General features: G+C 71.9%; 46 protein-coding genes (2 of these 46 running past the window's edge). 18 read left to right on the top strand and 28 right to left on the bottom strand.

Annotation, left to right across the window (positions count from 1 at the left end; all coding sequences use genetic code 11):
* Positions 1-154: the final stretch of a TetR/AcrR family transcriptional regulator gene (locus M3147_RS12345; protein WP_251203771.1), read on the top strand. The gene continues 440 nt to the left of window position 1, outside the view; the window shows 154 of its 594 coding nt (coding positions 441-594); the start codon falls outside the window, past its left edge; its stop codon occupies positions 152-154.
* A gap of 6 nt (positions 155-160) precedes the next feature.
* On the opposite strand, the gene M3147_RS12340 is transcribed toward M3147_RS12345, so the two are convergent.
* From M3147_RS12340 to M3147_RS12330, 3 genes are all read right to left on the bottom strand, one after another.
* The gene (locus M3147_RS12340) at positions 161-1,978 is read right to left on the bottom strand and encodes an amidohydrolase (RefSeq protein ID WP_251203770.1); all 1,818 of its coding nucleotides are present in this window, start codon (positions 1,976-1,978) and stop codon (positions 161-163) included.
* A gap of 40 nt (positions 1,979-2,018) precedes the next feature.
* Positions 2,019-3,452, bottom strand: a complete 1,434-nt coding sequence (locus M3147_RS12335) for an APC family permease (protein ID WP_251203769.1) — start codon at positions 3,450-3,452, stop codon at positions 2,019-2,021.
* A gap of 215 nt (positions 3,453-3,667) precedes the next feature.
* The gene (locus M3147_RS12330; RefSeq protein ID WP_251203768.1) at positions 3,668-4,351 is read right to left on the bottom strand and encodes a DUF2510 domain-containing protein; all 684 of its coding nucleotides are present in this window, start codon (positions 4,349-4,351) and stop codon (positions 3,668-3,670) included.
* 135 nt (positions 4,352-4,486) lie between these two features.
* On the opposite strand from M3147_RS12330, the gene M3147_RS12325 reads away from it, so the two are divergent.
* Positions 4,487-5,926 (top strand): MFS transporter, encoded by a 1,440-nt coding sequence (locus M3147_RS12325; protein ID WP_251203767.1) that lies wholly within the window; start codon positions 4,487-4,489, stop codon positions 5,924-5,926.
* On the opposite strand, the gene M3147_RS12320 is transcribed toward M3147_RS12325, so the two are convergent.
* On the bottom strand, positions 5,910-8,366 hold the full coding sequence (locus M3147_RS12320; RefSeq protein ID WP_251203766.1) for an HAD-IC family P-type ATPase: 2,457 nt from the start codon (positions 8,364-8,366) through the stop codon (positions 5,910-5,912). The two genes, M3147_RS12325 and M3147_RS12320, sit on opposite strands and share 17 nt — an antisense overlap.
* A 138-nt stretch (positions 8,367-8,504) precedes the next feature.
* On the opposite strand from M3147_RS12320, the gene M3147_RS12315 reads away from it, so the two are divergent.
* Positions 8,505-8,747: a hypothetical protein gene (locus tag M3147_RS12315; RefSeq protein ID WP_251203765.1), complete on the top strand. Its 243-nt coding sequence runs from the start codon at positions 8,505-8,507 to the stop codon at positions 8,745-8,747.
* Between the two features lie 114 nt (positions 8,748-8,861).
* Here M3147_RS12315 and M3147_RS12310 read toward each other — a convergent pair whose 3' ends face one another.
* From M3147_RS12310 to pip, 3 genes are all read right to left on the bottom strand, one after another.
* Positions 8,862-9,065, bottom strand: a complete 204-nt coding sequence (locus M3147_RS12310) for a hypothetical protein (protein WP_251203764.1) — start codon at positions 9,063-9,065, stop codon at positions 8,862-8,864.
* 110 nt (positions 9,066-9,175) lie between these two features.
* Positions 9,176-10,066: a KPN_02809 family neutral zinc metallopeptidase gene (gene ypfJ, locus M3147_RS12305; RefSeq protein WP_251203763.1), complete on the bottom strand. Its 891-nt coding sequence runs from the start codon at positions 10,064-10,066 to the stop codon at positions 9,176-9,178.
* A 9-nt stretch (positions 10,067-10,075) separates the two neighbouring features.
* Positions 10,076-11,185 (bottom strand): prolyl aminopeptidase, encoded by a 1,110-nt coding sequence (gene pip, locus M3147_RS12300; RefSeq protein WP_251203762.1) that lies wholly within the window; start codon positions 11,183-11,185, stop codon positions 10,076-10,078.
* A 139-nt stretch (positions 11,186-11,324) separates the two neighbouring features.
* Between pip and M3147_RS12295 the strand changes: the two genes are divergently transcribed.
* Complete coding sequence (locus tag M3147_RS12295; protein WP_251203761.1) at positions 11,325-12,335, top strand: malate dehydrogenase; 1,011 nt, start codon at positions 11,325-11,327, stop codon at positions 12,333-12,335.
* A 26-nt stretch (positions 12,336-12,361) separates the two neighbouring features.
* Complete coding sequence (locus tag M3147_RS12290; protein WP_251203760.1) at positions 12,362-12,538, top strand: HPP family protein; 177 nt, start codon at positions 12,362-12,364, stop codon at positions 12,536-12,538.
* Positions 12,539-12,604: 66 nt separating this feature from the next.
* On the opposite strand, the gene M3147_RS12285 is transcribed toward M3147_RS12290, so the two are convergent.
* The 5 genes from M3147_RS12285 to M3147_RS12265 all read right to left on the bottom strand — a co-directional run bounded on the left by M3147_RS12285 (position 12,605) and on the right by M3147_RS12265 (position 20,134).
* Positions 12,605-14,671 carry an acyl-CoA dehydrogenase family protein gene (locus tag M3147_RS12285; protein ID WP_251203759.1) on the bottom strand — a complete coding sequence of 689 codons (2,067 nt, stop codon included), beginning with the start codon at positions 14,669-14,671 and terminating at the stop codon, positions 12,605-12,607.
* A 229-nt stretch (positions 14,672-14,900) separates the two neighbouring features.
* A complete protein-coding gene (locus tag M3147_RS12280; protein ID WP_251203758.1) occupies positions 14,901-15,299 on the bottom strand; it encodes a DUF7144 family membrane protein in 399 nt (132 codons plus the stop codon).
* A 64-nt stretch (positions 15,300-15,363) separates the two neighbouring features.
* On the bottom strand, positions 15,364-17,166 hold the full coding sequence (locus M3147_RS12275) for a glycoside hydrolase family 3 protein (protein WP_251203757.1): 1,803 nt from the start codon (positions 17,164-17,166) through the stop codon (positions 15,364-15,366).
* A gap of 76 nt (positions 17,167-17,242) precedes the next feature.
* Positions 17,243-19,222: a DNA helicase RecQ gene (recQ, locus tag M3147_RS12270; RefSeq protein ID WP_251203756.1), complete on the bottom strand. Its 1,980-nt coding sequence runs from the start codon at positions 19,220-19,222 to the stop codon at positions 17,243-17,245.
* 63 nt (positions 19,223-19,285) lie between these two features.
* Entirely contained in the window at positions 19,286-20,134 is an 849-nt protein-coding gene (locus tag M3147_RS12265; protein WP_251203755.1) for a MurR/RpiR family transcriptional regulator, read from the bottom strand.
* Between the two features lie 137 nt (positions 20,135-20,271).
* Between M3147_RS12265 and M3147_RS12260 the strand changes: the two genes are divergently transcribed.
* From M3147_RS12260 to M3147_RS12235, 6 genes are read left to right on the top strand one after another with little or no spacing between them, the layout of a single operon-like run.
* The gene (locus M3147_RS12260; protein WP_251203754.1) at positions 20,272-21,468 is read left to right on the top strand and encodes a C45 family autoproteolytic acyltransferase/hydolase; all 1,197 of its coding nucleotides are present in this window, start codon (positions 20,272-20,274) and stop codon (positions 21,466-21,468) included.
* Complete coding sequence (locus M3147_RS12255; protein ID WP_251203753.1) at positions 21,465-23,114, top strand: ABC transporter substrate-binding protein; 1,650 nt, start codon at positions 21,465-21,467, stop codon at positions 23,112-23,114. Before M3147_RS12260 ends, M3147_RS12255 begins: the two co-directional genes overlap by 4 nt.
* A gap of 1 nt (position 23,115) precedes the next feature.
* Entirely contained in the window at positions 23,116-24,066 is a 951-nt protein-coding gene (locus M3147_RS12250) for an ABC transporter permease (RefSeq protein WP_251203752.1), read from the top strand.
* On the top strand, positions 24,063-24,917 hold the full coding sequence (locus M3147_RS12245) for an ABC transporter permease (protein ID WP_251203751.1): 855 nt from the start codon (positions 24,063-24,065) through the stop codon (positions 24,915-24,917). Before M3147_RS12250 ends, M3147_RS12245 begins: the two co-directional genes overlap by 4 nt.
* Positions 24,914-25,702 carry an ABC transporter ATP-binding protein gene (locus tag M3147_RS12240; protein ID WP_251203750.1) on the top strand — a complete coding sequence of 263 codons (789 nt, stop codon included), beginning with the start codon at positions 24,914-24,916 and terminating at the stop codon, positions 25,700-25,702. The genes M3147_RS12245 and M3147_RS12240 overlap by 4 nt, the downstream gene beginning before the upstream one ends.
* Positions 25,699-26,553, top strand: a complete 855-nt coding sequence (locus M3147_RS12235; RefSeq protein WP_251203749.1) for an ABC transporter ATP-binding protein — start codon at positions 25,699-25,701, stop codon at positions 26,551-26,553. The genes M3147_RS12240 and M3147_RS12235 overlap by 4 nt, the downstream gene beginning before the upstream one ends.
* A gap of 50 nt (positions 26,554-26,603) precedes the next feature.
* Here the strand turns inward: M3147_RS12235 and M3147_RS12230 are convergent, their stop codons facing one another.
* The 3 genes from M3147_RS12230 to M3147_RS12220 form a co-directional block, all read right to left on the bottom strand.
* Positions 26,604-30,614, bottom strand: coding sequence for an ExeM/NucH family extracellular endonuclease (locus M3147_RS12230; protein WP_251203748.1), 4,011 nt, complete (start codon positions 30,612-30,614; stop codon positions 26,604-26,606).
* A gap of 221 nt (positions 30,615-30,835) precedes the next feature.
* Positions 30,836-32,359: a DUF222 domain-containing protein gene (locus tag M3147_RS12225; RefSeq protein WP_251203747.1), complete on the bottom strand. Its 1,524-nt coding sequence runs from the start codon at positions 32,357-32,359 to the stop codon at positions 30,836-30,838.
* Between the two features lie 184 nt (positions 32,360-32,543).
* The gene (locus M3147_RS12220) at positions 32,544-35,024 is read right to left on the bottom strand and encodes a DEAD/DEAH box helicase (protein WP_251203869.1); all 2,481 of its coding nucleotides are present in this window, start codon (positions 35,022-35,024) and stop codon (positions 32,544-32,546) included.
* Positions 35,025-35,491: 467 nt separating this feature from the next.
* Here M3147_RS12220 and M3147_RS12215 point away from each other — a divergent pair, with 467 nt between their 5' ends.
* Complete coding sequence (locus M3147_RS12215) at positions 35,492-37,516, top strand: hypothetical protein (RefSeq protein WP_251203746.1); 2,025 nt, start codon at positions 35,492-35,494, stop codon at positions 37,514-37,516.
* Positions 37,517-37,519: 3 nt separating this feature from the next.
* Here M3147_RS12215 and M3147_RS12210 read toward each other — a convergent pair whose 3' ends face one another.
* The 7 genes from M3147_RS12210 to M3147_RS12180 all read right to left on the bottom strand — a co-directional run bounded on the left by M3147_RS12210 (position 37,520) and on the right by M3147_RS12180 (position 42,136).
* Positions 37,520-38,443 (bottom strand): AEC family transporter, encoded by a 924-nt coding sequence (locus tag M3147_RS12210; protein WP_251203745.1) that lies wholly within the window; start codon positions 38,441-38,443, stop codon positions 37,520-37,522.
* Positions 38,444-38,478: 35 nt separating this feature from the next.
* Positions 38,479-39,000, bottom strand: a complete 522-nt coding sequence (locus tag M3147_RS12205) for a DUF6328 family protein (protein ID WP_251203744.1) — start codon at positions 38,998-39,000, stop codon at positions 38,479-38,481.
* On the bottom strand, positions 39,000-39,257 hold the full coding sequence (locus tag M3147_RS12200) for a hypothetical protein (RefSeq protein WP_251203743.1): 258 nt from the start codon (positions 39,255-39,257) through the stop codon (positions 39,000-39,002). The genes M3147_RS12205 and M3147_RS12200 overlap by 1 nt, the downstream gene beginning before the upstream one ends.
* A 69-nt stretch (positions 39,258-39,326) precedes the next feature.
* Positions 39,327-40,514: a carboxylate-amine ligase gene (locus tag M3147_RS12195; protein WP_251203742.1), complete on the bottom strand. Its 1,188-nt coding sequence runs from the start codon at positions 40,512-40,514 to the stop codon at positions 39,327-39,329.
* A 157-nt stretch (positions 40,515-40,671) separates the two neighbouring features.
* Positions 40,672-41,046 (bottom strand): hypothetical protein, encoded by a 375-nt coding sequence (locus M3147_RS12190; protein ID WP_251203741.1) that lies wholly within the window; start codon positions 41,044-41,046, stop codon positions 40,672-40,674.
* A 185-nt stretch (positions 41,047-41,231) separates the two neighbouring features.
* Positions 41,232-41,705: an SRPBCC family protein gene (locus M3147_RS12185; RefSeq protein ID WP_251203740.1), complete on the bottom strand. Its 474-nt coding sequence runs from the start codon at positions 41,703-41,705 to the stop codon at positions 41,232-41,234.
* On the bottom strand, positions 41,702-42,136 hold the full coding sequence (locus tag M3147_RS12180) for an ArsR/SmtB family transcription factor (protein ID WP_251203739.1): 435 nt from the start codon (positions 42,134-42,136) through the stop codon (positions 41,702-41,704). Before M3147_RS12180 ends, M3147_RS12185 begins: the two co-directional genes overlap by 4 nt.
* 214 nt (positions 42,137-42,350) lie before the next feature.
* On the opposite strand from M3147_RS12180, the gene M3147_RS12175 reads away from it, so the two are divergent.
* A complete protein-coding gene (locus M3147_RS12175; protein WP_251203738.1) occupies positions 42,351-42,767 on the top strand; it encodes a VOC family protein in 417 nt (138 codons plus the stop codon).
* Between the two features lie 157 nt (positions 42,768-42,924).
* On the opposite strand, the gene M3147_RS12170 is transcribed toward M3147_RS12175, so the two are convergent.
* The 4 genes from M3147_RS12170 to M3147_RS12155 form a co-directional block, all read right to left on the bottom strand.
* Positions 42,925-43,290, bottom strand: a complete 366-nt coding sequence (locus tag M3147_RS12170) for a zf-TFIIB domain-containing protein (protein ID WP_251203737.1) — start codon at positions 43,288-43,290, stop codon at positions 42,925-42,927.
* 183 nt (positions 43,291-43,473) lie between these two features.
* Positions 43,474-43,677 carry a transcription antiterminator/RNA stability regulator CspE gene (cspE, locus tag M3147_RS12165; RefSeq protein ID WP_189083548.1) on the bottom strand — a complete coding sequence of 68 codons (204 nt, stop codon included), beginning with the start codon at positions 43,675-43,677 and terminating at the stop codon, positions 43,474-43,476.
* Between the two features lie 302 nt (positions 43,678-43,979).
* Positions 43,980-44,414: a hypothetical protein gene (locus M3147_RS12160; RefSeq protein ID WP_251203736.1), complete on the bottom strand. Its 435-nt coding sequence runs from the start codon at positions 44,412-44,414 to the stop codon at positions 43,980-43,982.
* Positions 44,415-44,770: 356 nt separating this feature from the next.
* Positions 44,771-45,337: a hypothetical protein gene (locus M3147_RS12155; protein WP_251203735.1), complete on the bottom strand. Its 567-nt coding sequence runs from the start codon at positions 45,335-45,337 to the stop codon at positions 44,771-44,773.
* 192 nt (positions 45,338-45,529) lie between these two features.
* On the opposite strand from M3147_RS12155, the gene M3147_RS12150 reads away from it, so the two are divergent.
* From M3147_RS12150 to M3147_RS12140, 3 genes are read left to right on the top strand one after another with little or no spacing between them, the layout of a single operon-like run.
* Entirely contained in the window at positions 45,530-46,069 is a 540-nt protein-coding gene (locus M3147_RS12150; protein ID WP_251203734.1) for a hypothetical protein, read from the top strand.
* A 35-nt stretch (positions 46,070-46,104) separates the two neighbouring features.
* The gene (locus M3147_RS12145) at positions 46,105-48,129 is read left to right on the top strand and encodes an ATP-binding cassette domain-containing protein (RefSeq protein WP_251203733.1); all 2,025 of its coding nucleotides are present in this window, start codon (positions 46,105-46,107) and stop codon (positions 48,127-48,129) included.
* Positions 48,126-48,899 carry an ECF transporter S component gene (locus tag M3147_RS12140; RefSeq protein ID WP_251203732.1) on the top strand — a complete coding sequence of 258 codons (774 nt, stop codon included), beginning with the start codon at positions 48,126-48,128 and terminating at the stop codon, positions 48,897-48,899. The genes M3147_RS12145 and M3147_RS12140 overlap by 4 nt, the downstream gene beginning before the upstream one ends.
* Before the next feature lie 126 nt (positions 48,900-49,025).
* On the opposite strand, the gene metH is transcribed toward M3147_RS12140, so the two are convergent.
* Positions 49,026-52,733 carry a methionine synthase gene (metH, locus tag M3147_RS12135; RefSeq protein WP_439954199.1) on the bottom strand — a complete coding sequence of 1,236 codons (3,708 nt, stop codon included), beginning with the start codon at positions 52,731-52,733 and terminating at the stop codon, positions 49,026-49,028.
* A 281-nt stretch (positions 52,734-53,014) separates the two neighbouring features.
* Between metH and M3147_RS12130 the strand changes: the two genes are divergently transcribed.
* Complete coding sequence (locus M3147_RS12130) at positions 53,015-54,748, top strand: ABC transporter ATP-binding protein (RefSeq protein WP_251203731.1); 1,734 nt, start codon at positions 53,015-53,017, stop codon at positions 54,746-54,748.
* Positions 54,745-56,934: an ABC transporter ATP-binding protein gene (locus M3147_RS12125; protein ID WP_251203730.1), complete on the top strand. Its 2,190-nt coding sequence runs from the start codon at positions 54,745-54,747 to the stop codon at positions 56,932-56,934. The genes M3147_RS12130 and M3147_RS12125 overlap by 4 nt, the downstream gene beginning before the upstream one ends.
* Before the next feature lie 77 nt (positions 56,935-57,011).
* Here the strand turns inward: M3147_RS12125 and M3147_RS12120 are convergent, their stop codons facing one another.
* A protein-coding gene (locus M3147_RS12120; RefSeq protein ID WP_308201067.1) for a 3-hydroxyacyl-CoA dehydrogenase crosses the window boundary here: on the bottom strand, positions 57,012-57,416 show its 3' end. Its footprint extends 450 nt past the window's final position; 405 of the gene's 855 nt are visible here — the last part of the coding sequence; its start codon lies beyond the right edge, outside the window — the gene reads right to left on this strand; it ends in the stop codon at positions 57,012-57,014.

The following is a 57,416-nucleotide window of genomic DNA, read 5'->3' as shown; positions in this document are numbered from 1 at the left end:
CTCGGTCGAGACGGCCGCGGCGCCGCAGGCTGTGGCCGAACTCCTCACGGCCCTGGTCGAAGGGCTCAGCCAGCGCTGGCTCGCCGGGCTGATCACCCCGGACGACGCCCGCCGGACCCTCGACGTGGTGCTGTCGACGATCCGGCGGGCGTGATCGGGCTCAGAGCGTGCCGTAGACGGCCTTCCCGCCGAGCAGGGTGAGCTCGACCTTCGTGTCGACGATCTCGTCGGTCGGCACCTCGGTGATGTTGCGGTCGAGCACGATGAGGTCCGCGTACTTGCCGACCTCGATCGATCCGGTGGTGTCGTCGCCGTGCATGATGCGTGCCGGGTTGATCGTCATCGCGCGGATCGCCTCCTCGATCGTGAGCCCGCGGTCCTCGCCGAGCTTGCCGGTGAAGCGCTCGCCGCCGTCCGGGTTCTCGCGGGTCATCGAGATCTGCAGCGAGGCGAACGGGTTCAGCGGGTCGACCGGCCAGTCGCTGCCGTTCGCGACCTGCGCGCCCGCGTCGGCGAGACTGCCGATCGGCTCGGTGCGGGCGAACCGCTCAGGCCCGAGGGTGTCCTGGGCGGCGTCGATCGAGTCGAACGCGGGCTTCGCCCACTGCAGCCCCATGGCGGGCAGCACGTCGAGCTCCGCGAAGCGCGCCAGATCGTCGGGGTGCACCGACTCCGCGTGCGCGATGGCGAGCGGCGTGTCCGAGTCGGACTGGGCGCGGGCGATCTCGAAGGCGTCGAGGGCGGTGCGCACCGCGCGGTCGCCGATCGCGTGCGGCTCCGGGGTGATGTCCTCGTCGAGGAGCAGCGCGACGATCGCCCCCATCTGCTCGGCCGTGTACGCGGGCTCGGGCCCCGCGTCGGTGCCGGGCTGCCAGTCGGGCGCCTCCTCGGTGCCGACGTTCACGTAGTACGGCTCGAGGAAGGACGCCGTCAGCGCCGGCGCCTGCAACACGCCGTCGAGGCCGAACTCCGCGACGTTGTTCACCGCGATGCCCGGCTCCTGGGCCGAGGCATCCGTCCCCCACTGCTCGCGGTACGCGAGCACCTCGTCGACCGCGGCGCGCGGGTCGGCCTGGCCAAGCTCGGCGGAGATGTTCGGCGCGAGGAACACGCGCGTCGTCAGCTCGCCGCGCTCCCGCAGCTCGGTCATCGCCGAGGCGATGTCCTCGCCGGAGATCTGGTCCAGGTAGGCCGTGACGCCGACGGCGGACAGCGCCGACATCGCCGCCGACGCTGAGGTGACGCTCTCGTCGAGCGTGCGCGGCGGCACGATCTTGCCGCGCGCCATGAACGCGGCGCCCTCTTCGAGGATGCCGTTCGGCACGCCGTTCGCGTCGACCTCGATGTGCGGCGGGCCGGAGTGCTCCGAGGTGATGTTCGCAACCTCGAGCGCCTTCGAGTTCAACAGCACCGAGTGCCCGTCGGTCGTGTACACGAGCACCGCGCGCTCGGTGTCGAGCGCGTCGAGCACGGTCTTGTCGACGGTGACGCCCTGCGGCTGCATCGCCTGGCGGTACCAGGTCTCGACGATGAGGGGCTTGTCGGTGTCGCCCTCCTCGTCGAGGCATCCCTGGATCTTCTCCTGGAACTGGGGGATCGTCAGCGACTCGAAGTTCAGGTTGCAGGCCGTCAGCTTGTCGCCGCCGAGGAAGGTGTGCACGTGGGCGTCCTGCATGCCCGGCATCAGCATCTTGCCGTCGAGGTCGATCACCTCGGTGCGCTCGCCGATGAGCTGCTTCGCGCCGGCGTCGTCGCCGACGTACACGATCTCGCCGTCGGTGATGGCGACGGCCTGCTGCACGCTGTTCTCGGCGTCGACGGTCCAGACGAAGCCGTTCGTCAGCACCGTGTCGGCGGCGTCCGCGTCGGAGGCCGGGGTGGCGGGGGTGCACGCGGCGAGGAGGCCGGTGACGACGGCCGCGATGCCGATCGCCAGGAGGCGTGTTCGTCTCGGAGAGGGGTGGGTGGGGGTGCGCATGCGCGTTCCTTTCTGGGGTGGGATGGTCGTTCGGGGGTGGCTACCGGGTCGGCACGGTGGGCACCTCGTCGGGTTCGGATGCCTCGTCGGCATCCGGCCCGTCGGCAGCGTCGGCGGCGTCGGCGGCGTCGGCCTCATCGATGCCGAGTTCGGCGACGGGGCGGCGGAAGCCGCGGGTGACGGCGAAGAGCACGATGACGCCGACGACGGTCCAGACCGTGCCGAGGATCATCGCGTCGGCGCTCAGGTGCACCCAGAGGAGGCCCGTCCCTGCCGCGCCGAGGAGCGGCAGCACGATGAAGCGCACGATGTCGGCGGGTGTGCGCCGGCGGCCCTGGCGGATCGCGTAGTGGGCGATGACGGCGAGGTTCACGAAGGTGAAGGCGATGAGGGCGCCGAAGTTGATCACCGAGGAGATGAGGTCGAGCGTGGGCGTGATCGCGAGCAGCACGACGAGGCCCGCGAGCACGGTGGTGAACACCGGGGTGCGGAAGCGCGGACTCACCGCGCCGAACCAGCGCTTCGGGGCGAGCACGCCGTTCCGGCCCATCACGTACAGCAGCCGGGAGACGCTCGCGTGCGAGGACAGGCCCGAGGCCACGGCTGCGGCGAAGGCGACCGCGACGAACAGCAGCTGGAACGCCTGGCCGCCGACGAACAGCGCCAGCTCGGGCAGGGTGTCGTCGGTGTACTCGAAGCCGTCGAGCGTCGGGAAGGCGGACTGCGCGAACCACGCGCCCGCGAAGAAGATCGCGCCGCCGATGAGCACGGTGAGCATGACCGCCCGCGGCACCGCGTTCGGGTCCTTCGCCTCCTCGGCGTACATCGTGACGGCGTCGAAGCCGATGAAGGAGAAGGCCACGATCGTGGTGCCCGCGAGCACGGCCGACAGCTGCACGCCGTCGTGCCAGATGGGCTGCAACGAGAACAGCGTGCCGGTGCCCAGGCCCTTCGAGATCTGCAGCCCGGCGAGCACGAGGAACGCCGCGATGCCGGCGAGCGCGGCGATGAGCAGCACGCCGTTCACCCGGGATGTCGCCTTGACGCTCACGACGTTGAGCCCGATGAGGAGGGCTGCGACGCCGACCACCCAGACCCACCCCGGCACCTCGGGGAAGAACTGCTCCATGTAGAGGCGGATGATGACCGCGTTCACGACGGGCAGCAGCAGGTAGTCGAGCAGCGAGGCCCAGCCGACGAGGAAGCCGAGCCCCGGGTGGATCGCCTCGCGCGTGTAGGTGTACGCGGAGCCGGCGGCCGGGAACGCGCGCACCATGGCGCCGTAGCTGAGCGCGGTGAACAGCAGCACGACGAGCCCCACGAGGTACGCCGTCGGCACGACGCCGTCGGTCTCCTCGCTCACGATGCCGAAGGTGTCGAACACGGTCACCGGGGCCATGTAGCCGAGGCCGAGCCCGACGATGGCCCACATCCCGAGCGAGCGCTTGAGGGTCGGTGCTGTCACTGCGCACATCCTTGTGTCTCCGAGGCATCCGTCGCCCCGTCGCTGGCGCCGCGGCAGTGCCGTCGGCTTGAACGAGTGCGAGCCTAGAAGGAGTTATTGAAACTCACAACATGAATGACTAGTGATGTTTTCAAACCGTTACCGCGCAGTGCACGGCGCGAGCAGCGAACGCCCCCGCATCCGGAACGGATACGGGGGCGTTCGGCGTCGCGCGGCGGCGAGGCTCAGTAGCTCGTCATCGGCATTCCGCGGACCGCCTCGTAGACCTGCGCGAAGAACCAGATCATCCAGATGAGCGCGATGAGGAATGCGGCCACGTTCACCGCGATGACCGCCCAGAGCGGACCGGAGCCGCGATTGCCGCTCTGCCGGCGCACGAAGACGCTGCGACCGACGACGTAGACCGCCGACCACAGGAACGCCCACGCCCAGTGGAACCGACGCTGGAACCCGAGCCGACCGAGCGCCGCGTAGTCGAGGTAGGAGAACCAGACCAGGAGCCCGTAGCTCACCCAGCCGATGACCATCATCGAGAGGTACCAGGGGTCGAGCATCATCGACAGGCTCGAGCCGTAGGGGTTCGCCATCGACTCCCGGAGGTATCCCTGCACGTCCCAGAAGAAGAGACCGAAGATCCCGATGAGCGGGATGAACACGATGAGCCAGACCCACACGGTGTCCGACTTGGTGCCGACTGGCACCCGGGTCCACTGCGTCGCGTAGCCCCGGTACGGCGCGGGACCGGCAGCTGGTGGATCCGCGAGCGGGGCGGCCGGCGCGGGGGCCGCAGGCACGCCCGGCGCGACGTGCTCGGTCCAGCCGATCCCGTCCCACCAGCGCTGTCCGCCGCCACCGGCGGGGTCGGGGTACCACCCTGGGGTGATCTGCTGGCCGTTGGCGTCCGTCATCGAGGCTCCCGTCTCTCCTCCGCCATGCTAACGACGTCACGCGGCTTGACGCCGGCACGACGCTCCGCTATATCTATACCCCCTAGGGGTATTAACGCTCGGATCCCGAGCCCCCGTCCGAAACGGAGCAGAACCATGTCACCCAGCAGCAGATCCGGCGCCCGCCGCGGTCTCGGCCTCGCGCTCATCGCGGCCGCTCAATTCGTCGTCATCATGGACACCTCGATCATCGGGGTCGCCCTGCCCGATATGCAGGCGGCCCTCGGCTTCTCCCCCGAGTCGCTGTCGTGGGTGTTCAACGCCTACGTCGTCGCCTTCGGCGGGCTCCTCCTCCTCGGCGGCCGCCTCGCCGACGTGCTCGGCGCCCGCCGCGTCTTCATCGCCGGCTGGGTCATCCTCGCGCTCGGCTCGATCGTCGCCGGCGCCGCGCCCGACGCGGTCACCGAGATCGTCGGCCGCGCCGTGCAGGGCGGCGGGGCGGCACTCATCGCGCCCGCCGCGCTCTCGCTGCTCATGGCGCTCTTCGGCGGCACCGCCGAGCTCCCCCGCGCCTTCGCCGTGTACGGCGCTGCGGCGCCGATCGGCGGCACCGCGGGCGTGTTCCTCGGCGGCGTGCTCACCGAGTACGCGAGCTGGCCGTGGGTCTTCTACGTGACCGTGCCGATCGCGGTGCTCGTCATCGCGCTCACGCCGGCGGCCCTCCCCGCCGTTCCCGGAGGCCGCGGCTCGGTCGACCTCGGCGGCGCCGTCACGGCGACGCTCGGCCTCGCCGCCATCGTGTACGCGGTCGTCCGCGCGCCGGAGGCCGGCTGGGGCGGACCCGAGACGGTCATCGGCCTCGTCGTCGGCGTCGTGCTCCTCGCGCTCTTCTTCGTGATCCAGGCCCGTCGCCGCACCCCGCTCCTCAGGCTCGGCCTCTTCCGCGCCCCGCAGCTCGGCGGCGCGAACCTCGCCCAGCTCCTGCTCGGTGCCGCCTGGGTGCCGATGTGGTTCTTCCTGAACCTCTACCTGCAGCAGGTGCTCGGTGCCGGCGCCTTCGCCTCGGGCGCGGCACTCCTGCCGATGACGGCGCTCATCGTCGTCGTGATGGTGGCGCTCGCGCCCCGGCTGCAGGCCCGCTTCGGCGCGAAGGCGCTCATCGCCTGGGGCTTCGTGCTCCTCGCGGTCGGCCTCGGCTGGCTCGCCCTCGTGCGCCCGGACGGCGCGTACGCGCTCGACGTGCTGCCGGCCTCGCTCGTCGCCGCGTTCGGCATGGCGCTCGCCTTCGTGCCGTCCCTCGGCACCGCGATCAGCGCCGCACGACCGGAGGAGGCGGGGGTCGCCTCGGGACTCGTCAACACGAGCTACCAGATCGGCTCGGCGGTCGGCCTCGCCATCCTCACCGCGGTCGGCGCGGCCGCGACGAGCGGGACGGATGCCGCGGGCCTCACCTCCGGCTACGCGGCCGCGTTCCTCGGCGCGGCGATCGTCGCGGCGGTCGGCTTCCTCGCGGCGGTGCTGTTCCTGCGCGGCCGGGGCCGGGGCGCCTCGGACGCGGAGCAGCCGGAGGCGGCGGAGCTCAGCTCCGGCGCCTGACCCGCTTCACCTCGATCTCGGAGGCCGCGCCGAACCGGCGGCGGTGCCAGAAGCCGATCCCCTCGATCAGCACCCAGGCGACTGGCACCGCCCAGGCCATCGCGATGAGCGTCTCGCGCCCCGGCATGGCCAGCTCGAGGAACTGCTGCGCGATCGGCACGACGAGCACGAGCGCGAGGCCCACGACCATCGCGACCACCACGCCCGCCTTGATCCAGGTGAACGGGCGCGACAGGACGCCGAGGATCCACAGCCCGATGAGCGCGAGCGTCACCATCGACGCCGTGCGCACGGCGTCCTCGGCGTCCCCCGTCGCCCGCGCGATCCCGGACACGACCGTGATCGCCCCTGCGACGACGAGCCCGGCCGGGATGGCGAACGACAACGAGCGGCGGAGGAAGCCGGGCACGTAGCGCCTGGAGTTCGGCAGCAGTGCGAGGAGGAAGGCGGGGATGCCGATGGTGAGCCCGTCGGTGACGGAGAGCTGGCGGGGCAGCAGCGGGAACGCCCAGAGCAGGATGCCGAACAGCACCGACATCGTGATCGCGTACGCCGTCTTCGAGAGGAACAGCATCGACACCCGCTCGATGTTGGCGATCACCCGCCGCCCCTCCGCGACGACGCCCGGCAGGTGCGAGAAGCGGTTGTCGAGCAGCACGATGCGGGCCACCGCCTTCGTCGCGGCCGAGCCCGACTCCATCGCGATGCCCATGTCGGCGTCCTTGATCGCGAGCGCGTCGTTCACGCCGTCGCCGGTCATCGCGACGGTGTGCCCCCGCTCCTGCAGCGCGTGCACCATCGCCCGCTTCTGCACCGGGGTGACGCGCCCGAAGACGCGGTGCTCGTCGAGCACCCGCCCGAGCTCGGCCGGGTCGCTCGGCAGCTCGCGGGCGTCGAAGCCCGCTCCGGCGTCGAGGCCGACCTCACGGGCGACGGCGGCGACCGTCAGCGGGCTGTCGCCCGAGATCACCCGCACGGCGACGCCCTCCTTCGCGAAATAGCGGAGCGTGGATGCCGCGTCGTCGCGCACCACCTCGCGGAAGGTGAGCAGGGCGACCGGCACGAGCCCGCCGGGCAGCGCGGCGCGCTCGACGAGCTCGGCGTCGAGCACCTCGGGCGAGTGGGCGAGCAGCAGCGTGCGCCGGCCGCTCGCCGCGAGCTCGCGCCCCCGCTGCAGTGCCGCGGCGGCGCCGGCGCCGGCGCGCTCGGCGCCGCCCTCCGCGAGCACGAACTCCGGGGCGCCGAAGACCCAGGTCCCCCGGGCCCCGTCGGCGAAGGAGACCGCGCTCCACTTGCGTCCGGAGGAGAACTCGATCCGATCCGCTGGGGCGATGCCGCCGTCGTCGGGGAACCGCTCGGTGAGGCAGCGCGCCGTGGCGTTCGCCTCGGGCTCCGCCCCGTGCCAGGCGAGAACCCGCTCCCACTCGGCGGGCCGCTCGCCGCCGAGCTCGTGCACCCCGTCGAAGCGGATGTCGCCCGTCGTGATGGTGCCGGTCTTGTCGAGGCAGATGAGGTCGACGCGGGCGAGCCCCTCGACCGCCGGCAGCTCCTGCACGAGCACCTTGTGCGAGCCGAGCTTCACGGCGCCGACCGCGAACGCGATGCTCGTCATCAGCACGAGCCCGAGCGGGATCATGGCGATCACGGCCGCGACCGAGGCCGTCGCGGCATCCCGCCACGCGCCGCTCTCGATCGCGTGCTGCCAGCCGCCCGCGGCCTGCATGTTCGCGTTCACGACGACGATCATGATCGGGAAGATGGCCCAGGTGATCCACTTCAGGATGCGGTCGACCGAGCCGCGCAGTTCGGAGGCCACGAGCGAGAAGCGCTTCGCCTCCGCGGTCAGCGTGGCCGCGAACGCCTGGTCGCCGACGGCGGTCACGACGGCCCTCCCCTGACCAGCGACGACGATCGAGCCGGACAGCACCCGGTCGCCGGGCAGCTTGTCGACCGGGTCGGACTCGCCCGTGAGCAGGGACTCGTCGGCCTCGAGGCGGCGCCCGTCGAGCACGACGCCGTCGGCGGTGACCTGATCGCCGGCGCGGAGCACGAGGAGGTCGCCGAGCACGACCTCGCGCACGGCGAGCTCCTGCTCCTCGCCGTCGCGGACGACGCGCGCTCTCGGCGCGTGGAGGAGGGCGAGCCGGTCGAGCGCCCGCTTGGCGCGGTACTCCTGGGTGACGCCGATCGCGGCGTTCGCGATCGCGGCGAACCCGAACAGGGCGTCCTGCCAGCGGCCGAGGGCGAACAGCAGCGCGAAGCCGCCGACGACGATGCCGTTGAAGAGCGTGAAGACGTTCGCGCGGAGGATGCTCCACAGGCTCCGGCTCGAGGCATCCGACGCGATGTTCGCGAAGCCGGACGCCGCTCGCCGCTCGGCCTCGGCCCGGCTCAGGCCGCGGACCGGATCGGTGGCCTCGAGCTGCGTCGCGTCATCCACCGCTTCCCCCGATCCCCCGGCCGGCCGTCCCCCGGCCGACGGGGTCGAGTCTGGCACAGCGCCGAGGCGCGGCGCGAGCGTCCCCGCGTGCGTGTCAAGGCCCTGGGCGACAACGGGGTCCGGTGGGACGATCGGGCCATGGACGCAGGAGAAGAGACCCACGCGCAGCCCGAGCCCGTCGAGGACGGCCACGACGATGCCGATCGCGGACGGAAGCTCGAGGGCGTGATCGAACAGGTGCGCGGCGATGCGCTCCTCGGCAACGTCGACGACGTCCGGCGGATGGTGACCGAGCGGCTGACGCAGGCGGGGCTGCCCGCCTCGGAGCACGATGTCGACGCGGTGGTCACCGCCGTCGGGGATGCCCCGTCCGGCGGCTGAGCCCGGGGCTCGCCACCGACTCAGGATTGTGTAACAATATGCCCGGGCGACGGGACGGCGCGGCCGGGACACCGTCCCGTCCCGCCGCCCGATGGACCGGCCGAGCGCCGAGGGTCAGGAGCGCGCCGTGGCCTCGCCGACCGGTTCCGGATCGATCGCGCCGAGGAGCGCCTCGGCCGTGAGGGCGGGCGCGCCGATCGGCGCCCCGTACCAGTGGTCGGCCGCCCGTGTGCAGGTGCACAGGCAGGCGATGACCTCCTCGGAATTCATGGCCCGGAAGAACTCCCGGTGCGGCACCGGTGGCGTGCGTCGTCGCATGTCCCATCCCATCGCTCACGCTCGACGACCTGTCGGCCGTCATGGAAGAGACGCGTGCGGGGGCGGATCATGACGCCGGTCGCGCGAAATCGGCGATCACCCGGGCAGTGCTAGAGCGAGCCGCCCGCGACGTCGAAGGTGTTGCAGGTGCCGGCCCCGCCGTCGAAGCCGGTCTCGAACCAGCGGATGCGCTGCTCGCTCGTGCCGTGGGTGAACGTGTGCGGCATGACCTGACCCTGCATCGACTGCTGGATGCGGTCGTCGCCGACCGCGGCCGCCGCGTCGAGCGCGGAGCGGTACTCGGCCGGAGTGATCGGCTTCAGAAAGGCCACGCCGTCGCCGTCCCTGGTGCTGGATGCCGCCGCCGCCCAGGCTCCGGCGAAGCAGTCGGCCTGCAGCTCGACGCGCACCGCGTTCGAGCTCGGGCCTGTCTGCCCGTCACGGGTCGACTCGAGCACGCCGGCGAGGTTCTGCACGTGGTGCCCCCACTCGTGCGCGATGACGTACATCTCGGCGAGCGGTCCGCCCTGCGCCCCGAAGCGCGTGCGCAGCTCGTCGTAGAAGGTGACGTCGAGATAGATCGTCTCGTCGGGCGGGCAGTAGAACGGGCCGGTCGCCGAGGTGGCCTGCCCGCAGGCGGTCGAGACCGACTGGTCGAACATGACGAGGTCGTTCGGTGCGCGGTAGGCGACACCGATCTCCGGCGCCTCCGCCGCCCAGTAGCTCTCGAGCGAGGCCGAGGCGCCCTTCATCCGGCACTCCACGCGCTCGTTCGCGTCCTGCCCGGTGAGGCAGGTCTCGAGGCCCGGTTCCTCGACGACCTCCTGCTGCTGCTGCTGACCTGTACCGCCCGCGAGGCCGGTGAGGTCGACGCCGAGCAGCTGCGAGACCAGGAAGAGCACGATCAGCACGCCGCCGCCGCCCGCCACCGCGATCCCGGTGGTGCGACCGCGCTTGGAGGCCTTGCCGCCGCTGATGTCGGCGTTCGGATCGAAGGTCATGGTGCGACGCTACTCCGCCTCGGGGCGCCCCGTCTCGATGTCCGGGTCGTCGAGCTCGGTGCTGTCGTCCTCGTCCTCGTCGGGCTCGGCGTCCGGCTCGGGCTCGGGCTCGGGCTCGGGCTCGGGCTCGGCTTCCGGCTCGGGCTCGGCTTCCGGCTCGACGTCGATCGCGAAGCGGTCGGTCGCCTCGATGAGCGCGTCGAGGATGCCGGGCTCGTCGAACGCGTGCCCGGCGTCGTCGATGATCCGCAGCTCCGCCTCCGGCCAGGCGACGTGCAGGTCCCACGCGGTCATCATGGGGGTGCACAGGTCGTAGCGGCCCTGCACGATCACCGCGGGGATGTCGCGCAGGCGCTCCGCGTCCCGGATCAGCTGCCCCTCGTCCCACCAGCCGCCGTGGCGGAAGTAGTGGTTCTCGATGCGGGCGAAGGCGGTCGCGAACTCCGGCGAGCCGTACGCCTCGAGGTTCTCCGGCTGCGGGAGCAGCGTGATCGCGGCGGCCTCCCAGCGCGCCCACGCGATCGCGGCCGGCTGATGCACGGCGGGGTCGGGGTCGTTGAGCAGCCGGCCGTACGCCTCGATGAGGTGCGAGCGCTCGCCGTAGGGCACGGGTTCGACGAACTCGCGCCAACGGTCGGGCAGCAGGGCGGCCGCACCGCCCTCGTAGAACCAGTCGAGCTCCGCCCGGCGCAGCGTGAAGATCCCGCGCAGCACGAGCTCGGTCACCCGCTCGGGGTGCGTCTCCGCGTAAGCGAGGCCGAGGGCGCTCCCCCAGGACCCGCCGAACACCTGCCAGCGGTCGATGCCGAGGTGCGCACGGAGCCGCTCGATGTCGGCGATCAAATGCCACGTGGTGTTCGTCGCGAGGCTCGCGCCCGGCTCCGAGGCGTGCGGGATGGACAGGCCGCAGCCGCGCTGGTCGAACAGCACGATGCGGTACTTCTCGGGATCGAAGAGGCGCCGGTGCGCGGGCTTCGTCGCGCCGCCCGGGCCGCCGTGCAGGAACACCACGGGCTTGCCGGCCCGGTTGCCCGAGACCTCCCAGTAGATGTGCTGACCGTCGCCGACATCCAGCATGCCGGTCTCGAGCGGTTCGATCTCCGGGTACAACTCGCGCATGGGCCCACGGTATCCGCGCCGGGATGCCTCGGCCGCGCGCCGCGCCGATTGGTCTGACCGATCGAACGGGCCCGGCCGCGAGCGATGCTCAGGATGCCAGGCGTTCAGCGGTGCCGCGCGGCGGGCGTAGGCTCGGGGCATGGCAGCGAAGAAGCCGGTCACCGTCACCCTCACCGGGGCCGGCGGCCAGATCGGATACGCCCTCCTGTTCCGCATCGCGTCGGGAGCCCTGCTCGGGCCCGACACCCCCGTGCGCCTCCATCTGCTCGAGATCCCGCAGGGGCTCCGCGCGGCGGAGGGCGCTGCGCTCGAGCTGCAGGACTCGGCGTTCCCGCTGCTTGCGGGCGTCGAGGTCACCGACGACGCGCGCGCCGCGTTCTCCGGCGCGAACGTCGCCTTGCTCGTCGGCGCCAGGCCGCGAACGGCGGGCATGGAGCGCGCCGAGCTGCTGCAGGCGAACGGTGGCATCTTCGGGCCGCAGGGCGAGGCGATCAACGCCGCGGCCGCAGACGACATCCGCGTCGTCGTGGTCGGCAACCCCGCCAACACGAACGCGCTGATCGCCGCAGCGCACGCACCGGACGTGCCCGCCGACCGCTTCACCGCGCTCACCCGGCTCGATCACAATCGCGCGCGCGGGCAGCTCGCGGTCGCGACCGGCACCCCCGTCGCCGAGATCCGCGGCGTCACCATCTGGGGCAACCACTCGGCGTCGCAGTTCCCCGACCTCGCGCACGCGACCGCGGCGGGCGACGCCATCCCGGCCCTGCTCGCGGCCAAGCTCGGCCACGAGGGGTACCGGGAGTGGCTCGCCGGCGAGTTCATCCCGCGGGTCGCCAAGCGCGGCGCCGAGATCATCGAGGTGCGCGGTTCCTCCTCGGTCGCCTCGGCCGCGGCGGCCACCATCGACCATGTGCGGGACTGGGTGCAGGGCACGCCGGACGGCTGGACGAGCGCCGCGGTCGCCTCCGACGGCTCCTACGGCGTGCCGGAGGGGCTCGTCTCCTCGTTCCCGGTCGAGTCGGTCGACGGCGCGTGGCGCATCGTCCAGGGCCTCGCGATCGACGAGTTCGCCAGACACCGCATCGACGCCTCGGTCGCCGAGCTCGTCGACGAGCGCGAACAGGTGCGCTCGCTCGGGCTGATCTGACCCCGCACGCCGCCTAGGCTGGCAGCATGGCCGATCGCGAACCGCTCTCCCCCGCCCGTCGCAGGCAGCTCATCGTCGGGATCATCGTGGGCGCGCTCGTCGGCGTCGGCGTGAGCCTGTGGACCGGCTTCTGGCTCTGGCTGCCCGCCGGCCTCGTCGTCGGCCTCGCGGCCGGCGCGATCATGCGCCCGCCGAGCGAGTGAACGCGGCGACGGCCGCAGCGACCTCGCGCCGCACCTCCGCGTCGTCGCGCGCCTAGGTCGCGAGCGCTACTTCTTGGCGGACTTCTCGGGCACGGGCAGGGTGCCCGCCCGACGCTGCTCGTCGAACCAGGCGCGCGCCTCGTCCTGCCGCTCCTGCTCGATGCCCGTCGCGATCGTCGCGCGGAGGTGCTCGGGGCGGAAGCCGAAGGCGTCGACGAGGTCCTGCGCGTACGGGCGCAGGCGCTCGACGAGCCGGTCGATGTAGGCGCCGACGGCCTGCGCGCGCTGCGGCGAGAGCCGGCCGTTCATGAGGTACCAGGCGAGGTGCTTCTCGATCAGGCCGAGGCCGAACAGGTCGCGCACCCAGGTGAGCACCTGCTTCGTGCCCGCATCCTCGACGCGGGCGAGCGCCCGGGTGAACGCCTCCCACTGCAGCAGCTCGCCGTGCGCGCGGGCCGCCTCGATGAGCTCGTTCTGGTTGCGGTTGAACGCGGCGGCCGCGTCGGCCTTCGGCAGCTTGCGGGCGTCGCGGAGGCGGCCGGCGATCTCGGCGATCATCGTCTCGACGCGGTCGGTGAGCAGCTCGCGCTGGGATGCCTCGTCGCGGAGCCCGGTGACCGAGCGCGCCGTCGAGCCGAAGTCCGCGATGGTCTGGCCGAGGCGGCGCAGGCCGGTGCCGTGGTAGGCGCGCTCGGCGGTCTGCGACACGACGTAGCGGGCCATCGCGCCCGCGTCGGCGTTCTTGAACTGCTTCGAGAAGTCGGTGAGCAGACGCTTCGCGACGAGCTGGAGCAGCACGTTGTTGTCGCCCTCGAAGGTGACGTAGATGTCGAGGTCGTGGCGGAGCCCGGTGATGCGGTTCTCGGCGATGAAGCCGGCGCCGCCGCAGGCCTCGCGGGCCTCCTGCAGCGTGTCGAGGGCGTGCCACGTCGACAGCGGCTTCAGGGCGGCCGCGATGGTCTCGAGGTCTTGCCGGTCGTCGTCGCTGTCGGCCGCGCCGCTGAACACGGCGTCGAACTTCACGAGGAACTCGTCGTGCGCGAAGTACTGCGCGTACGTCGTCGCGAGCCGCGGCAGCAGCCGGCGCTGGTGGCGCTGGTAGTCGAGCAGCACCTCTTCCTCGGTGTCGCTCGAGGCGGTGAACTGGCGGCGCTGGTTGCCGTAGGTGACGGCGATGGTGAGCCCCATGGCGCTCGCGACGGTGGCGGCGCCGTCGAGCGAGACCCGGCCCTGCACGAGGGTGCCGAGCATGGTGAAGAAGCGGCGCCCGGGGCTCTGGATCGGCGAGGAGTAGGTGCCGTCGGCGGCCACGTCGCCGTAGCGGTTCAGCAGGTTCTCGCGGGGGATGCGCACGTTCGTGAAGTGCAGGCGGCCGTTGTCGATGCCGTTCAGGCCGCCCTTCAGCCCGTCGTCCTCACCGCCGACGCCCGGCAGGAAGCGGCCCTCGTCGTCGCGGATCGGCACGTAGAAGCAGTGCACGCCGTGGTTCACGCCGTTCGTGATGAGCTGAGCGAAGACGGTCGCGTGCTTGCCGTGCAGCCCGGCGTTGCCGAGGTACTCCTTCCACGCCGCGCGGAACGGGGTGTGGATGACGAACTCCTCGGTCTCCGGGTCGTACGTCGCGGTCGTGGCGATCGCGGCGACGTCGGAGCCGTGGCCGATCTCGGTCATGGCGAAGGCGCCGGGCACCTCGAGCGACATGATCGCCGGGAGGAACTTCTCGTGGTGCGGCTTCGTGCCGAGGTGCAGCACGGCGGCGCCGAACAGCCCCCACTGCACGCCCGACTTGATCTGCAGGCTCGGGTCGGCGATGACGAGTTCCTCGAACGCGGCGATGTTGCCGCCGTGGTCGTCCGCCCCGCCGAGCGCCTTCGGGAACGCCCGGTGCACGGCGCCCTGCTCGACGAGCAGCTTCAACTGCCCGAGCACGCGCTCACGGTGCTCGGCCATCGTCTGCCCCTCGATGCGCTGCAGCTCGGGCATCGCGGCGCGCTCGCGGGACGCCAGCCGGATGTCGGCCCAGGTGCCGAGCAGCTGACGGCCGAGGGCGGCGACGTCGACCTTCGGCCCCGCGGCGGAACGGGCGGCAGGGGTGGCGGTCTTCGCCTCGGTGCGCGCTGCAGTGTCAACCATCTTCGGTCTCGCCTCCGACTTCGCTGGGTGGGTGTCCCCTCACGCTACGACCGGCCCGGCGGCACCCGAAACGCTCGGTCGACGGGCGACAAGCCGGGCCGGGGACGGGTCCGCGCGGACTGTGCAGAGTCTACAAATGAGGCATCCTGCGCCCTTTGATGTTCGACAAGGACGCGGGTCGCGGCGCACTCAGCCGCACTCAGCCGTACTCAGCCGCACTCAGCCGTACTCAACCGCGGAAGAAGGCGTTCGCCCGACCGGTCCAGAGCAGGGCGATGACGATGACCGCGATGGCCGCCGAGAAGTACTCGCCGATGGCGCCCGCCGGATAGGCGATCGCGAAGAAGATCGAGGCGATGATCGAGAGCACCTCGATCACCGTGATCACCACGCGCGAGACGGGGCTGCCGCGGAGCAGGCCGTTCGCGACGACGATGACGATGGCGCCGATCAGGATCGACACGATCGCCGAGGTGATGAGGCCGCTCGCGCCGCCGAACGCCTCAGCGGTCGCCGCGACGCTGGTCTGGAAGAGCAGGAGCGTGCCGCCGATGATGTCGAGCAAGCCCGAGATCCACGTCAGCACCGCGACGAGCGTGACCCCACCGGGCCGTTTGACCTGTCCCATATCGATCCCCCCGGATCCCGCCGCCCGATGCGGCGCCTGGCCCCGATCGTAGCGACGAGACCGGTCAGTAGGCGAGACCGTGGCCGTGCCGGAACAGCGGGTCGGCGGTGTCGAAGGGCACGTCGGGCCGGTTCGCCTCGACCGCCGCCATGCTCGACGGCAGGTCGAAGGGCAGCTTGCCCTTGGGCTCGGCGGCCCCCGTCAGCACGTCGAGCACCGCCCGCGGGCTCGCGCCCCAGTTGCCGGTGAGCGCCGCGAGGCCGTCCACGATCGGGGTGAGGATGGCCGGGCGGTCGAGGAAGACGTCGACGACCGTCGGCACCGCCGCCGCGACCTCGCGCACGTGGGCCACGACCTCGTCCGCGAAGTCGAGCGAACCGGAGTGGAAGAAGTTCTCGAAGAACGTCGGCCGCTCCTCGAACGGCGCCTGCAGGCGGAGGATCGCGACGTCGGCCTCGGCCGGGCTCGCCACGACCGTGCCGTACTCGCCGGCGATCTCGGCGTCGATGCCCTCGACGTAGAGCTTCAGGCCTCGCGCGAGGGGCAGCACCGGTGCGGCCGGCGCCCCGGCGATGGCGCGCTCGCGGTTCACGAGCAGCGTGATCGCCGCACGCTGGGCCGCCTCGCCCGCCGCGACGAAGTCGGCGCGGCCGACGAGCTCGCGGGCGCGCTCGACGTCGACGAACGGCCGGTCGAACAGGCCGAGCACGAACTTCTCGCGCAGCAGGCGGCGGGCCGAGGCATCCAGCCGCTCCTCGCTGAGCTCGCCGTCGCGAACGAGCTCGATGAGGAGCTCCGGCACCGCCTCGCCGCCGAACTGGTCGCAGCCCGCGTCGATGACCTTCTTCATCCGCTCGCGCGGCGCGAGGTGCTCGACGCCCCAGGCGCGCGCCGGGAAGGGCGCGCCCATGATCTCGGAGTCGGTGATGAGGCCCCAGTCGGTGCAGACGATGCCGTCGAAGCCGTAGCGCTCGCGGAGCAGGCCCGTGATGACGGATCTGTTGAAGCCGAAGCCGACCTCCTCGTACTCGGTGCCGACGGGCATGCCGTAGTACGGCATGATCTGGCTCGTGCCCGCCTCGAACGCCGCCTCGAAGGGCTTCAGGTGCAGCTCGAACTGCCCGCCGGGGTAGACCTGCTCGCGGCCGTGCGCGAAGTGCGGGTCCTCGCCGTCCTGCTGCGGACCACCGCCGGGGAAGTGCTTCGTCATCGTGGCGACGGAGTCGGGGCCGAGCGTCTCGCCCTGGAAGCCGCGGATGTAGGCGGCGCCGAGGCGGCTCGCGAGCTCCACATCCTCGCCGAAGGTCTGCAGCGCGCGCGACCAGCGCGGCTCGGTCGCGAGGTCGATCTGCGGGTGCAGGGCGACGCGGATGCCGACCGCCGTGTACTCCTGGCGGGCGATGTCGCCGAAGCGCTCGACGAGCTCCTCGTCGCCGATCGCCGCGAGGCCCATCGTCTCGGGCCAGACCGAGAAGGCGCCCGCGAGGAGGCCGGCCAGCGGGTTGTCGGTGTACGAGTGGCGGGGGTCGGTCGAGATGGTGACCGGGATGCCGAGCCGCGTCGAGGCGGCGAGCTCCTGCAGGCGGTTGTGCCACTCGGCGATCTGACCGGCGTCGGCGGGCGCCTGGAGCACGTTGAAGTGCGTCAGGTGGCGGTCGAGCACGTAGTCGGTCGTGGCCGGCAGGCCGAAGGTCGCATCTCCCTCGGAGAGCGTGCCGCCCTCGCCGATGCCGATCATCGTCTGGAAGAAGAGGCCCGCCTTCTCCTCCAGGGTCATCTGCGCGAGGAGGATCTCGACGCGCTCGGCGACGGGGAGGCTCCCGTCGCGGTAGCGGAGGTCGAGGGTCGTCTGCTGCTGATCGGTCATGCCTGCACTCCTTCATGCTCGGGCTCGGTGGAGCCAGCATAAACCGAATGCCGCTAGGTTTTCGAGTGCCGGGTCGTCAGGCCGCCTGGACGACCTGGATGAGGCCCTCGCCGTAGGCCTCGCGCTTCTTGGCGCCGATGCCGGTGATGCCGTCGAGCTCGGCCAGGCTGCCCGGGCGCGCGACGGCGACCGCCCGGAGCGTGGCGTCGCCGAACACGATGTACGCGGGGACGCCCTGCTCGCGCGCCACCCCGGCGCGCCACGCGCGCAGCGCCTCGAACAGCTCGGCCTGCGCCGGCTCGAGGTCGGCGGCCGCCGGGGCCGCCCGGCGTTCGCCGCGACTGCGGCCCGGGCGCTCGGGCTCGGTGCGGAAATGCACCTGACGGGTGCCGGCGAGCACCTCGGCGGACGCCTCGCTCAAGCCGATCACGCCGTACTCGCCCACGGTCTGGGCGAGCCCCTGCGCGAGGAGCTGGCGCACCACGCCGCGCCACTGCTGCTCGCTGAGCTCCTGCCCGATGCCCCAGGTCGCGAGCGAGTCGTGGCCGTACTGCTCGACGCGCGGGGTGCGCTTGCCGCGCAGGATGTCGATGAGATGCCCGGCCCCGTAGCGCTGGCCGCGCTCGCGCTGCAGGCGCACCACGGTGGAGAGGAACTTCTGGGCGACGACGGTGCCGTCCCAGGAGGCGGGCGGCTCGAGGCAGGTGTCGCAGTTGCGGCACGGATCGCTCTGCTCGCCGAAGTAGGCGAGCAGGTTCTGCCGACGGCACTGCACCGTCTCGCAGAGGGCGAGCATGGCGTCGAGGTGCGAGGCGAGGCGGCGGCGGTGGGCGAGGTCGCCCGGGCTCTCGTCGATCATGCGGCGCTGCTGCACGACGTCTTGCAGGCCGTAGGCGAGCCAGGTGGTCGAGGGCAGCCCGTCGCGCCCCGCGCGCCCGGTCTCCTGGTAGTAGCCCTCGACGGACTTCGGCAGGTCGACGTGCGCGACGAAGCGCACGTCGGGCTTGTCGATGCCCATGCCGAAGGCGATCGTCGCGACGACGACCACGCCGTCCTCGCGGAGGAAGCGGTCTTGCGTGCGGCGGCGCAGCTCGGGGTCGAGGCCCGCGTGGTACGGCATGGCGTCGACGCCGTTCGCCGCGAGGAACGCGGCGATCTTCTCGGTGCTCGCCCGACTCAGCGCGTAGACGATGCCCGCGACCGGGCGGCCGTCGGCGTCGACGCCCTCGGTGCGGACGAAGTCGAGCAGCTGCTTGCGCAGCTCGAGCTTGGGGGCGATGCGGTACTGGATGTTCGGCCGGTCGAAGCTCGCGACGAAGTGCTTCGCCTCGCCGAGGGAGAGCCGTTCGGTGATCTCGCGGTGCGTCGCCTCGGTCGCCGTGGCCGTCAGCGCGATGCGCGGCACCTCGGGCCAGCGCTCGGCGAGCTCGGCGAGGGCGAGGTAGTCGGGACGGAAGTCGTGCCCCCACTGAGCGACGCAGTGCGCCTCGTCGATCGCGAAGAGCGAGATGGCGCCGCGGGCGAGGAAGCGCTTGGCGCCCTCGCTGTTCAGCCGCTCGGGCGCGATGTACAGCAGGTCGAGCTCGCCGGCGAGGTAGGCGCGCTCGACTTCGGCGCGCTCGGTCGGGGCCTGGCTCGAGTTGAGGTACGCCGCCCGGACGCCGTTGCGCAGGAGCGCGTCGACCTGGTCGTGCATGAGCGCGATGAGCGGCGAGATGACGATGCCCGTGCCCTCGCGGAGGAGCGCGGGGATCTGGTAGCAGAGGCTCTTGCCGCCGCCCGTGGGCATCAGCACGACGGCGTCGCCGCCGCCCGCGAGCTGCTCGATGATCGCCGCCTGGTCACCGCGGAAGTCGTCGTAGCCGAAGACGGTGCGGAGCGCCTCGAGCGCCGAGTCGAACTTGGCCGGCGCGGCACGGTGGGCCTGGGGCCGGCTGAGCCCCGGCGCGTCCGCGGGGGGCGGCGGGGGCGGCGCCCACTCGTCGTCGGGCGGCAGCAGCTCGTCGGGGTCCCAGGGGACCTCCTCGATCCCGTCGGGCGCGCCGTGCTGAGTCATCGCATGGAGTCTACCGGCGGCCGCCGACGCCGGCCCCGGGTCATCCACCGCCCGCCCGGGCGGTCAGTAGCCGAGGCGCGAGCGCAGCACCGTGAGCGCGTGGGAGGTCTCGACCGCCAGCTCCGGCGACATCGCCGACACCACCTGGACGAGCACGTCGCCCACGAGGATCGAGGTGAGCACCTCGGCGGTGAGCCCGGTGGGGGTGTGCGGCGCGTGGAGCGAGACGGCGACCTTCGGCGCGAGCCGTTCGCGCAGCTCGTCGGTGACGAGCACGCACTGGGCGCCGACCTCGCGGCACCGGCCGATGATCGTCTCGACCTCCGGGTTCACCCGCCCGGGGGCGAAGAGCACCGCGACGTCGCCGGACCGGAGCGGCAGCAGCCCGTCGGCGAGCCGGAACCCGTCGGCGTCGAGGTGCGTGGCGGCCCGACCGGACCGGCCGAGCCGGAGCACGAGGTGGGCGGCCGCGATCGACGACGCCCCCACGCCGTAGCAGTAGATGCGGCCCGCCCTGGCGAGGAGGGAGGCGGCGGCGGTGACCTCGTCGACCTCGAGCGCGTGCTTGGCGAGCTCGAGCTGGTCGCTCGCCTCGTTCCAGACGCTGCCGACGATGCGGCCGACATCCTCGCCCGCGCGGTCCAACCGCTGCCGGACGCGCTCCTCGGGCGCGACCTCCTCGGTGAACGGCGCGGCGACCTGGCGCTTCACCTCGGCGAGCCCCGCGTAGCCGAGCTTCTGCAGGGTGCGGATGACGGTGGCGTTGCTCGTGCCCGTCTCACTGCCGAGCTCGGCGGCGGTGGCGAACAGGATGCGCTCGGCGGTGCTCCCGGCCAGGAGGCCGCTCACCGCGCGCTCGGCCTTGGACAAGCCGTCCCACGCGTCGCGGACGCGTGATCGCAGCTCGATCACGCCGGGGTTCCGCGTATCACTTGTTACGAACTGCGGGTTGTGTGTATCGTTCATTCCGCGAGCATCCTAACTCGTAACACCCATTCCAAGACTGACGCCGGTGCCATGGTATCCGGCACGGGAGGACGACGCCGTCCATGACGAGCACCAGCATCCGCACCCTCGAGATCAGCGGCACCCCCGCGGAGCGGGGCCGCCAGTACGGCGAGGGCGCCGCAGATCTCATCGATGCGGCCGTCGCCTACTACGAGGAGGCGTTCGGGCAGCAGGCCGGGCTCGGCTGGGCCGAGGCGCGCCGACGGGCGGCCGCCTGGGTGCCGCGCTGCACCGAGGCCGCGCCCGAGCTCGTCGCCGAGCTCGAGGGCATCGCAGCCGGCGCCGACCGCGACCTCCTCGACCTCATGGTGCTGAACCTCCGCGGCGAGATCATCTACGACCAGGGCGGCGCACCCCGCGCCCGCGCCGAGGACCCCAGCGAGGAGCGCGACGCGAGCGACGGCTGCACGAGCTTCTCACTGACCGCGGGCGCCTCCGGCGACGGGCACCACTACGCCGGGCAGAACTGGGACTGGCGCACCGGCACCCGCGACACCGTGGTGATCGTGCGGGTCGTGCAGGACCCGCTGCCCACCCTCATCATGCAGCTCGAGGCCGGGCAGATCGGCCGGCACGGCGTGAACTCCGCCGGGCTCGCGCTCAACGCGAACGGCCTCGGCGGCCGGTTCGACGGCTCCGTCGGACTGCCGCAGACCTTCATCCGCCGGATGACGCTCAACCAGAGCGAACTGCCCGACGCGATCAACACGCTCGTGCGCACCCCGGCCCACATCGCCAGCAACGCCCTGCTCACGGATCGCTCGGGCTTCTCGATCGACCTCGAGATCACGCCGAGCGGCGTCGACTGGGTCTACCCGGTCGACGGGCTCCTCGTGCACGGCAACCACTACCAGGCGCAGGTGCCGCCGCAGCTCGCGGGGCGGTACCGCCCCGTCTCCGCGGACTCGCTGTTCCGCGTCCCGCAGGCCCGGGCCGGGCTCGAGCGGGTGCGGCACGCGGGCGACCGCGACGAGGCGCTCGCCGGCATCCACGCCGCCATGAGCGACCACCTCGGCTACCCCGAATCGGTGTGCACGCACCCCGACGAGCGGCGCCCCGCCGTCCGCCAGTGGTCGACGCTGCTGTCGAGCTGCGTGGACCTCACGACCGGCGACTACTTCGTCACCGCCGGCACGCCGTGCGACCACCCCTATGAGAAGCTCCCCTGGAACGCCTTCGACGGACCAGGGTCCCGCCACACCCCCGTTCACACCCCGCCAATGGAGGCACTCCGATGAACACCCCCATCCCCCGACGCCGGCTCGCCGGCACCGCCCTCGCCGCCGGCGCCGCCGCCGTGCTGCTGGCCGGCTGCGCCGCCGCCGGCCCCTCGAGCAGCGACGCCCCCGCGGTCGAGCTGCCGTTCGGCCCGAGCACCCCCGCCGCGGGCGGGCCGGTCGACTCGGTGACCTGGATGCTCCCGGCGGAGCCCGCGACCTTCGACTTCGACATCGACAGCGGCGCCTCCGAGAACACGGTCTTCGCGAACGTCTGCGAACGCCTGATGGCCGTGCAGCCCGACCTGACGACGGTGCCGCACCTCGCCGAGTCCGCCGAGTGGGTCGACGACACGCACGTCGTCTTCACCATCCGCGACGGCGTGAAGTTCCACGACGGCAGCCCGATGACCGCGGCCGACGTGCTGTGGAGCATGCAGCGGCACGCCGCCGAGGGCGCCGACGAGTCCGACGAGTACGCGAACGTCGTCTCGATGGAGCAGACCGGCGAGCGCGAGATCACCGTCACCATGGCGCAGCGCGACGCCATCTTCATCCAGGCGATGGCGGGCAACGGCGGAATGGTGCTGAACCCGCGGGTCGTCGAGGCCCAGGGTGACGCCTACGGCTCGCCCGGGACGCCGGATGCCTGCACCGGCCCGTACACGCTCGGCGAGTGGAAGCCCGGCTCGAGCCTGACCATCGAGCGCGCGGCCGACTACTGGGACGACTCGCGCGAGGTGCTCGCCGGTGAGGTCGTGTTCCGCTGGGCCGACCAGTCCGCCGTGGTGAACGCCCTGACCGCGGGCGAGGCCGACGGCTCGTACCTCGACTCGCCCGCCTCGGCGATCCCGCTGCAGCAGGTCGCCGACGTCTCGCTCGCGCAGGGCCCCTCCACGAACGCGTGGGTGCTGCTCGCCACCGAGCGCGGGCCGCTGGCCGACGAGCGCATCCGCCAGGCGCTCTCGCTCGCGATCGACCGCACCGGCATCACGACCGCCGCGTTCGGCGGGCTCGCGCAGCCGTGGAAGACCCCCATCGGACAGGGTGCCTGGGGCTACGAGACCGAGGCGTTCCAGACCGCGTACGACGAGCTCGAGGGTGCCCCGGCGAGCCCCAGCGCCGCCGATCTCGACCGCGCCAAGGCGCTCGTCGCCGAGGCCGGTGCGCCCGAGGAGCCGATCCTCGTCGCGAGCGACGGCGGCTCGGTGCGCAACGTCGTCTCGAACGCCCTCGTCGCCGCGGCGAAGCAGATCGGCCTCGACGCCGAGATCGTCACCGTGCCCTCCGCGCAGTACGGCGACTTCTACTCGGACGAGGCCGTGCGCGGCCAGGCCGACCTCTTCTCCGACGAGTACTACATCTCGAAGAACGACCCGGTCGGCTTCTACAAGAACGGCGCGTCGACCGCGACGGTGAACTTCGTCGGCTTCAGCGACCCCGACTACGACGCGCTCGTCAAGGACGCCTTCGCGGCCACCGACGACGCCGAGCGCGCCGAGCTCGCCATCGAGCTGCAGCGCCGCTGGGTCGAGGCCACGCCGTGGATCTCGATCGCGCAGAGCCCGTCGACCGTCGCGCTGCGCGCCGAGCTCAGCGGGGTGCCGGCGTCGGCCGCCTACCTCTACTACCCGTGGGCCGCGGACCTCGGAACGGCGCAGGGCTGACATGCTCGCAGCCCTCAGGCGGGTCGCGGGCATGGCCCTGACGTTGGTGGTGGCCTCGTTCATCATCTTCTCGGCCATGTACGCGGCCCCCGGGGACCCGGTGACCTTCCTCATCGGGAACCCCGAGAATCTGACGCCGGAGCGGATCGCCGCCGTCCGCGCCGAGTACCACCTCGACCAGCCGCTCTTCGTGCAGTACTGGCTGTGGCTGAGCGGCGTGTTCGGCGGCGACCTCGGCACCTCGTTCCAGTACCACCAGCCCGTCGCCGCGATCATGGCGAGCCGGCTGCCGGCGACGCTCGGGCTCGTGGCCTACGCCGCCGTGCTCTTCACCGTCGTCGGCATCGGGCTCGGCGTGTGGGCGGCGGTGCGCCGCGGCCGCGCGGCGGACTCCGCGATCGTCGGCGCCACCACGCTCGCCGCCTCGTTCCCCTCCTTCGTGATCGGCATCGTGCTCGTCTCGGTGTTCTCCGTGCAGCTGGGCTGGTTCCCGGTCGCCGGCGCGGGCGACGGATTCGTGGACGGCATCCGCCATCTCACGCTGCCGGCGATCGCGCTCTCGATCGGCTCCTTGGCCATCGTCAGCCGCGTGACGCGGCAGTCGATGGTGGAGCAGTTCGACTCGGAGCACGTCGAGGCCGCGCGCGCGACCGGCATGGCCGGCGGGATGGTCGTCGTGCGGCACGTGCTGCGCAACGCCTGGGGGCCGATCGTGACCATGGTCGCCCTCGTGATCGCGAGCATGCTCGCCGGCACCGTCGTGGTCGAGAGCGTCTTCGGCATCAGCGGCATCGGCTCGCTGCTCGTCGACGCGATCAACTCCCACGACTTCCCCGTCGTGCAGGCGGTGCTGCTCTACATGGTCGTCGCCTACATGGTCGTCACGACCATCGTCGACCTGCTGCTGCCGCTGCTCGACCCTCGCATCGGAACCCGGGTGAAGACCGCATGACCACCACCGCCACCGGCGCGCAGCTGCGCCGCGACGGCCTCGCCAGGCGCCGCGACCCGCTCTACGCGGGGTCGCTCGCCTTCCTCGGCCTCGTCGTGCTCGTCGCGGCCTTCGGTCCGCTCGTCGCGCCGTACCCGCCGGACGCTATCGACTTCACCGCCATCTGGGGCTCGCCGAGCCCGGCGCACCTGCTCGGCACCGACCAGCTGGGCCGCGACCTCTTCTCCAGACTGCTCCTCGGCACCCGGGAGAGCCTGATCGGACCGCTCGCGCTCCTCGCCGGGGCGACCGTCATCGGCGTCGCCATCGGCCTCGTCGCCGCCTGGAACGGGGGCTGGGTCGACGTGCTGCTGGCGCGGATCACGGACGTGATGTTCGCGTTCCCGGGCCTGCTGTTCGTCGTGCTCGTGATCGCCGTGTTCGGCAAGGGGCCGTGGACGGCCGTCGTCGCCCTCGCCCTCGCCTACGCGCCGGTGATCGCCAAGTTCACCCGGAGCATCGCGCTCTCCGAGCTCGCCCGCCCCTACGTCGACGCCTACCGGGTGCAGGGCGCGTCCGCCGCGCACATCGCGGTGCGGCGCGTGCTGCCGAACATGACCCCGGCGCTGCTCGGCTATCTCGTGGTGCTCTTCGGCGAGGGGCTGATGAGCCTCGCGACGCTCAGCTACCTCGGCTTCGGCGCGCAGCCGCCGAGCTCGGAGTGGGGCCTCATGGTGCAGGAAGGACAGGACGGCATCGTGCTCGGCCACTTCGCGCCGACGCTCGTGCCCGGTCTCGCCATCGCGGCGGTCGTCGTCGCGGTGAACATCGTGGGCGTGCGGCTGTCGGAGCGGCTGGGGGCGCGCGCATGACCGCGGAGCTGCTCACGATCGAGACGCTGAGCCTCGTCTACGGGGAGACGGCGATCCTGCACGGCGTCTCGCTCACCGTGTCGCCGGGCGAGACCGTCGGACTCGTCGGCGAGTCGGGTTCGGGCAAGTCGAGCACGGTGCGCGCCGCCCTGCGGCTGCTGCCGCCGACGGCCAGCGTGCACGGCCGCGTGCGGATCGCCGGCCGCGACGTGCTCGGCGCGAGCGACGCCGAGCTCCGACGCATCCGGGCCGAGGAGGTCGGCCTCATCCAGCAGGACCCCCGCGGCGCACTGAACCCCGTGCGTCGCATCGGCGACTCGCTCGCCGAACGCCTGGTGAAGGTGCACGGGATGCCTCGGGCCGAGGCCCGGCGCCTCGGCGTCGAGCTGCTCGGCGCGGTCGGCATCACCCGCCCGGAGCATCGGCTGCGGCAGTACCCGCACGAGCTCTCGGGCGGGATGCTGCAGCGCGTCGTCATCGCGGCGGCGCTCACGACCCGGCCGCGGCTGATCCTCGCCGACGAGGCGACGAGCGCCCTCGACGTGACCACGCAGGCCGAAGTGCTCGCGATCCTGCGTGATCAGCAGCGCGAACGGGAGCTCGGCATGCTCTTCATCACCCACGACCTGCACCTGGCCGCGGCGTTCTGCGATCGGGTGCTCGTGATGCTGCACGGCGAGGTCGTCGAGGAGTTGCCCGGCGCCGCCCTGTTCACCGGGGCGACGCACCCGTACACCCGATCGCTGCTGCAGGCGGCGCCCGAACTCGAGGAGCGCAGCCGATGACCGCGTCGACGCCCAGTCCCGCCGCTGCGCTGGTGGAGGCCGAGCATCTGCATCGGGCGTTCCGCATGCCGAAGGGGCAGGACCCGGTGGTCGCGGCGAACGACGTGTCGTTCCGGATCGCGGCGGGCGAGGTGCTCGGGCTCGTCGGCGAGTCCGGCTCGGGCAAGTCGACCATCGCGAGGATGCTGGTCGGCCTCGAACGGGCCGACGCGGGATCGCTGCGGATCGCGGGGGCCGACCGCTTCGCCCCGGCGCGCGGCCGGGCGGGCCGCCTGGCCCGGGCGCGCCAGGCGCAGATGGTGTTCCAGGACCCGTACGGCTCGCTCGACCGCCGGCTGAGCGTGCAGCAGGCGCTCGTCGCCGCGATGCGCTTGCACGGCATCGCCGACCGCGAGGGCGCGCGACGCCGGGCCGGGGAACTGCTCGACCGGGTCCGGCTCACCGAGCAGCAGGGCGCGTTGCGGCCGCATCAGCTGAGCGGCGGCCAACGGCAGCGGGTGGCCATCGCCCGCGCCCTCGCCGTGTCGCCGTCGTTGCTGGTGCTCGACGAGGCGGTGTCGGCGCTCGACGTCTCGGTTCAGGCGCAGATCCTCGAGCTCGTCGACGAGATCCGCCGGGAGGCGGGCATCGCGGTGCTGTTCGTGAGCCACGACCTCGCCGTCGTCGACGAGATCGCCGACCGCGTGCTCGTGCTGTATCGCGGTGACGTGGTGGAAGCGGGCGCCTCCGCCGAGGTGTTCCGCGCGCCGCAACACCCGTACACGCAGCTGCTCGTCTCCTCCGTGCCCGGACCGGGCTGGGATCCGCACGACGTCGTCGCGCGGCGCCGGGAGTTCGACGCGGCCCGCTGAGCGCGGCGAAGGGCGGGCGGATGAGTCATCCGCCCGCCCTTCGTGTCTCGCTAGTAGGCGAGCACCGGCACCTTGAACGAGCTCGAGCTGTCGTAGCCGTCGCCGGCGAACGAGGCCTGCAGCACGTGCAGCCCCCGGCCGAGCTTCGGCAGCTTCACGTCGACGCGGCCGCGGTCCTTCGCGGTCAGCTCGACCGTGGCGATGACCGTCTGGCCGTCGCTGATCGTCACCGTGCCCACCGGCCGGCTGCCGTCGCCGGTCACGACGAGGCCGACCCAACGGATCGTCGAGTTCGACTTGAACAGCAGCTTCGAAGGCAGCCCGACGATCGCCGTGTCGACGAGGTCGGGGGCGGCCTGCACCGTGATCGGCACCGTCACGCTCGTGCCGGTCGCGGCGACGGCGATCGTGAGCGACTGCGCCCCCTCGACCCCGTCGGGGATGACGATGTCGACCGTCGCACGACCGCCCTCGTCGGTGGTGGGAACGACCGTGCGGTCGACCGGAGCCGTGCCGAGCACCGTGTCGCCGAGCGCGACGGTGACCTCGCCGGCCGCGGGCTCGCTCGTCGAGAAGTCGAGCGAGCTGAGCTGCAGGCTGAGCGTCTCGCCCGGCGCGTACGCCTGACCGTCGGCGGGCGCCGGCAGCACGAGACCGACCGAGCGCTGCGCCGGATCGGGTGTCGCCGTGCCGTTCGCCGCGAACCAGTCGACCATCGACTGCAGGTCGACGCGGCCGGTGTCGGCCTTGTTCGTGCCCTTCCCGAGCGTGGCGAAGTTGTCGCCGCCCGCGGCGAGGAACGAGTTCGCGACCACCCGGTACGTCGCCGCCGGGTCGATCGCCGTCCCGTTCAGCGTGATCTGGGTGACCCGCGAACCGGCGGCGGCCGTCGGGTCGTAGACGACCTGGAGCTCCGTGTTCACCCCGAGCTTCAGGAACGGCCGCGACAAGCCGGCCGGCTGCCACTGCTCCTCGAGCACCTGCTTCACCTGTGCGCCCGTGAGGTCGAGCGTCACCAGCGTGTTGGCGAACGGCTGCACACCGGCCGCCTCCTTGTAGGTGAGGTTGCCGTCCGGGTCCTCGGCGCTCGTGCCCTTGTAGATGAGGTCGGTGCGCAGGCCGCCCGGGTTCATGAAGGCGATGTCGGCCTTCGCGTCCTGGTTCGCCGCCCACAGCTGGACGTCGGCCACGAAGTTGCCGAGCGTCGACTCGCCGCCGCGGTTCTCGACGAGCGTCGGGTTGCCCTGGGCGTCGGTGCCGGGCTGGCGGGCCCGGTTGAAGTCGCCCGTGATGTCGCCGACCTTCTGCTTGCCGAGCACGTCGGCGACGGCCTTGGCCTCGTCGACGATCGACTGCACGGCCGGCACCGCCGGATACAGCGGCGTCGTGCCGTTCATGAGGGGCTTCAGCTCGTTCGAGATCGAGAGCAGCTCCTTCGTGACCGGATCGACCTGCAGCTTCATCAGCCCGAAGCGCTCGCCGTACTGACCGGCCGAGACGACCGGGCGGCCGTCGACGACGTGGTTGTACGGCAGGTGGGTGTGCGCCGAGACGATGGCGGCGACCGAGGGGTCGACGCCCTGAACGATCTTCGCGAACGCCGAACCGTCGCTGAGGCTCGCGATGTCGGTCGTCGTCGCCCCCTCGTGGACGAGCAGCACCAGCACGTCGGCCTCGCCGTTGGCGGGGTCGCCGTCCTTCAGCTGCTCGGCCACCGCGTTCACGGAGTCGACGACGCCGCGGACCTCGAGGTCGGCGATGCCGGCCGGGCTCACGAGCGAGTCGAGCTCCTCGGTGACGGCGCCGATGAAGCCGACGGTCACGCCGTCGAGCGTCTCGGTGTAGTACGGCGCGAGGGCGGTGTCGTCGCTGCCCTTCAGGAAGACGTTCGAGGAGATGTACTCCCAGTCGGCCCGGGACTGCACCCGGTCGCGGAGGTCCTCCCAACCCTGGTCGAACTCGTGGTTGCCCGCGGCGCTCACGTCGAGCCCGGCCGCGTTCAACGCGTCGATCGTCGGGTTGTCGTCCTGGATGAACGAGGTGAACGTCGAGGCGCCGATGAGGTCACCCGCCGCCGCGAAGATCGTGTTCGGATTCTCCGCGCGCACCTGCTCGACGGCACCGGCGAGGACCGCGGCCCCCGCGGCCGGGGCCGACTGCTCGATGCGGCCGTGGAAGTCGTTGATCGTCACGATGTCGATGTTCACCGGGGCGACCTCGGCCGAGAGGCCGAGCACGATCGGGTCGTGGTCGCTCGAGCGGTACGGCGTGCCGGCCTCGGTCGCGCCGAAGGCGTAACCGCGGTCGCCCCACTCGGGCGAGTTGATGTTCCACACCCCGACGCCCGTCACGTCGGACGCGACCGAGGGGCTCGCCAGCACGTGGTCGAGCGAGCCGAGCTCGCCGTTGAACGAGTAGGTGAACTGATCGGTCTGCGCCGGCACGAGGTCGGTCCAGCCGGCGCCGGTGAAGACGTCGATCGGGTCCTCGTGGGCGTAGGAGTTGAAGTCGCCGATGAGGAACATCGCGTCGCTGCCGGATGCCTCGGCCACCGTGTCGGTGAAGGCGAGCAGCGACTCGGCCTGCTCGACGCGCTCCGCGTTGAAGAAGCCCTGGCCGTCGGCCGGCTCGGGCGGGTTGCCCGAGGGCGGGCTCTTCGACTTGAAGTGGTTCGCGACGACCGAGAACACCTTGCCGCTGTCGAGGCGGAACGCCTGGGCGATCGGCTCGCGCGCGAGGTCCCACACCGTCTCGTCGACGACCGTGAGGCTGTCGCCCACCGGAGTCACGAGGTCGTTGCGGTAGATGATGGCGCTCGTGATGAAGTCGGTGATCGCGGCGTCGTGCAGCGCGGCAGGCGTCGGCACGTACGACCAGACGTCGGCACCGGCGGCGGCGTTGAGGCCGGCGACGAGGTCGGCCAGCGCCTCGTCGGGCGCCTCGCCGAGCTTCACCGAGTTCTCGATCTCCTGCAGCGCGACGACATCGGCCCCGAGGCCCGAGATCGCCGCGACGATCTTCGACTTCTGGATCGCGAACTCCTCGGCGTCGGCCGCGCCGCGCGCCTGCGAATTCACCGAGGTGAAGGTCGTGAAGTAGTTGTAGACGTTGAACGCGCCGACCTGCACGTCGCCACCGACCTCGGGGGCCGTCTCGGGGCGCGGGTTCAGCGACTCGAAGGTGGGCTTGAGGGAGGCGTCGGTCGCCGAGTCGATCGGCGTCGTCGGCTGGAGGCGCCACTCGTTGAAGCCGTAGCCGAGCACGTAGCCGGTGTCGGGGAAGACGACCCGGTCTCCGTTGCGCACGACGGTGTCGGCGGTGAAGTACGGCTGGTCGTTCGGGTGCGCCGAGTTGTCGACCCGCGTGGACCAGCCGTCGTCGAGCAGGAGCCGCGAGTCGCGGTTGGCCTGGGCGATCGTGGCGTTGGCGGGGTCGGTGGCGTCGACCTGCTCGGTGCTCTTGACCGGCAGCTCGTCGCCGGCGTTCAGCCAGAGCTCGCCGAAGCTGTAGAGGGAGTGGCTCGACACGAGCCGGTACTCGCCGCTCGGCGCGACGTACATGCCCTCGTACGCCTCGCGGGCGGCGCCGCGGAGGTCGTCGGGCAGCGGGCTCGCCTCCGGCACGCCGACGCCGGCTTGCACGACCGTGACGGCGGCGGCGTTGGCGACCGAGATCTGCGTCTGGCCGCCGAACTCGTTCGGCTTGCCGGTGACCCGGACGAGGTCGCCGATCGCGCCGGGCGTCGTCGCCGCGGCGTTCGCGAGGTACACGAAGACGGCGTCCGAGGCGCCGGGGGTCGCGTCGTCGCTGCCGCCGGAGCCCTGCGTCTGGATGTAGATGCCGCGATAGCCGCCGGTGCGGTGATCGGCGGTGATCACGCCCTCCACGGTCACGTCGGCGGTCGAGGGCAGCGGGGTGGCGGCGCCGGTCCCCTGCACCTCGGCGATGGTGTGCGTGACGTCGGCCGCCTGGGCGGGCGTCGCGGCGAGCAGCCCGGCGGCGAGCGTGCCGGCGGCGACGACCGCGACGGCCGGCCACCTGCGGATGGTGCGGCGTTGCATGAGTTCTCCCTCCGAGTCGCCCCCGCTCGGGGGACGCGCTGGACCAGAGCTTAGGAGCGCCAGGCGACGCTGCCAAGGGGCGATCGGGGCTGCGCACCCCTGATTTCATACGGCGCTCCCAGTGATTTCACGCTTCGTTCACGCCCCGGCGCGCAAATGAGCGATGGCCCCCGGACGGGGTGCTCGGATGCGCACGTCCGCGAAGCGGCATCCTCGACCGCTCACGCCACCGCCCGCGCGGGCGCCCGGCGCTCGTGGAGCCGTCGGCGGAACTCCCGGTCGATCGACGTGTTGCCGGGGCGCGGCAGCTGTTCAGGATCGAGATACGCCGGCGGAACGAACCAGCTGCGCCCGTCGCGGATGCTCACGCGCCAGCCGTCGTCGTGCACTCGATGGTGATGGTGACTGCAGAGCAGCACGCCGTTGTCGAGGTCGGTCGACCCGTCGTCTCTGCCCCACCATGCGATGTGGTGGGCCTCGGTGTGCGAGGGGGGCCGCGAGCAGGCGGGCCACGCGCACCCGCCGTCGCGATCCGCCAGGGCGAGCTTCTGGGCCGGCGTGAACAGCCGCGCGGCGCGCCCCAGACGAAGCGGCTCTTCACCCGAACCGACGAGGAGCGGCGAGAGGCCCGCCGACGTGACGAGCTCGCGCACCGAGTCGAGGGAGATCGGCTGCTCGATGCCGTCGATGGTCGCCGACCCCCGGTCGGCGACGAGTGCTTCGAGGTCGACTCGTGCGACGACCGTGACCTGACGGAGCGCCGGCATCGCGCGGCAGCCGATGCCGTGGCGCGCGAGATCGACGAGCGCGTCGGCGTACAGCTGGGCGATGGTGCGCTGCTCGGCGAGTGCCGGATCGCCGTCGACCGCGAGCTCGGCCGCGCCGGCGCTCGTCGACTCGGCGTCGGTCGCGCCACGAGCCCGCGCCCCGAACGGCATCCGAGCGTCTCTCGCCCGGTGCAGCTCGGCTCCGACGAGCCCGTCGAGCGCGGAGCGCAGCGCTGCGCCGCCCACCGGATCGAGCGCGCCGCGCACGCGGACCATGCCGCTGCGGTCCTGCCAGACGGTGAGCCCGCGTCGGGCCCGGAGCTCGTCTTCGCGCGGCTTCACGCCGTCGGGATCGAGCTGCGCTTCGAGGCGCTTCACGAGCAACGCGAGCCCGTCGGCCCCGACCGCCGTGCACACGGCGACGCGTTGCCCGGTGCGGGCAGCGCGCTGCACGAGGAACTGCTCGGCGGCCGAGAGTTCGGCGGGGTCGGCCCGTAGTTCGACGCGCTCGAGGAAGCGGCGGATCGTCTCGGCGGCTTCGATGCCGAGCTCGCCACGCTCGACCGCCGCGGCGAGGGCCGGGCGTTTCGCCGGGAGCAGGCCTCCGGTGAACGAGGGACGAGTGGCCGTGGCCCGGCCGAGCCGCACGAGCGCCGCCGCCTCGGCCGTGCGCCCGCCCGTGGTGTGCGCGATGAGCCGCTCCGGGGTCGAGAACCCCATCGACTTGGCCACATCGTCACCGGTGATCCCGGTGCAGCGATCGTCGAGCTCGGCGGCGAGCCGCACCTGCAGCGCCTCGACCTGTCGAGCGAGCCCGGCGAGCGCCTCGACGACCCGGACGACGCCGTCGTCGCTCATCGCCCGGGCATCGGCCTCGACCGAGGCGGGCGAGGACTCCCGCAGCAGCGCACCGCCCCACGCCGCGGCGACGTCCGCGGTGCGCGACACGAGCGCACCGAGCGCACGGGGCCCAGGCACACCCGATCCAGGCACACCCGGCCCAGGCACACCCGATCCAGGCGCACGGGCCGCGGCATCAGGTGGGCTGATCTGCATGGTTCGATTCTCCCCGAGAAGCGCGCAGATTCGAAGAGGTGTTCGAGCAATAGCGCCACTTCCGTCGCAGTTGCGCGCGAGGACCCGATCACGCACGCCGCCCGCGCTACAGCCGCAGGAACGCCACCTCGCCCAGCACGGCGACGCCGGCCTCGGCGGACGCCTCGAGGTCGACCACCGCGCGGATCCGCCAGTCGTTGTGCCCGGCCGGGTCGTCCACCGTCTGCTCGACGCGCCAGATGCCGTTCGAGGCATCCGTCTCGTCGATCGTGACGAGGCGCGGCGAGCGGGCGGCCGGGCCGGTGCCGATCGCGTCGTGCTCGTCGTAGTAGCGGTCGAGCGCGTCGGGCCAGCCCGCGTCGGGGTCGAGCTCGACGAGCTCCTCCTCCCGGTCGAGGGCGGCGAGCTGCACGCGCCGGAACAGCTCGTTCCGCACCAGCACGGTGAACGCGCGCCGGTTCGTGACGACCGAGGGTGGCGCGGGCGGGACGACGGGCGCCTCGTCCTCCGGCAGGTGGGCGGCGGGGTCGATCAGCTCGGCCCACTCGTCCACGAGGCTCGAGTCCACCTGACGCACGAGCTCGCCGAGCCACTCGACGAGGTCGAGGAGCTCCTCGTTCTTCGCCTCCTCCGGCACGGTCTGCCGAATGGCGCGGAACGCGTCGGAGAGGTAGCGCAGCACGAGGCCCTCGCTCCGTGCGAGCTGGTACAGGGCAACGTATTCCCCGAACGACATGCTGCGCTCGAACATGTCGCGCACGACGGTCTTCGGCCGCAGCTCGAAGTCGCGCACCCACGGCTGGCTCGCGGCGAAGCGCTCGAACGCGTGCGAGAGCAGCTCCTCGAGCGGCTTCGGCCAGGTGACCTCCTCGAGCCGCGCCATCCGCTCCTCGTACTCGATGCCCTCCTGCTTCATCGCGGCGACCGCCTCGCCCCGGGCGCGGAACTCCTGCTGCGAGAGGATCGGCCGCGGGTCGTCGAGCGTCGACTCGATGATCGAGACCACGTCGAGCGCGTAGTGGCCGGTGCCCTGTTCGCTCGTCTCCGGGTCGAGCAGCTCGATCGCGGCGAGCGCGAACGGCGACAGCGGCTGGTTGAGCGCGAAGTTCGGCTGCAGCTCGACCTCGAGCCGGATCTCGACCCCGAGGGCCGTCCCCTCGGGGTCCGGCGAGAGCGTCACGACACCGGCGTCACGGAGGGTGCGCAGGATGCCGAGGGCGCGGCGCGCGAGCTCGAAACGCCGGGCCCGGGGCTGGTGGTTGTCGAACACGAGCGCGGCGACGTTCGCGGCGACGTCCCCGCCGCGGGCGATGACGTTGATCAGCATCGCGGCGGTGAGCTGCAACTGCGGCACGAGCGGCTCCGGCTGGGCGGCGACCAGGCGCTCGAACGCCCCCTCGCCCCAGCTGATCTGGCCGGCGGGCGGCTTCTTGCGCACGACCTTCTTCAGCTTCTTCGGGTCGTCGCCGGCCTTGCGCACGGCCTGCTCGTTCTCGATCTCGTGTTCGGGCGCGAGCACGACGACGGTGCCGGCGGTGTCGTACCCGGCCCGCCCCGCACGGCCGGAGATCTGGTGGAACTCGCGCGCGCTCAGGTGCCGCATCCGCTGACCGTCGTACTTGGCAAGCGCGGTGATGAGCACACTGCGGATGGGCACGTTGATGCCGACGCCCAGCGTGTCGGTGCCGCAGATGACGCGCAGCAGACCGCGCTGGGCGAGGGTCTCGACGAGGCGGCGGTAGCGCGGGAGCATCCCGGCGTGGTGCACGCCGATGCCCGAGCGGACGAGTCGGGAGAGCGTCTTGCCGAAGCTCGTCGTGAACCGGAAGCCGCCGATCGCCTCGGCGATCTCGTCGCGCTGCTCGCGCGTCACGACGCGGATCGAGGAGAGCGCCTGGGCCCGCTCCATCGCCTGCGCCTGGGAGAAGTGCACGATGTAGACGGGCGCCTGCCGGGTCTCGAGCAGCTCCTCGACGGTCTCCTGCACCGGGGTCTTCGCGTACGAGAAGCTGAGCGGGACCGGCCGTTCGACGCCGGTGACCTCGGCCGTCGGCCGCCCGGTGCGCGCCGACAGGTCTTCGGCGATCGCCGTCACGTCGCCGAGCGTCGCCGACATCAGCACGAACTGCGCCTTCGTGAGCAGCAGCAGCGGCACCTGCCAGGCCCAGCCGCGCTCGGGATCGCCGTAATAGTGGAACTCGTCCATCACGACCTGGTCGACCTCGGCGTCCGCGCCGCGGCGGAGCGCCAGGTTCGCGAGGATCTCCGCCGTGCAGCAGACGATCGGCGCATCCGCGTTCACCGAGCTGTCGCCCGTGACCATGCCGACGTTCGCCGCGCCGAACACCTCGACGAGCTGGAAGAACTTCTCCGACACGAGGGCCTTGATCGGCGCCGTGTAGTAGCTGCGCCCGCCCTTCGCGACCGCGGTCGCGTGCGCGGCCACCGCGACGAGCGACTTGCCGGTTCCGGTCGGCGTGGAGAGGATCACGTTCGCGCCGGAGACGATCTCGATGACCGCCTCGTCCTGCGCGGGGTAGAGGGAGAAGCCGCGGCCCTCGGCCCAGCCGACGAAGGCGTCGTACATCGCATCCGCGTCGTAGGGCCGCGGAACGAGGTCGAGGAGCGCGTCGGTCACCCGTCGAGTCTGTCAGACGCCGCCGTGCGGCCCGGCGGCGCCGGCTCGGGCGCGCTGCCCCGCCCCGACTCGCCCCACCGTGCCGGAACGGGGGGAGCCGGCCCATGACCGCGGTTCGGGTCGCGGTCGGGCCGGCTCTCAGCGGACGCGCCCACCGGAATCAGTTCCCCCTGCAGTCACGGCGGGCGGCGGTCCAGTGCTCACGTTAGAGCCGGCCGCGCCGGGACCGCCTCAGTGGTGACCCTGAAGTCGCAGGCGGGCCGGGGCCCCTCCCCCGGGCCGGCCCTGAGGGAGGGCCAGGGGGTCCGCCCTTGCCGGGTGCTCCGCCGCGCCAGTAGCGTTCGCTCAGCCGGATCACGCGCGCCGCCCGAGGCATCCGCCCGCGCCCCGACCCGGCCGTCCGAGAGGAGACCGTGATGCTCATCGCCGAGGACACCGGCCGCGAGTCGGCCAAGGCTCCCGAGCCGGGTGCGTTCGACAGCGCGCTCGTCGTCGTGCACGGCATGGGCAGTGCGTACACCAGCCAGATCCTGCTCGAGTGGGCCGAGCCACTGCTCGAACGGATGGACTGGATCGCCCGGGACCGCATCATCGGCGGCCGCGAGGAGCACGGCGTGACGATCGTCGACTCCGAGCTCACCGGCGACGTGCCGATCGTGACGGCGACGGTCGCCTTCCCGACGCGGGGCACCGGGCGCGTCGAGGACGGCGCGGTGGTGGATGCCGAGACGACCCGGCGTCGCATCGCGATCGTCGAGGCGCGCTGGTCGGAGTCGTTCGTGCCGATGTCTCGCGCGCAGGTGTTCCGCTGGGCGGTGCCGTTCATGTGGCGCGCGTTCACCCGCATGCTCGGCCTGTTCCGGCAGACCCTCGTGATGCTGCCCTGGCTGACGCTCGTGGAGCACCAGCGCCCGCCGCACGACCGGCTGCTGCTCGGTCGCACGCTCACCGCGGTCGTCGACCTCGTCCGGGTCGCGGTGCTCACCGTCGTGTTCGCCGCCGTCTGGCTGGGCGTGGTGCTCCTCGGCGTCGTGCTGACCCCGATCCTGCCGCTGCTCAGCCCGCTGCTCCTGATCCCCTGGTTCAAGGACCTCGCCCAGGGCGTGCTCGATGCGCTCGTGGGCTCGATCGGCGACGTCGCCGCGTGGAAGGAACGCCCGGTCCGGGCCTCCGCCATGCGCCTCGTCGTTCGCGACGCCCTCGCCCGTGCCCGGGAGCTCGTCGGAGACGACGGAGAGGTGCACCTCTTCGCGCACTCGCAGGGCGCGGCCGTGTCGACGTTCGCACTGTTCGAGGAGCTCGACCCCGCCGCATTCAACGTCCGCCGCCTCACCACCGTGGGCGCGGCGGTCGTGCTGCTCGGCCGCGAGAACTGGCGCGGCCGCAGCGACCGCTACTCGCCCGTCGCGAACTGGATCGCGGCGGCGCCCGAGCATCCGGTGGCCTGGGCGAACCACTGGGCGGTCTGGGACCCGTTCTCGGCCGGCCCGATCGGCGACTCCCGCCGGGCGGCGCGCGAACGCTGGCGCGCCGCGTACTTCCCGCGGACCGGCGACGCCGCGCTCGGGCCCGAGGAGCACGCCGTGCACAACACGAGCCAGCCGTTCCTCGACCACAGCGAGTACTACCGCAACGTCGTGCAGGTCGTCGATCCGACGGCCAGGCACCTGCTCGGCCCGGCACTCGCCACCCGGCCCGCCGAGGTCGAGTACCTCGAGAACCGGCTCGCCGTGATCGACAAGAAGTCGCTCGGCACGAACCTCCTCGCCGCGCTCGTGACGGCGGCGATCCTGCCGGGGCTGCCCGCGGCATCCGCCGCCTTCGCGTGGCTCGTCCGGACCGTCGCGCTCGCCGTCGGCACGGTCACCGGGCTCTTCACCGGCGCGCCCGCGAGCGACGCGCTCGCCTCGGTCGCCTGGCTCGTCGACGACGGCCGGCTGACGGACTGGGGATGGCTCATCGCCGCCGCCCTCGTCGCCGCGCTGCTGATCTGGCTGAACCAGCTGCTGAACGGCATCACGCAGCGCTCGCTCGTGTGGCAGCGCTGCCCCATGGAGGCGCGACGGTGGCTCGTGCTCACCGCGCTCCCCCGAGTCGGCTACGTCGTCGCCGCCGCCGTCACCGTGTGGTGCGCGATCGCCGCGTGGACGACGCCCCCGCCGCCCGCGCCGGCGCTCTGGGCCTGGGGCCTCGGCATCGGCCTCGTCGCCGTGTTCGTCATCGCCGAGCCGCGCTTCGCGCCCTCGCCGGTCGTCGTGCCCGCCCGCCGAGCCGCCGACGGTCCGAGCGCGAGCGCCGCGCCGGCACCGACCATGACGATCGGGCGGGCCCTCGCGAGCCCGGCGTACCAGGACGAGCTCGCCGCACGGCGCCGGCTGCTGGCTCCGGCGACCGGCTGGTCGCGGTTCTGGGCGCGGGTGCTGCACGGCTGGCGCGGGTGAGCCTCAGGTGCCGAGCAGCAGCGCGATGACGGTGAGCACGGGCACCGCGCCCACGGTCGTCAGGAAGATGGTGTCGCGCGCGAGCACCTCGGCGGTCTCGTAACGCTGGGCGTAGTTGAACACGTTCTGCGCCGTCGGCAACGCGGCGAGCACGGTGACCGCGTAGAGCGAGCCCTCGTCGAGCCCGAACACGAAACGGCCGACCGCCCAGGCGACGAGGGGCATCGCGACGAGCTTCAGCCCGGCGGCGATGAACACGTCGACGCGCGCCCCGCCCGGGGCGAGCAGGCGGCGCCCGTGCAGCGACATGCCGTAGGAGATCAGCATGAGCGGCACCGCCGCGTGGCCGATCAGCTCGATCGGGTCGAGGACGATCGCCGGCAGCTCGATCCCGGAGACGGCGACGAGGACGCCGGCGAGCGAGCCGACGATGATCGGGTTCGTGAGGGTCGAACGCACGATCGCGCGCACCGAGGTGCGGTGCTCGACCACTGCGCCGAGCACCGCGAGCGCGACGGGCGCGAAGAGGAGCAGCTGCAGCAGCACGATCGGGACCGAGAAGGCCGCGTCGCCCAGCATGTACACCGCGATCGGGATTCCGATGTTGTTGCCGTTCACGTACCCTGCGGCGAGCGACCCGATCACGGTGTCGGCCAGACGGCGGCGGAGCAGCAGCATCGCGACGACCCCGAACACGAGCATCACGGTCGCCGCGGCGATCGCCGAGACCGGCAGCAGCGTCGAGAACAGCTGCCGCACATCGGCGGTCGCGAGCACCGAGAACAGCAGGAACGGGGCGAGCACGTTGAAGGTGAGCCTCGCGAGCACCGGCCGCGCCTCGGGCCCGAACAGGCCCGAGCGCGCCGTGATCCAGCCGACGACCACGGCGAGCGCGATGACCACGAAGCCGGTGAACACGCCGATCATGCGGCCGGTCCGCTCGGGTCATCCACACGCCGAGCCTACGCGTCGAGCCGCGCCCGCCATCCCGTCCAGATCATGACCGCCCAGAAGGCGAGGCCGACGAACCCGGCGACGCACAGCGCGACCACCCCCATCTCCCGCCCGGCGGCGACGTCGAAGATGAGGCCGATCACCCCGATCGCGATGAACGAGACGACCGCGATCTGGATGATCAGCAGGCGGTTCGCCGTGCGGACCAGCCGGCGCTTCGCGTGCTGGCGGAACAGTGCGCGATGCAGCATCACCGGCGCGAGGCCGAGCACCGTCGCAAGCCCGGCCGCGACGACGAGGCAGAGGTAGAGCGTGTGGGCGTACGGGTCGAGCTCCTCGAAGCGCGGTTGGAACGCCACCGCCAACAGGAACCCGGAGAGGATCTGCGTGCCCGTCTGCACGGCCCGGAGCTCCTGGAGCAGTTCGTTCCAGTTGCGGTCGTACCGCTCGGTCTCGGTCTCTGAGCGACCGTCGGCGGGATCGGCGTCGGCGTCCGGCCCGGGCGCGGCGCTCGGCGGAAGCGCCGCCATCACTCCCAGGCCGCGGTGTGCGTCCAGCCCGCGAGGTAGGCGCGCTCGTTCTCGTTCAGGCGGACGTAGTCGCGCATCGGGAAGCGGTCGAGTTCGCAGAGTTCGTAGATGCGGCGCACCACGGCACGGCGCAACGGGGCGCTCGGATGCTCGAGGATCTCGCGCTGCAGGGTGGGTTCGAGCATCGGCCACCACAGGCCGATGGGCGGAAGCGCGGCGCGTCTCGCGCCGATGGGTTGCGGTGCCTCGATGGTCATAGCGGCTCCCTTGGTTCCCCGATGTGGTCTTCCCGATCCGAGCGCGACGCCGCCCTCGGCAGATCGACGCTACTCCACGGCGGCCTCGGCCGCACCGGGCTTGACCCCTTCGTCCGCCGGTGCTAGCCCGGATGCCCGGAGCGGTCCGTGATGGGCGGCGACGGCCGTGCCGAGGGCGGCGATCCCGCCGGACTCGTAGGCGTGGCGCTGCCGTTCGGCCCCCGAACCGCGGGCGAGGAGCGAGCGCACGTCGCGCGCCACGGATCCCGGCGAACCGCACCAGTCGAGCGCCCACTCGACGAGCGCCGCCACGGGGGCGACACCCTCGCCGAGCGGATGCGGCACGCGTGCGGCGTGCCCGTCGCGGGCGGCGGTCCAGACGGCCGTGTTCAGCACGTCGGAGTCGATCGCGGGCGGCGGGTGCGGCATCCGCATCAGTCGAGCCGCGACGAGCCGCACGAAGCCGCAGATCGCCACCGTGTCGCGCACCTCGAGCTGCGCATCGCCGAAGCGCAGCTCGATCGTCGGCAGGTGGTGCGAGAGGCGCACCGTCCAGGTGACGAGGGCGGCGTCGTCGTCGCCGACGGCGGCGAGCACCTGCGCACGTCGCCGCGTGTAGTCCTCGACCCCGGCGAACGGGGCGGGCACGCCGATCGCGATCCAGCGACGCAGGATGATGGTGCGCCAGCTCGCGAACCCGGTGTCGCGCCCGCGCCAGAACGGCGAGTTCGCGGCGAGCGCGGTGAACAGCGGCACCCAGCCGCGCAGGCGGTTCAGCGCCTCCACCCGCTGCTCGGCATCGTCGTAGCCGAGGTGGACGTGCATGCCGCAGACCTGATGGTCGTCGAGGAGGCCGCGGATGTCGGCCGCGATGCGGCGGTACCTGGCGCCTTCGGCCGGCTCCGGCGAGACCGCCTCGTGCAGCAGGGTGCCGCTGGCGGCGACGCCGAGACCCAGTCCCGCGGCGGCCGCCGAGAGCTCGCGCCGGGCACGGAGCAGCAACGGCGCCGCGGCGCGCGCGTCGTCGCAGACGGGCGTGGCGTACTCGAGCTGGTGCGCGAGGAACTCCCCCTCGATGTGCGGCGAACCCGGCAGGCTGATCTCCGCCAGCCGCTCGCGCACGGCCGCCGCGGCATCCGCCGGCTCGAGGGTGCGCGGCACGACGAGGGCGAACTCCTCCTCGATGCCGAGCCGGGGCGCCGGCGGCGCCGCCCACGCGGAACCGTCCATGGGCGCTCGGTCGGCGAACCCGGTCATCGGCGGCTCCGTTCGGTCACGGGAGTCGCGGCGATGGACCCCCACGGTACGGTCTACTCCGCCGCGACGCGCGCCGCACGGGCTTGACGAGGCGGCCGCCGCATGCGATCGCGCGCGGAGCCCGCGGAACGGCGCGGACCGCTTCGGCGGGGTGCGTTCAGGCCGGCATGGCGAAGCGCGTCGCGGACCAGGTGGCGGAGACGCGGCTCATGACGAGCGCGCCGTAACCCGCGTCGCGCATCACTCCGCGCACCGCGTCGGCACCGGGCGCCGGGCCCTGCGTGCCGCCGTGCACCACCCACACGGGCGCGACGACGCCGCACTCGCGAAGCCATCCGGCGAGGCCGTGCAGCGAGCGCTCGTCGTCGACCACGGCGACGACGACGTCGGCCTCCCACGGCACCACGCGCGGCGAATCCGCGAGGGCGTCGACCAGCGAATCCAGGGGCAGGCGGCCGAGGACGGACACCGAGGCCTCCGTCGCGACGTCGAACTCGCCGACGGGCGGAGGCGGCGCTCCGACGAGACGCATTGCCGATCGCTCCGCGTTCGAGTCCCACCCCATCGCAACCCTCCCCGGGACATGATGACCCCGGCAGGGGGCGGCGCGCAATGCCCTGAGCGAGGTTGGTCGCCGGGTGACGCGAACGGGGGTGGGTCGGCGCCGCTCGCGCTCGATCCCACCCCCGCTGAAGCGGAGAAACGTGCTCCGTCCGTTCAGGCGGCCACGAGGCCGTCGAGGCGGGCGTAGCCCTCGCTCAGGCCGCGCTCCATGCCGCTCGCGACCATGCCGTCGCGGGCCTCGACGCTCGGGTAGACCGAGTGGATGGCGAGCCGGGTACGGCCGCCGCCGAGGTCCTCGAACCGGATCGTCTCGACGGCGACGATGTCGGGGTAGCCCTCGAACTCGAACGTCTGCACGGCGATCTCGTTCTCGCGCACGGAGTGGAACGTGCCGTTGAACGCGTAGCGCTCGCCCTGCCCGTCGACGTGCACGTAGCGGTATCCGCCGTGGCTCACGAAGTCCCACTGGTCGATCTGCATCTCGTAGCCGTTCGGCCCGAGCCACTGCTTCACGAGTTCGGGCTCGCGGTGCGCGCGGAAGAGGCGCTCGACCGGGGCGTCGAACTCCCGGACGATCTCGATGAAGGGCAGTCCCTCCGGGGCGGTGATGGTGACGGGGTTGGTCATGATGTGCTCTCTTCTGGAGCGGGGCCGGCGGCGCCGGCGCCCGGGTGGGATGCCTCGGCCGAGGCATCCCGGTTCGATGGATGCGACCCGCCCGCTGGCGAGTCGGCGGCGAGCAGCGCGTCGAGCGAACGGAAACGCTGCTCGTGGATCAGCCGGTAGCGGTCGATCCACGCGGTGAGGGCTTCGAGGGCGGCGGGGTCGAGGTGCACGGGCCGGCGCTGAGCGTCGCGCGTACGCGTGACGAGGCCGGCGTGCTCGAGCACCTGGATGTGCTTCGACACCGCCTGCTTGCTGATGGTGAACGGCTCGGCGAGCTCGTTGACCGTGGCGGGCCCGCGGCTGAGGCGGGCGATGATGCGACGACGCACCGGGTCGGCGAGTGCGAGGAAGGCGCGGTCGAGCCGCTCGTCGGACGACGGGTTCAGGAGCATTCGCGCCTCCTCGCATTCGTGTGCCGCCGGTGTGCGGCCCAGGTGATCAATGAACTTCTTGATCAACCTGATAGTTGATTAAGATAGTCCCGACCGAGCCACCGGTCAAGGGCGATCCCAGAATCGTCGCCATGAATTCGTGCAGACCGCTCGCGCGCCGACCACGAGCGGAGCAGAATCGGCGCCAGAGACCAAACGATCGAAGGAGTCGCTGATGTCCGTCACGCTGAACCCGTACCTGAACTTCCGGGACGAAGCACGCCAGGCGCTCGAGTTCTACCACTCGGTGTTCGGCGGCACGCTCAACGTGTCGACCTTCGCCGACTTCGGCCAGGCCGACCCGGCCGATGCCGACAAGATCATGCACGGGCAGATCGACGGCGACCACGGCATCACCCTGATGGCCGCCGACACCCCCTCGCACCTCGAGTACCGGCCCGCCGCCGGCTTCTCGGTGTCCCTCTCCGGCGACGACGACGCCGTGCTGCGCGGCTACTACGACCGACTGGTCGACGGCGGCACGGTCGTCGAGCCGCTCGTCGTCGCGCCGTGGGGCGACGCCTTCGGCATGCTCGTCGACCGGTTCGGCGTCAGCTGGCTCGTGAACATCGCCGGCGGCGCGCAAGCGTAGCGCGGCGCGCGGGCGCGCGCGGGCGCGCGCGCGGGCCCGCGCGCCGCGCTGCGCGGGCCCACCCACGCGAAAGGGTCGCATTCCGGCATCCGGTGCCCATCGTGGGCATCTCGGTGTCGGAAAGCGACCCTCTCAGCGGAGTGGCTGGCCGGCCTGCTCAGTCGAAGAGCTCGGAAAGCCAGTTCTCCTTCTTCTTCTTCCGATAGTGACCCTGGTCGTACCCGCGCTGGTCGTAGCCGCGCTGGTCGTAGCCCTGGCCCTGACCCGTCATCTGACGCAGCAGGTCCATCGGGTTCTGGCCGCCCTGCTGCGCAGGCTGCTGATACTGCGGCTGCCCGGGCTGCTGCTGCGGCGCAGGCTGCTGCGGCGCAGGCTGCGCGCCGAGTTCGCGGCCGGCGCGCTCGAGGATCTTGTCGAGCTCGCCGCGGTCGAGCCAGACGCCGCGGCAGGTGGGGCAGTAGTCGATCTCGATTCCGCTGCGCTCGCTCATCACGAGCACGGCGCCGTCAACGGGGCACTGCATCAGACTGGTTCCTCCCAGGTGCGTGTCGCCGGACCGGGCGATCCGATTCCCGCGAGCGTATTGGGCGAAGCTGTGCTGAGCCTGGGGCGGGACCGCCTCGCGGCAGCGGTCGCCGCGCCGGGATAGAAACGACGAACGCCGCGGGGGGTTCGCCCCGCGGCGTTCGCTACGTTCGATGCCGAATCAGATCGCGCGGATCTTCTCCGCCTGCGGGCCCTTCTGGCCCTGCGCGACGTCGAACTCGACCTTCTGCCCCTCGTCGAGCGAGCGGTAGCCGTTGCCGTCGATCGCGCTGAAGTGCGCGAAGACGTCAGCGCTGCCGTCGTCCGGGGAGATGAAGCCGTAGCCCTTTTCGGCGTTGAACCACTTGACGGTTCCGGTTGCCATGCTGTGTTTCCTTCGTTCGTGCCAATGGGCGGCTCGTGCCCGCCCGACGCGACGACCGGACCGGTCGTCGCGCGCCGCGGACGCCCCGCGGGGGCCGAGGCGGAACGTTGCTGACGGGCCGCACTCGAATCGGGTCATGCCTCACGGAAGGATCCGCCTCCGGGCAATCAAATTGGAGGCACGGGCGGTCGCCCGCTGAGTTGGAGTACTGGCTAACATAGCTCACCTGTGTCTTCGATCGGAAGACTCTCCACATCACGAAATTGGCACATCGTCAGCAGTGTGTCGGCGTATGACGCAGATCAGCACCCCGGCCCGCTCGGGTTGGCTCGACAATCACCGTCGGTGAGCACGGTGTCGAAGCTGCCGACCAGGAACTGCTGCGATCCGGCTTCGATGGCCAGCGTGCCGGGGATGCCCCGCCACGCCGACCCGGCGAAGCGGTACTCGGCGGCATAGTGCACGGTCAACGTCACCGTGGAGCGCCCGGCCCGTTCGAAGCGGAGCGAGGTCTCGGTGCTGGAGAGCTCCGGCGAGCCGAGCTCGCGCCAGCTGCGGCCAGCAGAGTCGGCTACCAACCGTTCACCAGTCGAGGCCAGCCACTCGTAGCCGACCGGGGTGAAGGCCACCTCGACGGGGCGGCCGAGCAAGGAGCCGGTTCGCGACACCGGGCCCGCCTCCGCGATGAGGTTGACCGGGCGCCGCACGATCGCCCAGCCCGAGGGTTCGCTGGACATCCCGGACGGGCCCGGGGCGAACGAAGCGACATCGCTGAACGTCAGAGCCGGTTCGGGCTGCTCCGGATCCGTCGGCGGCACCGGCTCCTCCCGCTCCGGCGCGGCACAGATCGCGGGGTTCATCGGGCTGCAGTTGGCGGGAGGGGGTGGGGGTGGAGGGGTCGCCGTCTCCGTTGATGCGGAGTCAGCTGCACCATCGGACTGTTCGTCGGGTTCGACTGCTGCTCCCTCAGCGCGAACCTCGGCCGCGATATCAACTACCTCGCTACCGATCCAGCCTCCAAGATCGGTCCAGTCTCCCGCTGGTGCTCCAGGAGCGAGCAGGACAACTAGACCAACAATAGGACGGCCGAGCACTACTCGCACAGAGCCCGATCCTTCCAAGGCAAGATCTGGGAGATGACGAGCTGCTCACGATTTCCCTGAAGCGAAACTAGAAGCGATTGACGATCCTGCCGACCTGATGGCGTGACGTCATAGCCAGCCTGATCGAGAATCCGGACCGCCGAAACGTCGCGACAGAGGTAAACGCTGATGACCACTCCGTCGCCCTGCGTGTGATGGTCCGCGACCATAGCGTTGCTGACGACAGAAGCTCCCTCAGACCGGAGTCCCAACTCTTCAAACTGGCGAAACTCATTGACGGACTGTTCATAGAGGTCGGTGTCCACAAGGTCGCGAAGCCGCTCAACACCGGCTCCGCCGTCGGAACCGATGGCCGCTGATGCAGCCGCATACGCGGCATACGCCTCCTCGGCTGCGGCGAGCGCCTCTTCGTCGCTGGCGAAGATCGGGGATGGTGTCGCGGGCGGTGAGGCGGTGGGCGTCGCGGCCGTACCTCCGCCGCAACCGGCGAGACCAAGCGCGAGACCGGATGCGAGCAGCGCGGTCGTCGCGGCAACGCGTGGATGGGTTCGAGGCATCCCTGCACGTTAGGCGACTCACCGCGCCGGGGCGGCGGACTGTCCACAGGCGTCGCAGCGCGCCCTGCGGCAACCGGACCTGTCGCTCCGGCGCCCCGCGCGCACGTGCACGAGGAGGAGCCGTGACGGGGCGAAAGATCCAACCGCGTCGCAGCGCGACATCCGACCTCTGGCGCCCCTACGCTTGGGGGCGTGATTCCCCCCATCCGCGCCTCCCTGCTCGCGGCCGCCGCCCTGGCGGCCCTCGCGCTCGCCGGCTGCACCGGGCAGCCCGCCCCCGCTCCCGCCCCGACCGATGCGGCGGCCACCGCGCCCGCCGCGGGGACGTGCGCCGGCATCACCGTGATCGTCGACACCGGCGACCTCGAGCTGTCGGACGACATCTCGACCGAGCTCTGCGTGGTCACCGACGATCCGATGATCGCCGGCGACGCGCTCGCCCGCGCCGGGGTCGAGACCGAGGGCACCGCGCAGTACGGCGACCAGGTCGTCTGCCGGGTGAACGGCGTACCGCAGCAGGATCTCGCGATCCCCACCGCCGACGGCAGCGAGTACTTCGAGACGTGCGAGTCGATGCCCGCCGCATTCGCCTACTGGGCCCTCTGGCAGAAGCCCGCCGACGGCGAGTGGGGCTACGCGCAGGAGGGCCTCGGCACCCTCGAGCTGCAGCCGGGCGACGCCATCGAGCTCCTCTTCACCCTGAACGACGAACCGGCCGCGCCCGCGGAGTGATCCCGCCGGCGCCTTCGACCCCCACGAGCCACGCCGTGTTCCGATTCCGAGCCGCACCGCTGCGGCACGCTGCGATCCTCGCCGTCGGATTCATCGTCGTGCGCGTGCTCTACCGCGTCCTCTTCCACGGGGTCGACGGTAACGGGGTCGTACTGCTCGACCTGCCCGTCGTGCGCCTGCCCGCCCCGTTCGGGCACGTCACGATGCTCGGTCCGATCACGAGCGGCGGCCTCTGGACCTCGATCGAGAGCGCCCTCCCCATCGCCGCGGTCATCTTCGCGTTCGGCGCGATCAACGCGTGCGTCGACCTGTCGAAGCTGTTCGCGCGGGGCGCCCGCGGCGGCCCGCTGCGAGGCGCGGCGCGCACGCTCGTCATCGCGTGGGCGACGGTCCCCGCGCTCGGCGACGCGGTGCGGGAGGTCGCGTTGGCCCGGAAGCTCCGTGGTTCGCGGGGCGCCGCCGCGCTCCTGGTGCCGCTCCTCGAGCGCACCGTCGAGCGCGCGGTCGCGATCGCGGCGGCGATGGAGGTGCGGGGCTTCGGCGCGCAGCGCTCGGTGGATGCCGGGAGCGCGACTCCGATCGAGTTCCGCGAGGTGGTGCTCGCCTACGGCGCGTGCGCGGATGCCGCGGACGCCGGCCCCGACGCTCCGATCGGGGGCTGGACGCTCGCCGTCGACGAGTTCGTCGTGCCGGCCGGCAGCCTCGTCCTCGTGGGCGGCCCCACCGGCTCGGGCAAGTCCACCCTGCTGCACGCGCTCAGCGGCCTGCACACGCACTTCGACGACGGTGAACTGCACGGCTCCGCGCGTCTCGCCGGTGTCGACCGCCGCACGGTCCCGCCGCGGGAGACCGCCGGATTCGTCGGCGTCGTCCTGCAGAATCCGCGGCGCGGTTTCGCGAGCGAGACGGTCGCCGACGAGATCGGATTCGCCCCGAGCGCGCGCGGCGTCGTCGCCTCGATCGTCGCCGCCCGCGTCGCTGAAGCTGCGGCACGCGTCGGGGTGACGCCGCTGCTCGGCCGCGACATCCGCGCCCTGTCCGCCGGCGAGGCGACGCTCGTCGCGATCGCCGCCGCACTCGTCGAACGCCCCCGCATCCTCCTCGTCGACGAGCCGCTCGCCGACCTCGACGCCGAGGCACGACTCCGGATCCGCGCCCTGCTCGACTCCCTGGCGCACGAGCACGGCGTTTGCGTCGTCGTCGCCGAGCATCGGGTCGGCGAGCTCGCCGCCGTCGCCGACGCCCGCTTCGACATCCGGGACGGCCTGGTCGCCCGCATCGCGAGCGGCGAGGCGCTCGGGCCGGAAGACGAGGAGGATGCCTCGGCCGGGGACCGCGCCTCGGCCGGAGCCCGCGCGACGATCGCTTCGACGGGCGAACCGCGGCTCGAAGCCCGCGGCGTCCACGTCGTGCTCGGCGGCCGGGTCGCCGTCGACAACGCCTCCCTCGACCTGAACGCCGGCGAGATCGTCGCCCTCGCGGGGCCCAACGGCGCCGGCAAGTCGAGCCTGCTGCTCGCCCTCGCCCTGCCGAACGCGGCCGGCGCGGTGCGCGTCGGCGGCGTCGACGTCGCGCACCTTCGGCGGCGGACCAGGCGCGCGGCGATCGCCCTCGTGCCCGAGGCCTCCGACGATCTGCTCTGCGCGACGAGCGCCGAAGACGAGTGCCGCCGGGCCGACCGCGAGGCCGGCGCGGCGAGCGGCACGACCCGCGCCCGGTTCCTCGCCTTCCTCGGTGCGCGGGACGACGCGGCCGCATCGGCCCGCCTGCTCGCGAGCCATCCGCGGGACCTCTCGACCGGTGAGCGGCGCTGCCTCGCGATCGCGATCCAGCTGGCGGCGGATGCCTCGGTGCTGCTCATCGACGAACCGACCCGGGGGCTCGACGCGCGGGCCAGAGCCCTCGTCGCCGCGGCGCTCCGCGCCTCCGCGAGCGACGGACGCGCGGTCGCCATCGCCACGCACGACCACGCCTTCGCCGCCGAACTCGCCGAACGCACGATCGAGATGCGCGACGGCCGGCTCGGATCGGGCGCCCAACGAACGGCGGTGCCCTCATGAAGTGGAGCCGCCGGGTGCAGACCCCGCTCGTCTGGGGCGGGCACCTGCTCGCCGCCGCGGCGTTCGCCTGGCCGCTCTTCGCGCCGGCGCTGCCCACGGAGGCGCAGGGCGCGGTGCCGTTCGTCGCCCTCGCCCTCGCCCCGCTCGCGGCGGTCGCGCTCGTGTTCGTGCTCGACGGCAGCGTGCGATCGGCGAAGGTGCTCGCCCTGCTCGGCACCCTCACCGCCGTCGGCGCCGCGGTGCGGATCGTCGGCACCGGGGTCGGTGGCATCGAGGCGGTCTTCGTGCTGCTCATCCTCGCCGGGCGGGCGTACGGAGCGCGCTTCGGGTTCCTGCTCGGCGTGTTCGTCATCCTGCTCTCATCGACCCTGCAGGGCGGCTTCGGGCCGTGGACGCCGTTCCAGATGTTCGCGTGCGGCTGGGTCGGCGCGGGCGCCGGGCTCCTCCCCCGCCTCGGCGGCCGACGGGCGAAGCTCGCCGAGGTCGCGATGCTCGCGACCTACGGGGTGCTCGCGTCGTACGCCTTCGGGCTCATCATGAACTTCTGGTACTGGCCGTTCGCGGTCGGCACCGGCGCCGGCATCTCCTACGAACCGGGCGCGACGCTCGGCGAGAACCTCGGCAGCTTCCTGCTGTACTCGCTCGTCACCTCGACCGCGAGCTGGGACACGCTGCGCGCCATCACCACGGTGATCGGCCTCGCGGTGGCGGGCCCGGCGGTGCTGGCGGCGCTGCGGCGGGCGAAGCTGCCGCGCAACGCGCTGCGGTGAGCTGTGGTGCGCTGCGTGGTTCGCTGAGCCGGTCGAAGCGGTCGCGCCCCTTCGACAAGCTCAGGGGACCAGGGGTTCGCTGAGCCGGTCGAAGCGCCCTTCGACAAGCTCAGGGAACCACGCCGGTCAGACGGAGAAGTACTTCGCCTCGGGGTGGTGGAAGACGAATGCGTCCGTCGACTGCTCGGGGTGCAGCTGCAGCTCCTCGCTGAGCTCGACGCCCATGCGCTCGGGACGCAGCAGCTCGACGACCTTGCGGCGGTCCTCCATGTCGGGGCACGCGGGATACCCGAGCGAGAACCTCGCCCCCCGGTACTCGAGCTTGAAGAGGCCCGAGGCATCCGCCGGGTCCTCCGCGGCGAAGCCGAGCTCCGCCCGGATGCGCGCGTGCCAGAACTCGGCGAGCGCCTCCGTGAGCTGCATGACGAGTCCGTTGAGCTCGTAGTAGTCGCGGTAGCGGTTCTCGGCGAACAGCTTGGCGGTGACCGCGTCGATGCTCGCTCCCGCCGTGACGAGTTGCACGGGCAGGACGTCGACTTCACCGGCGTCCCGCGAGCGCACGAAGTCGGCGAGGCAGAGGTGCCGGTCGCGGCGCTGCCGCGGGAAGCGGAACCGTAGCCGATCCGCGCCGAGCGGGCCGCCGGAGCCGCCGTCGGGCGCCAGCAGCCCCGGTCGCCCGAGGGCGCCGGCCGGGTCGTCGCCGTGGTGCAGCACGACCACCTCGTCACCCTCCGAGACGACCGGGAAGAAGCCGTACGCGACCGAGGCGTCGAGCATGCCCTCGGCGAGGATGCGGTCGAGCCAGTACCGGAGCCTCGGCCGACCCTCGCGCTCGACGAGCTCCTCGTAGCTCGCGCCGTCCTCGCCGCGGCCGGGCTTCAAACCCCACTGCCCGAGGAACGTCGCCCGCTCGTCGAGGAACGCCGCGTAGTCGGCGAGCGCGACGCCGCGCACGATGCGGGTGCCCCAGAACGGCGGGGCCGGCACGGCGTTGTCGCGAGCGACGTCGGAGCGGCTCGGCATCGCGTCGGGCTCGGTGAGGGTCAGCCGCGACCCGGCGGAGTGGATGCGCTTCTTCAGCGCGGGCAGTCCGACCTCGGCGGGGTCGGCGCCGCGGGCGACGCGCACGAGCGGCTCCATCAGCGCGAGTCCTTCGAAGGCGTCGCGGGCGTAGCGGACTTCGCCGTCGAAGATGCCGGCGAGGTCGTCCTCGACGTAGGTGCGGGTGAGCGCCGCGCCGCCGAGGATGACGGGCCAACGCGTCGCGAGGCCGCGCGCGTTCAGCTCTTCGAGGTTCTCCTTCATCACGACCGTGGACTTCACGAGCAGCCCGGACATGCCGATGACGTCGGCGTCGTGCTGCTCGGCGGCGGCGATGATGTCGGCGATCGGCTGCTTGATGCCGAGATTGATCACCTCGTAGCCGTTGTTCGTCAGGATGATGTCGACGAGGTTCTTGCCGATGTCGTGCACGTCGCCGCGCACGGTGGCGAGCACGATGCGGCCCTTGCCCGCGGCATCCGCCTTCTCCATGTGCGGTTCGAGCAGGGCCACCGCGTTCTTCATCACCTCGGCGGACTGCAGCACGAACGGCAGCTGCATCTCGCCCGCGCCGAAGCGTTCGCCGACGACCTTCATGCCCTCGAGCAGGTGGTCGTTGATGATGCCGAGCGCGGTCATGCCGCCGTCGAGGGCGAGCTGGAGGTCGGCCTCGAGCCCCTTGCCCTCGCCGTCGATGATGCGCCGTTCGAGGCGTTCGCCGACGGGCAGCGCGGCGAGCTCGGCGGCGCGCTGGTCGCGGAGCGCGGCGGTGTCGACGCCGGCGAAGAGGTCGAGCATGACGGCGAGTGGGTCGTAAGTGACGCTGCCGTCGGCGTCGTACTCGCGGCGGTCCCAGACGAGGTCGAGGGCGACCTCGCGCTGCTCGGGCGAGAGCGAGGCGAGCGGCACGATCTTCGCGGCGTCGATGATGCCGGAGTCGAGGCCGGCTTCGACCGCCTCGTGCAGGAACACGGAGTTCAGCACGCTGCGCGCCGCCGGGTTCAGGCCGAAGGAGACGTTGGAGACGCCGAGGGTGAAGTGCAGGCCCGGGTACGTCTCGTGCAGGCGACGGATGGCCTCGATCGTCTCGATGGCGTCGCGCCGGGTCTCCTCCTGTCCGGTCGCGATCGGGAAGGTGAGCGCGTCGAGCACGATGTCGTGCTCGTGCAGCCCCCACTCCCCCGTGAGCTCATCGACGAGGCGGGTCGCGATGCGCACCTTGTCGTCGGCGGTGCGGGCCTGGCCCTGTTCGTCGATGGTGAGGGCGACGACGGCGGCGCCGTGCTCCTTCACGAGCGGCATGATGCGGCCGAAGCGTGAGGCGGGGCCGTCGCCGTCTTCATAGTTGACGGAGTTCACGACGGGCCGGCCGCCGATGAGCTCGAGGCCGGCGGCGATCACGGCGGGCTCGGTGGAGTCGACGACGAGCGGCAGGGTCGACGCGCTCGCGAGCCGGGAGACGATCTCGCGGATGTCGGCGACCCCGTCGCGGCCGACGTAGTCGACGCAGACGTCGAGCAGGTGCGCGCCGACGCGGGTCTGCTGCTTCGCGATCTCGACGCAGTCCTCGTACCGCCCCTCGAGCATGGCCTCCCGGAACGCTTTCGAGCCGTTCGCGTTGGTGCGCTCGCCGATGGCGAGGTACGCGGCGTCCTGGTCGAAGGGGACGTGCTGGTAGAGCGAGGCGACGCCCGGCTCGATCCGCGGGCGGCGGGATGCCTCGCCGACGATGCGCGCGGAGGCATCCACGCCGTTCGGCGCGGCCGAGCTGCTCGAGGCATCCACTCCGTCGGGGCGGAGCCGCGCGACGACCGCCGCGAGGTGCTCGGGTGTCGTGCCGCAGCACCCGCCGACGAGGGCGAGGCCGAACTCGCGCACGAACTGTTCATGGGCCGTCGCGAGCTCGGCGGGGGTGAGCGGGTAGTGCGCGCCGTCGGCGCCGAGCACGGGCAGGCCGGCGTTCGGCATGCAGGCGACCGGCACGGGCGAGTGCTTGGAGAGGTGGCGGAGGTGCTCGCTCATCTCAGCCGGCCCGGTGGCGCAGTTCAGGCCGATCGCGTCGACGCCGAGGGGCTCGAGCGCGGTGAGCGCCGCGCCGATCTCCGACCCCATGAGCATGGTGCCGGTGGTCTCGACCGTCACCTCGACGAGGATCGGCAGGCGGATGCCGCGGGCGACGATCGCCTGCTTGCAGCCGTTCACCGCGGCCTTCGTCTGCAGCAGGTCCTGCGAGGTCTCGACGAGGAAGGCGTCGGCCCCGCCGTCGATGAGCCCCTCGGCCTGCAGGGCGAAGGTCTGCTTGAGATGCTCGTAGCTGGTGTGGCCGAGGCTCGGCAGCTTCGTGCCGGGGCCCATCGAGCCGAGCACCCAGCGGAGGCGGCCGTCGGCGCGCTCGGCGGCCTCGACGCGCTCGCGGGCGATGCGCGCGCCCGACTCGGCGAGCTCGGCGATGCGGTCGTCGATGCCGTAGTCGGAGAGGTTCGACCAGTTGGCGCCGAAGGTGTTCGTCTCGACGGCGTCGATGCCGACTGCGAGGTAGGCGTCGTGGATGCCGCCGATGACGTCTGGGCGGGTCGCGTTCAGGATCTCGTTGCAGCCCTCGTGGCCCTCGAAGTCGCCGTCGAGGGAGAGCTCGTACTGCTGCAGCATGGTTCCCATCGCGCCGTCGGCGATGACGACCCGGGTGCGGAGGGCTTCGAGCAGCGCCTCGGCGCGCGGGGCGCGGGGCACCGCCTCGACGTCGAGGGGGAAACGCGGCGCGCTCGCGCCCGGGGCGATGGTCTGGCCGGTCACGCCGGCGAGTCTAACCGGGCGGTCCGACCCCCGGCGCGGATGCGTCGCCGTGCTGCGCCGGTGCTGGGATGCCGATCGGAGCGGAGATGGTACCCCGGTCGGATGCCCCCTCCCCCGAGCGGCGGTTGCGGCCGCGCGAGACACGATATATCGTGACTCCTCGTCGAACGCGATATATCGTGATTTCCCTTGCGTTCGCGGACCGCGTACGCGGATGTCGGCGGGGCGCTGCACAATGGAGCGTCCCTCCGCACCGACACGATCGAACCCCGGAGTCTCCCGTGCTTGCAAAGCTGCTCGTCAGATACCTCAAACCATACAAATGGCTCTTGCTGGGGGTGCTGGTCTTCCAGTTCCTCTCGGCCCTCGCGAGCCTCTACCTCCCGCGCCTGAACGCCGACATCGTCGACGAGGGCGTCTCCCGCGGCGACACCGCCTACATCTGGTCGACCGGCACCTTCATGCTCACGATCTCGCTCGGCCAGATCCTCTGCTCGATCATCGCCACGTACTTCGCGGCCCGCGCGGCCATGCAGCTCGGCCGCGACATCCGCAACGACGTCTTCGAGCGCGTCTCGAGCTTCTCCGAGCGCGAGGTGTCGAAGTTCGGCCCCGGCTCGCTCATCACCCGCAACACGAACGACGTGCAGCAGGTGCAGATGCTCGCCATGATGGCGGCCACCTTCCTCGTGACCGCCCCGCTGCTCGCGATCGGCGGCATCATCATGGCCCTCCAGCAGGACGTCGGGCTCAGCTGGATCATCGGCGTCGCCGTGCCGACGCTGCTCGTGCTCGCCGCCCTCGTCATCGGCCGCATGGTGCCCCTGTTCCGTTCGTACCAGCGCAAGCTCGACGGGGTGAACCGGGTCATGCGCGAGCAGCTCACCGGCATCCGCGTCATCCGCGCCTTCGTGCGCGAGCCCATCGAAGAGGAGCGCTTCCGCGAGGCGAACACCGACATCATGATCGTCGGCCGCAAGGTCGGCTCGCTGTTCGTGCTGCTCTTCCCCCTCTTCATGCTGATCCTGAACGTCACCACCATCGCGGTGATCTGGTTCGGCGCGATCGAGGTCGACCAGGGCGGTGTGCAGATCGGCACGCTCCTCGCCTTCATGCAGTACATCGGCATCATCCTCGGCGGTGTGCTCATGGCGAGCTTCATGACGATGATGATCCCGCGCGCGGCCGTCTCGGCCGACCGCATCGGCGAGGTGCTGCACGCCGACACCTCCCTCGAGCGTCCGGCCGACGCCGTGAGCGAGTTCCCCGAGACCGGCACGGTGGCCTTCCGCGACGCGGCGTTCACCTACCCGGGCGCCGAGCACCCCGTGCTCCAGGGCATCTCCTTCGGTGCCGCCCGCGGTGAGACCGTCGCCATCGTCGGCTCGACCGGCGCCGGCAAAACGACGCTCGTCTCGCTCATCCCGCGGCTCTTCGACGTGACGAGCGGCGAGGTGCTGGTGAACGGCGTCGACGTGCGCCGCGCCGACCTCGACACCCTCTGGCAGACGATCGGCCTCGTGCCGCAGCGCCCCTTCCTGTTCAGCGGCACCGTCGGCTCGAACCTGCGGTTCGGCCGCGAGAACGCCACCGACGAGGAGCTCTGGCACGCGCTCGAGATCGCGCAGGGCCGCGACTTCGTCGAAGAGATGCCCGGCGGGCTCGACGCGCGCATCGCCCAGGGTGGTACCAACGTCTCCGGCGGGCAGCGCCAGCGGCTCGCCATCGCCCGGGCGATCGTGCACGCGCCCGAGATCCTCGTCTTCGACGACTCGTTCTCGGCGCTCGACCTCACCACCGACGCCAGGCTCCGCCAGGCGCTCTGGCGCGAGCTGCCCGAGGTCACCAAGATCGTGGTCGCGCAGCGCGTCTCCACGATCACCGACGCCGACCGCATCGTCGTCCTCGACGACGGCGGCATGGTCGGTGTCGGCACGCACGCCGAGCTCCTCGAGACGTGCCAGACGTATCGCGAGATCGTCGAATCCCAGCTCGGAGTGGAGGCCGCACGATGACCCGCACGACCCCGCAGCAGCCGGAGCTCAGCGAAGAGGAGAAGCTCGAACTCGAGCTCGCCGAGCAGGCCCGCATCTCCGCCGACGACTGGTCGGGGGCGGTCGCGCCCGGCAAGGCGCAGAACTTCCGCCAGTCGTTCGGCCGACTCCTCGGCCTCCTCGCCCCGCACAAGTTCGCGTTCGCCCTCGTGTCGCTCCTCGGCGCACTCGGCGTGCTGCTCACCGTGCTCGGCCCGAAGGTGCTCGGCGAAGCGACGAACCTCGTGTTCGCCGGCGTCATCGGCGCGCAGCTCCCGGCCGGCACCACGACCGAGCAGGCCGTCGAGCAGCTCCGCGCCGCGGGCCAGGAGGAGATCGCGAACATCGTCGCCGCCGCCGGGGTCGTCCCCGGCGAGGGCATCGACTTCGTGCGTCTCAGCCAGGTCATCATCCTGGTGCTCGCGCTCTACTTCGCCGCGGCCGTGCTCACCTGGCTCCAGGGCTACGTCATCAACGTGATCATGGTGCGCACGATGTGGCGCCTCCGCGAAGAGGTCGAAGCGAAGATCAACCGCCTGCCGCTCAGCTACTTCGACAAGGTGCAGCGCGGCGAGCTGATCTCGCGGGTCACCAACGACATCGACAACATCACGCAGATGATGCAGCAGTCCCTCTCCGGGGCTCTCACCGCGGTGCTGACCGTGGTCGGCGTGCTGGTCATGATGTTCTCGATCTCCTGGCAGCTCTCGCTCGTCGCCCTCGTCTCGCTGCCGCTCATGGCCGTGATCTTCGGCATCATCGGCCCGAAGTCGCAGAAGGCCTTCGGCATCCAGTGGCGCAAGGTCGGGCGCCTGAACGCCCGCGTCGAGGAGTCGTTCTCGGGTCACGCGCTCGTCAAGGTCTTCGGTCGCGAGCAGTCGAGCCTCCAGGCGTTCAAGGCCGAGAACGAGGAGCTCTACCGCGCCTCGTTCAAAGCCCAGTTCCTGTCGAACATCATGATGCCCGGCATGATGTTCATCGGAAACCTGACCTACGTCGGCATCGCGGTGCTCGGCGGGCTCATGGTGGCCGGCGGCCAGCTGCGACTCGGTGACGTGCAGGCGTTCATCCAGTACTCGCAGCAGTTCACCCAGCCGCTCTCGGAGCTCGGCGGCATGGCCGCCGTGGTCCAGTCGGGCACGGCCTCGGCCGAGCGCGTCTTCGAGCTGCTCGATCAGGAGGAGCAGGAGGCCGACGCGGCCGACGCGCCCGCCCCGACGAACGGCGACGGCACCATCGAGTTCGAGCACGTCTCCTTCTCGTACCACCCCGACCGGCCGCTCATCCGCGACCTCTCGTTCCGAGTCGAACCCGGGCAGACGGTCGCGATCGTGGGACCGACGGGAGCTGGCAAGACGACACTCGTGAACCTCATCATGCGGTTCTACGAGCTGAACGGCGGTCGCATCCTGCTGAACGGCCAGGACATCGCCGAGCTCACCCGGCACGACGTCCGCGCCCGCACCGGCATGGTGCTGCAGGACCCGTGGCTGTTCGCCGGCACGATCCGCGAGAACATCCGCTACGGCCGGCAGTCGGCGAGCGACGACGAGATCGTCGCGGCGGCGAAGGCGACCTACGTCGACCGTTTCGTGCACTCGCTGCCCGACGGGTACGACACCGTGCTCGACGAGGACGCCGCCAACGTGTCCGCCGGTGAGAAGCAGCTCATCACGATCGCCCGTGCGTTCGTGTCGCAGCCCTCGGTGCTGATCCTCGACGAGGCGACGAGCTCCGTCGACACCCGCACCGAGCTGCTGCTGCAGAACGCGATGGCCGCGCTCCGCGAGGGACGCACCTCCTTCGTGATCGCCCACCGCCTCTCGACCATCCGTGACGCCGACCTCATCCTCGTGATGGAGCACGGCGACATCGTCGAGCAGGGCAACCACGAGCAGCTCATCGAGAAGAAGGGCGCGTACTACCGCCTCTACAACTCGCAGTTCGAGCAGGCGGCCACCGACCTCGACGCCGAAGAAGCGCTCGGCGACGGCACGGTCGTCACCGGCGACGCCGACGACGAGTCCGTCGAGGGCGTCGATTCCGTCGAGGGCGTACCGCTCGACGGCGAAGGCACGAGCGACGGCGAGGGCGGCGAGCCCGCAGGCGCCACCGGCGGGGCTCCGGCCTCGGCCCAGCGCTCGGCGGGTCCGGCCGAGCCGAGCTAGGCGCTCACCCGGCGCAGAACGCCCGCCCCTCCGAGCGAGGGGCGGGCGTTCCGTCGTTCGCGGGAGCCGCGGACGGCTCAGGCCGTGGGATAGGTGTAGAAGCCCTCGCCCGTGGCGACGCCGAGCTTGCCCTGGTCGATGTAGCGCTCCTTGATGAGTGCCGCGAAGGCGCGCTGCTTCTCGTCGCCCATCATCGAGATGTTGTACGCCGTCGTCAGGCCGACGATGTCGTAGATCTGGAACGGTCCCATGGGCGCACCGGTGCCGATGCGCCAGGTCTGGTCGATCGCCTCGGGCTCGGCGATGCCGTCGACGAGGAGCTCGCCCGCGGCCTGCAGGAACGGCACGAGCAGCGAGTTCAGCAGGTACCCGGCCTTCTCCTTCTTGATCTCGATCGGGACCATGCCGATCTGCCCGGCGAACTCGACGACGGCGCGGTACACGGCCGGGTCGGTCTCGGCGGTGCCCATCACCTCGGCGGT

This window comes from Agromyces mediolanus (assembly GCF_023715325.1).
GTDB classification, from domain to species: domain Bacteria; phylum Actinomycetota; class Actinomycetes; order Actinomycetales; family Microbacteriaceae; genus Agromyces; species Agromyces mediolanus_A.
Note: the sequence above shows the minus strand (reverse complement) of the source record. Positions and strands in the feature narration are given on the sequence as shown.

Excerpts from the sequence above, each read along its gene's own strand:
- M3147_RS12340 (WP_251203770.1), bottom strand. The coding sequence starts at position 1,978 with ATGCGCACCCCCACCCACCCCTCTCCGAGACGAACACGCCTCCTGGCG.
- M3147_RS12335 (WP_251203769.1), bottom strand. The coding sequence starts at position 3,452 with ATGTGCGCAGTGACAGCACCGACCCTCAAGCGCTCGCTCGGGATGTGG.
- M3147_RS12330 (WP_251203768.1), bottom strand. The coding sequence starts at position 4,351 with ATGACGGACGCCAACGGCCAGCAGATCACCCCAGGGTGGTACCCCGAC.
- M3147_RS12325 (WP_251203767.1), top strand. The coding sequence starts at position 4,487 with ATGTCACCCAGCAGCAGATCCGGCGCCCGCCGCGGTCTCGGCCTCGCG.
- M3147_RS12315 (WP_251203765.1), top strand. The coding sequence starts at position 8,505 with ATGGACGCAGGAGAAGAGACCCACGCGCAGCCCGAGCCCGTCGAGGAC.
- M3147_RS12310 (WP_251203764.1), bottom strand. The coding sequence starts at position 9,065 with ATGCGACGACGCACGCCACCGGTGCCGCACCGGGAGTTCTTCCGGGCC.
- ypfJ (WP_251203763.1), bottom strand. The coding sequence starts at position 10,066 with ATGACCTTCGATCCGAACGCCGACATCAGCGGCGGCAAGGCCTCCAAG.
- pip (WP_251203762.1), bottom strand. The coding sequence starts at position 11,185 with ATGCGCGAGTTGTACCCGGAGATCGAACCGCTCGAGACCGGCATGCTG.
- M3147_RS12295 (WP_251203761.1), top strand. The coding sequence starts at position 11,325 with ATGGCAGCGAAGAAGCCGGTCACCGTCACCCTCACCGGGGCCGGCGGC.
- M3147_RS12290 (WP_251203760.1), top strand. The coding sequence starts at position 12,362 with ATGGCCGATCGCGAACCGCTCTCCCCCGCCCGTCGCAGGCAGCTCATC.
- M3147_RS12285 (WP_251203759.1), bottom strand. The coding sequence starts at position 14,671 with ATGGTTGACACTGCAGCGCGCACCGAGGCGAAGACCGCCACCCCTGCC.
- M3147_RS12280 (WP_251203758.1), bottom strand. The coding sequence starts at position 15,299 with ATGGGACAGGTCAAACGGCCCGGTGGGGTCACGCTCGTCGCGGTGCTG.
- M3147_RS12275 (WP_251203757.1), bottom strand. The coding sequence starts at position 17,166 with ATGACCGATCAGCAGCAGACGACCCTCGACCTCCGCTACCGCGACGGG.
- recQ (WP_251203756.1), bottom strand. The coding sequence starts at position 19,222 with ATGACTCAGCACGGCGCGCCCGACGGGATCGAGGAGGTCCCCTGGGAC.
- M3147_RS12260 (WP_251203754.1), top strand. The coding sequence starts at position 20,272 with ATGACGAGCACCAGCATCCGCACCCTCGAGATCAGCGGCACCCCCGCG.
- M3147_RS12255 (WP_251203753.1), top strand. The coding sequence starts at position 21,465 with ATGAACACCCCCATCCCCCGACGCCGGCTCGCCGGCACCGCCCTCGCC.
- M3147_RS12250 (WP_251203752.1), top strand. The coding sequence starts at position 23,116 with ATGCTCGCAGCCCTCAGGCGGGTCGCGGGCATGGCCCTGACGTTGGTG.
- M3147_RS12245 (WP_251203751.1), top strand. The coding sequence starts at position 24,063 with ATGACCACCACCGCCACCGGCGCGCAGCTGCGCCGCGACGGCCTCGCC.
- M3147_RS12240 (WP_251203750.1), top strand. The coding sequence starts at position 24,914 with ATGACCGCGGAGCTGCTCACGATCGAGACGCTGAGCCTCGTCTACGGG.
- M3147_RS12235 (WP_251203749.1), top strand. The coding sequence starts at position 25,699 with ATGACCGCGTCGACGCCCAGTCCCGCCGCTGCGCTGGTGGAGGCCGAG.
- M3147_RS12230 (WP_251203748.1), bottom strand. The coding sequence starts at position 30,614 with ATGCAACGCCGCACCATCCGCAGGTGGCCGGCCGTCGCGGTCGTCGCC.
- M3147_RS12220 (WP_251203869.1), bottom strand. The coding sequence starts at position 35,024 with ATGTACGACGCCTTCGTCGGCTGGGCCGAGGGCCGCGGCTTCTCCCTC.
- M3147_RS12215 (WP_251203746.1), top strand. The coding sequence starts at position 35,492 with ATGCTCATCGCCGAGGACACCGGCCGCGAGTCGGCCAAGGCTCCCGAG.
- M3147_RS12210 (WP_251203745.1), bottom strand. The coding sequence starts at position 38,443 with ATGATCGGCGTGTTCACCGGCTTCGTGGTCATCGCGCTCGCCGTGGTC.
- M3147_RS12205 (WP_251203744.1), bottom strand. The coding sequence starts at position 39,000 with ATGGCGGCGCTTCCGCCGAGCGCCGCGCCCGGGCCGGACGCCGACGCC.
- M3147_RS12200 (WP_251203743.1), bottom strand. The coding sequence starts at position 39,257 with ATGACCATCGAGGCACCGCAACCCATCGGCGCGAGACGCGCCGCGCTT.
- M3147_RS12195 (WP_251203742.1), bottom strand. The coding sequence starts at position 40,514 with ATGACCGGGTTCGCCGACCGAGCGCCCATGGACGGTTCCGCGTGGGCG.
- M3147_RS12190 (WP_251203741.1), bottom strand. The coding sequence starts at position 41,046 with ATGCGTCTCGTCGGAGCGCCGCCTCCGCCCGTCGGCGAGTTCGACGTC.
- M3147_RS12185 (WP_251203740.1), bottom strand. The coding sequence starts at position 41,705 with ATGACCAACCCCGTCACCATCACCGCCCCGGAGGGACTGCCCTTCATC.
- M3147_RS12180 (WP_251203739.1), bottom strand. The coding sequence starts at position 42,136 with ATGCTCCTGAACCCGTCGTCCGACGAGCGGCTCGACCGCGCCTTCCTC.
- M3147_RS12175 (WP_251203738.1), top strand. The coding sequence starts at position 42,351 with ATGTCCGTCACGCTGAACCCGTACCTGAACTTCCGGGACGAAGCACGC.
- M3147_RS12170 (WP_251203737.1), bottom strand. The coding sequence starts at position 43,290 with ATGCAGTGCCCCGTTGACGGCGCCGTGCTCGTGATGAGCGAGCGCAGC.
- cspE (WP_189083548.1), bottom strand. The coding sequence starts at position 43,677 with ATGGCAACCGGAACCGTCAAGTGGTTCAACGCCGAAAAGGGCTACGGC.
- M3147_RS12160 (WP_251203736.1), bottom strand. The coding sequence starts at position 44,414 with ATGTCCAGCGAACCCTCGGGCTGGGCGATCGTGCGGCGCCCGGTCAAC.
- M3147_RS12155 (WP_251203735.1), bottom strand. The coding sequence starts at position 45,337 with ATGCCTCGAACCCATCCACGCGTTGCCGCGACGACCGCGCTGCTCGCA.
- M3147_RS12140 (WP_251203732.1), top strand. The coding sequence starts at position 48,126 with ATGAAGTGGAGCCGCCGGGTGCAGACCCCGCTCGTCTGGGGCGGGCAC.
- M3147_RS12125 (WP_251203730.1), top strand. The coding sequence starts at position 54,745 with ATGACCCGCACGACCCCGCAGCAGCCGGAGCTCAGCGAAGAGGAGAAG.